Genomic DNA, 56,402 nt, shown 5'->3' with positions numbered 1-56,402 from the left:
GAAACAGCGCCTGGATGCGCTGCAGCATCGGCTGAACCAGCAGGGCTTCGAGATCAGTCGTCAGATGGTGGGCACTACCCAGCGCATTCTGGTCACCGATTATTCGCGCAAGGATCCCGGCCAGTTGCAGGGGCGTACCGAGAACAACCGTATCGTCAACTTCACCTGCTCGGATGCACGGCTGATCGGCCAGTTCGTCGACATCCACATTGCCGAGGCCCGCCCCCACTCGCTGCGCGGCGAACTGCTGGCCTGACAGATCCACACCGCGGCGCGACGTTCGCGGCCGATGACCGCTCCTACAGGGTGACCGCGATCCTTGTAGGAGCGGTCAGTGGCCGCGAAAGCCGCACCGCGGTGTGTCAGGTTCAACGCACCGAACCCTTCGCGGCCGGTGACCGCTCCTACAGGGTGACCGCGATCCTTGTGGGAGCGGTCCGTGGCCGCGAAAGGGGCACCGCGGTATGTCAGGTTCACCGCGCCGAACCCTTCGCGGCCGATGACCGCTCCTACAGGGTGACCGCGATCCTTGTAGGAGCGGTCCGTGGCCGCGAAAGGGGCACCGCGGTATGTCAGGTTCACCGCGCCGAACCCTTCGCGGCCGATGACCGCTCCTACAGGGTGACCGCGATCCTTGTAGGAGCGGTCAGTGGCCGCGAAAGCCGCACCGCCGACAGCCAGCCAGGCGCTGGCCAAGGCCATTCGCCGCCCACCCCTTTCGCCCCGCCCCTGACAGGGGTTATCCTTGGACTCATTTCAATTGCCGTCGGGCGGCCGAATACGACCTTGAACGCACCTATCGAACCACATCGCTTCCTGCTCGAGCCTTTCGAGGCTCGCCGCTTCGCCAACCTGTGCGGGCAATTCGACGAGCATCTGCGCTTGATCGAACAGCGCCTGGAAATCGAAATCCGCAACCGTGGCAATCAGTTCGAACTGATCGGCGACGCCCGACACACGCGCTCAGCAGAAAACCTGCTGCGCCGCCTGTACCGGGAAACCAAGGCCACCGAGCTGTCCCCCGATACGGTCCACCTGTTCCTGCAGGAGTCGGCGGTCCAGGAACTCGACGATCCAGCGTCCGGAGAAGTCCCGGTCGCGCTGCGTACTCGCAAGGGCATGATCAAGCCGCGCGGCTTGAACCAGCAGCGCTACGTCAAGGAAATCCTGAGCAACGACATCAACTTCGGGATCGGCCCGGCAGGTACTGGCAAGACGTACCTGGCCGTGGCCGCCGCCGTCGATGCCCTCGAGCGCGAGCAGGTCCGACGCATTCTTCTGGTGCGCCCTGCCGTGGAAGCGGGCGAAAAGCTCGGCTTCCTGCCCGGTGACCTGGCGCAGAAGATCGACCCCTACCTGCGCCCGCTCTACGATGCGCTCTACGAAATGCTCGGCTTCGAACACGTCGCCAAGCTGATCGAGAAACAGGTCATCGAGATCGCACCGCTGGCCTACATGCGCGGACGCACCTTGAACAACAGCTTCATCATCCTCGATGAAAGCCAGAATACCACCGTGGAACAGATGAAAATGTTCCTGACCCGGATCGGTTTCGGCTCCACGGCGGTGATCACCGGTGACATCACCCAGGTCGACCTGCCCAAGGGCACCAAGTCGGGCCTGAGCCAGGTCATCGAAGTGCTCAAGGACGTACCGGGCATCAGCTTCACCCACTTCAAGCCCAAGGACGTCGTCCGTCACCCGCTGGTGCAGCGCATTGTCGAGGCCTACGAGCGCTTCGACGCCCAGCCCGCCACCGTCAACGAGGCCGGGGACAAACGCCGCGATGCTTGAGCTTGACCTGCAACGGGCCAGCACCGCGCCTGGCCCGAGCGACGCCGAGTTCCGCCGCTGGTGCGAGCTGGCGTTGCGCCAACGCAGCGCCGATTCGGAAATGACCATTCGCTTGGTCGATGAAACCGAAGGCCGCGAGCTGAATCTGACCTATCGTCACAAAGATTACGCAACCAACGTGCTTTCATTCCCTGCGGACGTGCCGGACGAGATGCTCGACATCCCGTTGCTGGGCGACCTGGTCATCTGTGTGCCGGTGGTGGAACGCGAAGCCGCCGAACAGGGCAAGGCCCTGGACGCCCACTGGGCGCATCTGGTGATGCACGGCTGCCTGCACCTGCTGGGCTACGACCACATCGACGACGATGAGGCCGAGGAAATGGAAGCACTGGAACGAGAGTTGCTTGCACAATTGGGTCATCCGGACCCCTATGCCGCCGACGAACACGTCGACGACACCCCCACCAAAGCAATTGGCAAGGATCACGAGTAAAGGGCTATGAGCGAAGATCGATCGAGCAACGGGCAGAAGTCATGGTTGGGTAAACTGACCCAGGCTTTTGCCCATGAGCCCAAGAACCGCCAGGAACTGCTGGAACTGCTGCGCGAAGCGCACCAGAACAAGCTCCTGGACAGCGAAGCATTGACCATCGTGGAAGGCGCCATCCAGGTCGCCGACCTGCAAGTGCGCGACATCATGGTGCCGCGCTCGCAGCTGATCAGCATCAAGTCCACCCAGACGCTGCAGGAATTCCTGCCCGCGGTCATCGACGCTGCGCACTCGCGCTACCCGGTGGTCGGCGAGAATCACGACGACGTGATCGGCGTGCTGCTGGCCAAGGACTTGCTGCCGCTGATCCTGCAGAACGACCACGCGAACTTCAATATCAAGGACCTGCTGCGTCCGGCCACCTTCGTGCCCGAGTCCAAGCGCCTGAACGTGCTGCTGCGCGAGTTCCGCGCCAACCACAATCACATGGCCATCGTCATCGACGAATACGGCGGTGTGGCGGGCCTGGTGACCATCGAGGACGTGCTGGAACAGATCGTCGGCGACATCGAGGACGAGCACGACGTCGAGGAAGACAGCTACATCAAGCCGCTGCCCAGCGGTGACTTCCTGATCAAGGCGCTGACGCCGATCGAGAACTTCAACGAGTTCTTCGAAAGCCAGTTCTCGGACGACGAATTCGACACCGTCGGCGGCCTGGTGATGAGTGCCTTCGGCCATCTGCCCAAGCGCAACGAGACGACCGAGATCGGTGCCTATCGCTTTCGCATCCTCAATGCCGACAGCCGCCGCATCCATTTGCTGCGCCTCACGCCAATCGCTCGCTGAGGCCTCTGCCCAGACTCCTCGTTAAGGAAAATAATGCGCTGGATCACCCGCCCCGGCTGGCCCGGTAACCTGCTGGCCATGGCGGCCGGCGGGTTGACCCCGCTGTTCCTGGCCCCATTCGATATCTGGCCGCTGGCCCTGCTTTCGCTGGCCCTGTTCTACCTCGGCCTGCGCGAGTTGAAACCACGCCAGGCGCTGGGCCGTGGCTGGTGCTACGGTTTCGGCCTGTTCGGCGCCGGCACCAGTTGGATCTACGTCAGCATCCACACCTACGGCGGTGCGTCGGTGGTGCTGGCGGCGCTGCTGATGCTCGGCTTCGTCGCCGCCGTGGCACTGTTCTTCGCCCTGCCCGCCTGGGCCTGGGCGCGTTGGTTCCGGCGCACCGATGCGCCGCTGGCCGACACGCTTGCCTTCGCTGCGCTGTGGCTGGGCCAGGAAGCGTTCCGCGGTTGGTTTCTGACCGGTTTTCCCTGGCTCTACAGTGGCTACAGCCAGCTGCACGGCCCGCTCGCCGGCCTTGCACCCATGGGCGGCATGTGGCTGGTGTCCTTTGCCCTGGCCCTGAGCGCAGCGCTGGTGTGCAACCTGTCGCGCCTTCGCGAGCGCAAGCCGTTGCTGGCCGCAGGTGTGATCCTGCTGCTGGCGCCCTGGCTGTTGGGCCTGGCATTCAAGGGGCACGGGTGGACGGCACCCGCGGGCGAGCCACTCACGGTGGCCGCAGTGCAGGGCAACATTGCCCAGAGCATCAAATGGAACCCCGAAGCGGTCGACCATCAACTGCAGCTGTACCGCGACAAGACGTTCGTCTCCAAGCCGGCGGATATCATCGTCTGGCCGGAAACGGCGGTGCCGGTGCTCATGGACTCGGCCCAGGGCTATCTGGCCGTGATGGGCCGGTTTGCCAGCGACCGTCATTCGGCGTTGATCACCGGCGTCCCCATTCGCCAGGTCGAGGACGGGCAGCGCCGGTTCTATAACGGCATCACCGTGGTGGGTGAAGGCGAAGGCCTGTATCGCAAGCAGAAGCTGGTACCCTTCGGTGAATACGTGCCCTTGCAGGATCTGCTGCGCGGCCTGATCGCGTTTTTCGACCTGCCCATGTCCGACTTCGCCCGCGGCCCGGCCGACCAGCCGTTGCTGCAGGCCAAGGGGTATCGGATCGCGCCGTTCATCTGCTACGAAGTGGTGTATCCGGAATTGGCGGCGAGTATGGCTGCGCGCAGCGACCTGCTGCTGACGATCAGCAACGACACCTGGTTCGGCACCTCGATAGGCCCGCTGCAACACCTGCAGATGGCGCAGATGCGCGCGCTGGAGGCCGGGCGCTGGATGATTCGCGCTACCAACAACGGGGTCACGGCGCTGATCGATCCGTTCGGCAACATCACCACTCAGGTGCCGCAGTTTGAAGAGGCGGTGCTGTATGGGGAGGTGACGCCCATGCAGGGCTTGACGCCTTATCTATTGCTGCGCTCGTGGCCGATGACAGTAGTGTGCGTATTGCTGCTGGGTTGGGCGTTGCTGCGTAGAAGGGCTGCTGGCAGGGTTTGATGGCGTTTGTGCTGGCCTCTTCGCGGGCAGAGGGCTCGCGAAGAGGCCCTCAAGATCACCGATAAAACATCTTGTACCCTACCAACCCCACCGCCTCATTGAGCAGCTGGCCGTTCTGCCAGATGGCTTTGCTCTCAGGCAGCCAGCCTCCCAGCGGCCTTGCATTGTCGGTGCCCAGGAACCCCACCGGTGCCGGCACCACCTCCAACCCGTTCTGCTCGAAGCTCCAGCGCGAGCGCTGCATGTGCCAGGCCTGGGTCACCACCACCACACGCTTGATGCCATGCTCGGCGAGCAGTTCGGCGCTGAACCGGGCGTTCTCCCAGGTCGTGCGGCTGCGCTCTTCCATCCAGCGCGCGGAAGTGCCGAAATCGTCGCGCAACGACTGCGCCATGATCCACGCTTCGCTGGGCGGCGAGCCGAAGTGCAAGCCGCCGGACGTCAGCACCGGCAACCCGGATGCCTTGGCCAGCCGCGCCGCATAGCGAACCCGCTCGAGCGCGACGCCGGTAGGCTGGTCGATGCCATCCCAGGCCGGGTCGCCGCGCTCGCGACCGGCGCCGAGAATGACGATGGCGTCGGCACGCTGCGCCAGGCTGCTCCACGCTTGCACAGGCAGTGCCGGCTGGTCTTCCAGCCAGCCAGCCGCACCCTGCACCACCACCGGCAGGCTCATCAACCACAGCCCGCCCAGCCCGACCACGAAACAGGCCCCGGCCAGGCGCGGCCAACGACGGCGCAGCCACCAGCCCGCCAACAATAGGACGAGAAAGATACCGGGGGGCAATAACAGCTGTTTGAGCACAAAGCGGGAAAACATCGGGCATCTCCAGAAGATGCCCGAAGCCTAAGGGTTGCCACGATGACGAACAACTGCCGTTACGACTTTCCCGAATACCCGTGACCGTGCTTGCCGATTGGCGAACGGCGCCGATCGTGCTCGTGCAGCCAGTACACTTTCGCCGACGGCTTCAGCGCAGGCGCGACCGGGGCCGGAGCCTGGGGCTCGACGCAGGCACGTTCGCCACAAGCGTGCAGGTAGGCATCGATCAGTTCGTATTCGGCCCGGCTCAAACCGCGCAACTCCAGTTCCGCAGGTTTTTCATCGCGCAGGCGCACCGCAGTGCGGGCCACATCCAGGGCTAGCCCCAAGCGGTCGATGAGTCGCTCGTAGACATCGGGCTGCGTGGCTTTGATAGGCGGCTCCAGCATTCGCTCACCTCACTTGAGAAAAAACGTTCTTTGCTTCATCAGCTTAGCGCTGGCTGGAAAATCAGCCGGTTGCAGCGACCAACGGAATGCGTCAAGTGCCTGCCACGTCCAGGCAGCTGCAATCAAGGTTTCCCTCGATAGAGGGGGGTCATGTATGCTACGGCGTTTAATATCATCGTACCTTGCCAACAGGCTCAGCCTATTTAGCAGCTGCCGGATAAGGTCACCCATTTCTCAGCGCAAAGTAGCCATGCACGAACTCTATCAGCCCCGCGAAATCGAAGCCGCCGCCCAGTCTTTCTGGGATGCGAAGAAGTCTTTTGAAGTGAGTGAACAGCCAGGCAAGGACACGTACTACTGCCTGTCGATGTTCCCCTACCCCAGCGGCAAACTGCACATGGGGCACGTGCGCAACTACACCATCGGCGACGTGATCGCGCGCTACCAGCGCATGCAGGGCAAGAACGTCCTGCAGCCGATGGGCTGGGATGCGTTCGGCATGCCGGCGGAAAACGCGGCCATGAAGAACAACGTCGCGCCGGCCAAGTGGACCTACGAAAACATCGCCTACATGAAGACCCAGCTCAAGAGCCTGGGCCTGGCCATCGACTGGTCGCGCGAAGTCACCACCTGCAAGCCCGACTACTATCGCTGGGAGCAGTGGCTGTTCACCCGCCTGTTCGAAAAAGGCGTGATCTACCGCAAGAACGGCACCGTGAACTGGGACCCGGTCGACCAGACGGTACTGGCCAACGAGCAGGTCATCGACGGTCGTGGCTGGCGTTCGGGCGCGCTGATCGAGAAGCGCGAAATACCGATGTACTACTTCAAGATCACTGCATACGCCGATGAGCTGCTGGAAAGCCTCGACGAACTGCCGGGCTGGCCGGAACAGGTCAAGACCATGCAGCGCAACTGGATCGGCAAGTCCAAGGGCATGGAAGTCCAGTTCCCTTACCACCAGGCCTCCATTGGCGAAGCCGGCACGCTGAAGGTCTTCACCACCCGTCCCGACACGCTGATGGGCGCCACCTACGTGGCCGTCGCTGCGGAGCACCCCCTGGCCGCCCTGGCAGCACGCTCCGATTCTGCGCTGCAGGCGTTCATTGACGAGTGCAAGAGCGGCAGCGTGGCCGAGGCCGACGTGGCCACCCAGGAAAAACGCGGGATGCCGACGGCGCTGTTCGTCGAGCACCCGCTCAGCGGCGAGAAGCTGCCGGTCTGGGTCGCCAACTACGTACTGATGCACTACGGAGACGGCGCGGTCATGGCCGTGCCGGCCCACGACGAGCGCGACTTCGAGTTCGCCTTGAAGTACGACCTGCCGATCAAGCCGGTGGTGCGCACCAGCGCAGGCGACCTGACGCCTGCGCCGTGGCTGGCTGCCTACAACGAGCACGGTCCGCTGATCAACTCTGGCGACTTCGACGGGCTCGATTTCGAAGGCGCTTTCGATGCCATCGAAGTGGCCTTGATCAAGAAGGACCTGGGCAAGTCGCGTACCCAGTTCCGCCTGCGCGACTGGGGCATCAGCCGCCAGCGCTACTGGGGCTGCCCGATTCCGATCGTGCACTGCGACGCCTGCGGCGACGTGCCGGTCCCGGAAGATCAACTGCCGGTCGTGTTGCCCGAAGACGTCGTCCCCGATGGCGCCGGTTCGCCGTTGGCGCGCATGCCCCAGTTCTACGAGTGCAGCTGTCCGAAATGCGGCGCGCCGGCCAAGCGCGAAACCGACACCATGGACACCTTCGTGGAATCGTCCTGGTACTTTGCCCGCTATGCATCGCCGCACTATGAAGGCGGCATGGTCGACCCGGCAGCGGCCAACCATTGGCTGCCCGTGGACCAGTACATCGGCGGTATCGAGCACGCGATCCTGCACCTGCTGTACGCACGCTTCTTCCACAAGCTGATGCGCGACGAAGGCCTGGTCAGCTCCAACGAGCCGTTCAAGAACCTGCTCACCCAGGGCATGGTCATCGCCGAAACCTACTACCGTCTCGAAGCCAACGGCAGCAAGACCTGGTTCAACCCGGCCGACGTCGAACTTGTACGCGATGCCAAGGCCAAGATCATCTCGGCTAAGCTCATCAGCGACGGCCTGCCGGTGGAAATCGGCGGCACCGAGAAGATGGCCAAGTCGAAGAACAACGGCGTCGACCCGCAATCGATGATCGACCAGTACGGCGCCGACACCTGCCGCCTGTTCATGATGTTCGCCTCGCCACCCGACATGAGCCTGGAATGGTCCGACTCCGGCGTGGAAGGCTCGCACCGCTTCCTCAAGCGCGTCTGGCGTCTGGCCCAGGCCCATGTTGGCCAGGGTTCGCACGCGCCCCTCGACGTCGCCGCGCTCGATGACGAGCAGAAGGCCATTCGCCGCGCCATTCACCTGGCGATCAAGCAGGCCAGCCAGGACGTGGGCCAGAACCACAAGTTCAACACGGCCATCGCCCAGGTGATGACCCTGATGAACGTGCTGGAAAAAGCCCCGCAGGCCACCGACCAGGACCGTGCCTTGCTGCACGAGGGGCTGGAAGCCGTGACCTTGCTGCTGGCGCCGATCACTCCGCACATCAGCCATGAGCTGTGGCAGCAACTGGGCCACACCGACGCCGTGATCGACGCCAACTGGCCGACGCTGGACGAATCGGCGCTGGTGCAGGACAGCCTGCAGCTGGTCATCCAGGTCAACGGCAAGCTGCGTGGGCAGATCGACATGCCTGCCAGCGCCAGCCGCGAAGAGATCGAAGCCGCCGCACGGGTCAATGAGAACGTGCTGCGTTTCACCGACGGCCTGACCATCCGCAAGGTCATCGTCGTACCGGGTAAACTGGTCAACATCGTCGCCAGCTGATCGACCGGCGCCCGCTTCCTCGGGCGCCCGTCAAGCATGCCACAGCCAACAAGGTTTCAAGGGAGCAACAAGATGATCAAACGCAATCTGCTGGTTATGGGCCTGGCTGTCCTGCTGAGCGCCTGTGGTTTCCAGCTCCGGGGTACCGGCACCAACCAGCTGGCCATCAAGGAACTCAACCTCACTGCCCGCGACGCCTACGGCCAGACCGTGGTGCAACTGCGCAAGGCGCTGCAGGGCAGCGGCGTCAACGTGGCCAGCGGCGCTCCATACACCCTGGACCTGGTGGACGAGCGTGGCGACCAGCGCACGGCCAGCTACAGCGGTTCGGCGCGCTCGTCCGAGTACGAGTTGAGCAACACGCTGCAGTACGAGATCCGCGGGCAGAACAACCTGACGCTGCTCAACGACAAGCTCGAAGTGCAGAAGGTTTACGTTCACGACGGCAACAACCTGACCGGCTCCGATCAGGAGGCGAGCCAGGTGCGCCGTGAAATGCGCAACGAACTGGTGCAGCGCATGATGCTGCGTCTGCAGCAGATCACCCCTGCACAGCTGGAAAAGCTCCAGGTGGACGCCAACGCCCGTGCCAAGGCTGAAGCCGACGCTGCTGCCGAAGCTCAGCGCGTGATGGATTCGACGCCACAGCAGTCGCCGATCCAGATTCCCAACCAGTAAGGCAGACAAGGGCGCTCAGGCGCCCTTTTCGCTGTCATTGCCCCCGTGAAGATTTGAATCCTGTCGATGCGTCCATGAAGATCAGCCCCGCCCAACTCGGCAAGCACCTGCAAGGGCCGCTCGCGCCCGTCTACGTGGTGAGTGGCGACGATCCGCTGCTCTGTCAGGAGGCGGCCGACGCCATTCGCGCGGCGGCGCGCCAGCAGGGCTTCGACGAGCGCCAGGTGTTCAGCGCCGACAACAATTTCGACTGGGGCACGCTGCTGCAGGCCGGCGCCAGCCTGTCGCTGTTTGCCGAGCGGCGCCTGCTGGAACTGCGCCTGCCGTCGGGCAAGCCGGGCGACAAGGGCGCTGCGGCGCTGATCGAGTATTGCTCGCGGCCCGCCGAAGATACCGTGCTGTTGATCAGCCTGCCCAAACTGGACGGCAGTGCGCAGAAAACCAAGTGGGGCAAGGCGCTGGTCGATGGCGCGCAGACCCAGTTCGTGCAGATCTGGCCGGTCGATGCGCAGCAGTTGCCGCAGTGGATCCGCCAGCGCCTGGCCCAGGCTGGGCTGGCTGCGCAACCGGATGCGGTCGAGCTGATCGCCGCTCGGGTGGAAGGCAACCTGTTGGCGGCGGCGCAGGAAATCGAGAAACTCAAGCTGCTCGCCGAGGGCAATCAGATTACCTTGGAGACGGTGCAATCGGCGGTTGCCGACAGCGCCCGATTCGACGTGTTCGGCCTTATCGACGCGATCCTCAACGGCCAGGCCGAACACGCCTTGCGCATGCTCGAAGGGCTGCGTGGCGAGGGTGTCGAGCCACCGGTCATTCTCTGGGCGCTGGCCCGTGAGCTGCGCTTGCTGGCCAGCCTGTCGCAGCAGTACAGCCAGGGCGTACCGTTGGACAAGGCCTTCAGCCAGGCCCGTCCGCCAGTGTGGGACAAGCGCAAGCCATTGATGAGCAAGGCCCTGCAGCGGCATTCGGCGCTGCGCTGGGCACAGCTGCTGCAGGATGCCCAGCGCATCGACGCGCAGATCAAGGGCCAGGCGCCTGGGTCGGTATGGATAGGCCTGTCGCGGTTGTCGTTGCTGATGGCCGGCCAACGGCTGAGCCTGCCCGCAGAATAGCAGCGTCCTCTTCGCGGGCAGAGCCCGCTCCCACAGGTGACCTGCGGTGTGGCCGCGAAAGCGGCGTGCGGTATGGCTGGTCAACCGCGCCGAACCCTTCGCGGCCGATGACCGCTCCTACAGGGTGACCGTGATCCCCGTAGGAGCGGTCCGTGGCCGCGAAAGCTGCGCTGCGGTCTGTCAGGGTGATCGCTGACAAGGCTAAACCCATGCTACTGATTCGGCTGGCATGTTAAGGTTTGCCTCTGCCCCGAAAGCCCTGGACTTGTGAATGTCTTCTCGTCGTACCTCAGGCTGGCCCATGCGCCAGTTCGCCGTGACTACCTGCCTGGCCTTGCTGGTTGCCTGCGCGGAAAAACCCACCGTCGCCGATACCCTGCCCGCCCCCATCGTCCAGCCTGCGTTGCCGGTACCCATGGCGCCCGCGCCGAGCAGCGTCGACACCCCGGTGCTGCCCACCCAGACATTCGCCGAATGGCAGCAGGGCTTTCGTCAGCAAGCCCTGCGCAGCGGCGTCGACGCGCAGCTGTTCGACCGCGCCTTCGAGGGCGTCACACCGGACATGAGCGTGATCAAGGCCGATCGCAGCCAGCCCGAATTCAGCCGCCCGGTATGGGAATACCTCGACGGGGCGATCTCCCCGACCCGCCTGCGCCGTGGTCAGGCCCTGCTCGAGCAGTACGCCGACGTGCTCTCGAGCATCGAACAGCGCTACGGCGTCGAACGCCAGGTACTGGTTGCCGTATGGGGCATGGAAAGCAGCTTCGGCCAGATCCAGGGTGACAAATCGGTGATCCGCTCATTGGCGACCCTGGCCTACGAAGGCCGTCGCCCCGAATTCGCCCAGAGCCAGCTGCTGGCGGCGTTGCAGATCCTGCAGAACGGCGACATCCAGCCCGATCGCATGCTGGGTTCGTGGGCCGGTGCCATGGGCCAGACCCAGTTCATTCCCACCACCTACAATTCCCATGCCGTGGACTTCGACGGCGATGGCCGGCGCGACATCTGGAACAGCGCCGCCGATGCCCTCGCCTCCACCGCCCACTACCTGCAGAGTTCGGGCTGGCAGAGTGGCCAGACGTGGGGGCTGGAAGTGCGCCTGCCCGAGGGCTTCGACTACGCCCTGGCCGACGGCAACAGCCGCAGGCCGGTCAGCGAATGGCAGCGCCTGGGCGTTGCGGCGATGCCAGGCGGTACAGTCCCGGCGGGCAGCGAAAATGCCGCAGCAGCGCTGCTTCTGCCGGCGGGCTACCGGGGCCCGGCCTTCCTGGTCTTCGACAATTTCCGCGCGATCCTCAAGTACAACAATTCCTCGTCCTACGCGTTGGGCGTAAGCCTCCTGGCGCAGCGCCTGCAGGGGTCGGGCTACATCCAAGGCACTTGGCCCAAGGATGACATGCCACTTACGCGCACCGAACGCATCGAGCTGCAGAGCCTGTTGAGCGCACGCAACCACGATGCTGGCGCTGCGGACGGCATCATCGGTGCCAATACCCGCAAGGCCATCCGCAGTGCCCAGCAAGCCATGGGCTGGCCAGCCGACGGGTACCCGACCCACAAGCTGCTCGAGGCGCTGCGTACGCAACAGTGAGCGCGCTGACCTGCACGGGTGGCCCAGGCCTCGCCTAGGCCACCACATCCTGCTCCAGCCAGACCTGCTGCGCAGTGGCATCCAGCCTGACCTGCACGCCCAACGGCAAGGTCAGGTTCGGGTCGCAGTGGCCACTGCGCCAGCCAGCCAGGACCGGGATACCCTCGGCCTGGAACGTCTCGAGCAGCAACGGAGTCATCTGCTCGACAGCGATTCCGGCGAAGTCGCCAACGATCACGCCCTGCACGCCCTTCAGTTTGCCTGCCAGACGCAGGTGAGTCAGAAAGCGATCCACGCGGTACAAGGGCTCGTTGACGTCTTCAATGAACAGCACGATGCCATCACCGGGAAGCTCGTACGGCGTGCCGAGCGTGGCACTGATCATGGCCAGGTTACCGCCCATCAAGCAACCCTGGGCCTGCCCCGGCACTACCGTGGTCAACGGCCACTCGGGCGGATGACGCAGCAGGTCACCTGCGCCGATCTCGCCACGCAGCGCCTGCCACAGCGAAGATTCGGTAGGCGCCCGCTTCTGCGTCAGCAGATCGGCCTTGAACAGTGGCCCATGGAAGGTGACGAACCCGGCGTGGCGAGCGATGGCCAGATGCAGCGCGGTGATATCGCTGTAGCCAACCAATGGCTTGGGGTGTCGCGCCAGCAGCGCAAAGTCGATCTTGTCCAGCAGGCGGGGGGTGCCATAGCCACCGCGCAGGCAAAGAACGGCGTCTACCTCGGGGTCGGCGAAAGCGTCGTGAAGGTCTTGCACACGGGCTTCATCGCTGCCGGCCAGGTAACCCTGGGCCAGCGCGACACCGGGGTAGATGCGCAGCGTATAGCCACGCGCGCGGACCCAGGCACAAGCTGCCTCTACGTCCAGCTCGATGGGACCGGCGGGCGCGATCAAGGCGATCGTGCCGTGGTCGGGCAGGCGTGGGGGTAATCGCATGGTCGAAATTCTCAATCCAGGCAGGAACGAGCGGCGCGCCCTGCCCTCAGGCTATGCAGCGCGTGGACGCGCTTCACGGGCAGATGGCTCGCCACTCGCCCCGCGCCTACATGATCTGGTCGATCAGAGCTTGATCTTGGCTTCGTGCGCCTGCTGATCGGCGTGGTACGAGGAACGCACCAACGGCCCGGAGGCGACGTTCTTGAAGCCCATCTTGTGGCCCTCTTCGGCGAACCAGGCAAAGATGTCCGGATGCACGAAGCGCTGTACCGGCAGGTGACTGCGCGAAGGCTGGAGGTACTGGCCCAGGGTCAGCATGTCGATGTTGTGCTCGCGCATGCGCTGCATCACCTCGATCACTTCCTCGTCGGTCTCGCCCAGACCCAGCATCAGGCCCGACTTGGTCGGCACGTGAGGCACCAGCTCCTTGAACTTCTGCAGCAGGGTCAGCGACCACTGGTAGTCAGAACCAGGGCGCGCGGCCTTGTACAGGCGCGGCACGGTTTCCAGGTTGTGGTTGAACACATCCGGCGGCTCCTGCGCGGTGATGGCCAGGGCCACGTCCATACGCCCACGGTAGTCGGGGACCAGGGTTTCCAGCTGCACGCCCGGCGACAGCTTGCGGATTTCCCGCAGGCAGTCGGCGAAGTGCTGGGCACCACCGTCGCGCAGGTCGTCACGGTCCACCGAGGTGATCACCACGTACTTGAGGCGCAGGTCGGCGATGGCCACGGCCAGGTTCATCGGCTCGTCGGCATCCAGTGCCTTGGGGCGACCGTGGCCGACGTCGCAGAACGGGCATCGGCGGGTGCAGATGTCACCCATGATCATGAAAGTCGCGGTACCACCGGAGAAGCATTCACCCAGGTTGGGGCAGGAGGCTTCTTCGCAGACACTGTGCAGCTTGTGCTTGCGCAGTAATTGCTTGATCCGGTCGACCTCGGGAGACACCGGGATGCGTACCCGGATCCAGTCGGGCTTCTTCGGCAGCTCTTCGGTGGGGATGATCTTTACCGGGATGCGCGCGACCTTTTCGGCACCGCGCAGCTTGACGCCCGCCTCGACCCTGGGCCGTGGCGCATTGGCCTTGGGCGCACCCTCGGCGAGGTTCTGCAGGGGGATCAGCGTTTGCACAGCTTCTGTCGCGGTAGTCATATCAGTCGATTCCGCCCGTAAGGGTCGTCTGCTCAACATAGTCGAGGTGCTTGACCAGCTGCGCTCGCAGCCTTGCACTGACCTCGGCAAATTCAAGGGGTGCGACATGATCGCACATCTGCGTCATCGGCAGGCCGGCATATCCACATGGATTTATCCGCCGGAACGGCGCAAGGTCCATGTCGACGTTCAACGCCAGCCCATGGAACGAACAACCGCGGCGGATACGCAAGCCCAGCGAAGCGATCTTCGCGCCGTCCACGTAGACTCCGGGTGCATCCGCACGGGCGGCAGCCTGCACGCCGTAGGAGGCCAGCAGATCGATCAGGGTGTGCTCCATGCGGGTGACCAGCTCTCGCACCCCGTAGCCCAGCCGGCGCACGTCCAGCAACAGGTACACGACCAACTGCCCGGGGCCGTGGTAGGTCACCTGGCCGCCGCGGTCGACCTGCACCACCGGGATCTCGCCGGGCACCAGCAGATGCTCGGCCTTGCCGGCCTGGCCCTGGGTGAACACGGCCGGGTGCTGGACCAGCCAGACCTCATCGGCAGTCTCTGCACCGCGCTGGTCGGTGAACCGCTGCATCGCGTGCCATACCGGCTCGTAAGGCAACGGGCCGAGTTCGCGAAACCCCAGGCATTGCGGCATCACAGCACCATTTTGACGATGCCGGTGGCGCGCAGCTCACTGTTGATGTTGTAGAGCTGCTCCTGGCCGGTGGCCAGGATATGCAGCTGCAACGTGGTGTAGTTACCGTTGCTGCTCTGGCGCTCGGCATTCTTGTCGTGATTGACGGCTGCGTGCTTTTCGACGATCTGCACCACCGTGTCGCGAAAGCCCACACCGGTATCGCCGATGATCTTGATCGGGTAGTCGGCGCAGGGAAATTCGATTTTCGGCTCTTTTACTTCGGTATCGGTCATGGCGATGACGGCCTCGGGTAAACCGTGAAAACGACAACGCCCTCGCCTGTTGCAAAGGCGAGGGCGCGCGGTCGCGATATCAGTTGAACAAGCCGTAGAAGAATAGACGAACGCTATCCCATACGCGGCGGAAAATACCACCTTCCTGTACATCGTCCAGCGCGATCAGGTCGGTGGTCTGAACGATCTTGTCACCGTTCTTCACTTCGACCTTGCCGATCACGTCGCCCTTGGCGATAGGCGCGGTCAGCTGTGGATTCATGGTCATGCTCGCAGCCAGGTTCTTCAACTGGCCCTTGGGCAGGGTCATGGTCAGGTCTTCGGCCAGGCCGGCCTTGATTTCGCGGATGTCGCCCTTCCATACCGGTGCCTTGGCCAGCTCGGTGCCCTTCTGGTAGAAGGTCTGGGTTTCATAGAAGCGGAAGCCGTAGGTCAGCAGCTTCTGGGTTTCGGCAGCGCGGGCCTGCTCGCTGTTGGTGCCGAAGACCACGGCGATCAGGCGCATGCCGTCACGTACGGCCGAGGACACCATGCAGTAGCCGGCTTCTTCGGTGTGGCCGGTCTTCAGGCCGTCGACGGTCTTGTCGCGCCACAGCAGCAGGTTGCGGTTGGGCTGCTTGATGTTGTTCCAGAAGAACTCCTTCTGCGAGTAGATCGCATAGTGAGCCGGGTCTTCGTGAATGATGGCACGGGCCAGTACCGCCATGTCGTGGGCCGTGGAGTAATGCTCGGGGTTCGGCAGGCCGGTCGGGTTCATGAAGTGGCTGTTGGTCATGCCCAGCTTGCCAGCCGTGGTGTTCATCATGTCGGCGAAGGCGTCTTCGCTGCCGGCGATGTGCTCGGCGAGCGCCACCGAAGCGTCGTTGCCCGACTGGATGATGATGCCGTGCAGCAGGTCGCTGACCGATACCTGGGTACCGACCTTGATGAACATCCGCGAACCGCCCGTGCGCCAGGCGTTTTCGCTGACGGTGACCGGGTCGTTCTCGCCGATCTGGCCGCGACGAATTTCCAGGGTCGCGATGTACGCGGTCATCAGTTTGGTCAGGCTGGCTGGCGGCAGACGCTGGTCGCCGTTGTTTTCAACCAGCACGTTACCGCTGGAAGCTTCCATCAGCACGTAGGATTTGGCAGCCAGTTGCGGCGGCGCTGGCATCATCTGATCTGCCGCCCAAGCGGCAGGGGCGATGATCAGCGGTACAAGCAGGCACAGGCGTTTGGCAAGTGTGGTGATGTTCATCCGTCTCTCGAAATTGCTGATGGGCACATGCCCTTGCGGGCAGTCTTGTTGTGGGCGGCGGCCCGGTGTCGCACGCCCGTTGCCGGGCGCTCATTGCAGCGCCGCCCGCAGGCGGCGCGGTTCAATCCAGTGTCACCAACTTGGGCACGCCAAGATTGGCCATGCGCACGTTGTCCTGAATCTGCTGGGCTTCACCCTGGGAATTGATCGGTCCCAGGCGTACCCGATAGAACGTCTGCTGGTTGACGGCGATCTGGCTGGTGAAGGCCGGCGCGCTGACCATCGAGCTCAGCTTGGAACGCAGCAGTTCCGCAGCGTCGGGGTTGGCGAACGCTCCCACCTGGAGATACAGGCCAGACGCTTGTGCAGAACCGTTTTTTTTTGCGTCCATCTGCACCGGCAGCGTGGCGACCGCGTGCTGCTGCGGCGGCGGCGTGTATTGCTCGACCGTACCAGCCGACGGCGTGATGTTGGGCCGGGCCTGCGCCACCACCGGGCCCTGGTTGAGCACCAGTGGCGCCGGACGGCCGCGCTGCGCCCACCATTCCTGCGGGTCGATACCTTCGACACGTACCCGCGCCGTACCCGTCTCGGCGTAGCCCAGCTTTTTCGCCGCGGCATAGGACAGGTCGATGATGCGGTCGGAGTAGAACGGCCCGCGATCATTGACCCGCAGCACCACGCTGCGGCTGTTGTCCAGGTTGGTCACGCGTACATAGCTGGGCAGCGGCAGGGTCTTGTGCGCCGCGCTCATGCCATACAGGTCGTAGACCTCACCGTTGGCGGTGTTCTGGCCATGGAACTTGGTGCCGTACCATGACGCCGTGCCGGTCGCCTGATACTGACGCGACTCGGCGATCGGAAAGTAGGTCTTGCCCAGTACCGTGTAGGGGTTGGCCTTGTACGGTCCGGTGTGCAGGGTGGGCACGGCGTCGGGAATCTTCGACACGTCGACGTCCCACCACGGCGCGCCGTCCTTGTGTGCCCGGTTGATGTTCAGGCCAGGCATGGCTTTGACGGTCGGGCCGGACTGCTTCACGGTACGCGACGGCGGCGGCGTCGATGAGCAGCTGGCGAGCAGCAGGCCCAAGGCCGCGCAGGCCGCGATGGCGGAGGATGTATGTATCGGCATTGCCCGCATTACTTGACGCCCCGTGCTTGAACCAGCGATTCCGACAGTTGGTGCACAGCCATGGCGTACATCACACTGCGGTTATAGCGAGTGATTGCATAGAAATTCTTCAGGCCCAGCCAATATTCCGGGCCCTCGGCGCCCTGCAGGCGAAAGGCGGTCACCGGCAGGTCATCGCGTAGCGCATCATGACTCGACCAGCCCAGCGCCCGCAACTGCGCGACATTCTTGACCGGGTCGATGCCCGGGCTCAAGCCGTCGTCGACCTGCGGGCCGGAAACGCCGGCACGGCTGACCACCGGTTGACCGGCCACCCAGCCATGCTCCTTGAAATAGCTGGCAACACTGCCGATGGCGTCATCGGGGTTGGTCCAGATGTTGATGTGACCGTCGCCGTCGAAATCCACCGCGTAGGCGCGGAAGCTGCTGGGCATGAACTGCGGCAGGCCCATGGCGCCGGCGTACGAACCCTTGAGGGTCAGTGGGTCGAGCTGTTCGTCGCGGGCCAGCAGGAAGAACTCCCGCAGCTCCTTGCGGAAGAATGCCGCGCGTGGCGGGTAATCGAAGCTCAAGGTGGACAACGCGTCGATCACCCGAAAATTGCCGGTGTTGCGACCAAAGAAGGTTTCGACACCGATGATCGCGACGATGACCTGCGCCGGTACGCCGTATTCGCGTTCCGCACGGGCCAGCACCGCTTCGTGCTGGCGCCAGAAATCCACGCCGCGGGCGATGCGCGCATCGGTGATGAACATCGGCCGATACTCGCTCCACGGCTTGACCCGTTCGGCGGGACGCGAGATCGCGTCCAGAATCGACTGCTTGCGCTCGACTTCCCTGAACACTTCGTTCAACTGCTCGCTGGCGAAGCCATAGTCGCGGGTCATTTCACCAATGAACTGGGTCACCTGGGGCGAGCCACCGTAGTCGCCGGCGCTGGCATGCTGTGCCGACCCCAACAGGCCCATCAGGCCGATCCAGGGAACGTTCCGAGCTGCCCAGCTACGCATTACTTGCATGCAATTGCTCACCTTATTCAAACCTGTGCGATCCACTTGCGATGGGTGTGGATCGACATCAAAACGCCAAACGCTGACAGCAGGGTCACCAGCGAAGTTCCGCCGTAGCTAATGAAAGGCAACGGCACCCCCACCACCGGCAGCAGGCCACTGACCATACCGATATTGACGAAAACGTAAACAAAAAAAGTCATGGTCAAGCTGCCGGCGAGCAACTTTCCGTACAGGGTCTGGGCCTGCGCGGTGATCACCAGCCCACGGCCGATCAGCAGCAGATAGATCAACAGCAGCGCGCAGATACCGACCAGGCCGAACTCCTCGCCGAGCACCGCGATGATGAAGTCGGTGTGGCTTTCGGGGAGGAAGTCCAGGTGCGACTGGGTGCCCAGCAGCCAGCCCTTGCCGAACACGCCACCCGAACCGATCGCCGCCTTGGACTGGATGATGTTCCAGCCGGTACCCAGCGGATCGCTCTCCGGGTCGAGAAAGGTCAGGATCCGCTGCTTCTGGTAGTCGTGCATGATGAAGAACCACATGCCGACCGCCACCGGCACCGCCGCCGCCAGCACGCTGGCAATCCAGCGCCAGCGCAGCCCGGCCATGAACAGCACGAAGGAGCCGGAAGCCAGGATCAGCAGTGACGTGCCAAGGTCTGGCTGGCGCACGATCAGCGCAAAGGGAATGCCGATCAGGGCCAGGCTCACCACCACGTGCTTGAGGGTCGGCGGCAGGGTCCGCTTGGCCAGGTACCAGGCGATGGTCGCCGGCATGATGATCTTCATGAACTCCGAGGGCTGGAAGCGGATGACCCCGGGGATGTTGATCCAGCGCGTGGCGCCCATGGCGTTGTGGCCCATGACGTCCACTACCACCAGCAGTATCACCCCGGTCACGTAGGCCAGGGGCACCCAGCGCGCCATGAAACGCGGTTCGAGCTGGGCGATGACGAACATCGACACCAGGCCCAGGCCGAAGGACGTGGCCTGCTTGATCAGCAGGTCCCAGTTCTTGCCGCTGGCCGAATAGAGGACGAACAGGCTGCCCGCCGCCAGGGTCAGCAGCAGGATCAGCAACGGGCCGTCGATGTGAATGCGCTGCAAAAATGTTGCGCGGCGGCGCATCACATCCTCACTGGAGAGGATGCGGTCGAAATTACTCTTCAAGGGCGGTGATCTCCGCGCCCGTGGCGCTGGCGTATTCGGGTTTCAACTGGCCGTCGGGGCCGAGCAGCCAGGCGTCCATGATCTGGCGCACCACCGGCGCCGCCACGCCCGAGCCGGACTCGCCGTTCTCGACCATGACCGAGACCACGATGCGCGGGTTGTCCGCGGGCGCGAAGCCGACGAACAAGGCATGGTCGCGATGGCGCTCCTGGACCTTGCTGCGGTCGTACTTCTCGCCTTGGCGAATGGCGACGACCTGGGCCGTACCGGACTTGCCGGCGATTCGGTACTTGGCACCGATGGCAGCCTTGCGCGCGGTACCGCGGGCACCCTGCATGACCTGCTCCATGCCGTGGGTGACCTTGGCCCAGTCGGACGGATTGCGCAGCACGATGTCGGGCACCGGATTCTCGTCCACCGGCGGCACGCCTTCGATGGTGCGCGCCAGCCGCGGGCGGTTCCACTTGCCCTTGTTGGCGACCAGGGCGGTGGCCTGGGCCAGTTGCAGCGGCGTGGCCTGCATGTAGCCCTGTCCAATGCCCAGAATGAGCGTTTCGCCGGGGAACCAGGCTTGCCGGCGGGTCTTGCGTTTCCATTCGCGCGAGGGCATCAGGCCCGGCGACTCTTCGAACATGTCCAGCGAGACCTTCTGGCCGATGCCGAACTGGCCCATGTAGTTGTCCAGCTTGTCGATGCCCAGCTTGTGCGCCAGGTCGTAGAAATAGGTGTCGTTGGAACGCATGATGGCGGTGTCCAGGTCTACCCAGCCATCGCCTGTGCGGTTCCAGTTGCGGTATTTATGGTCGTAGTTGGGCAGTTGATAGAAGCCTGGGTCGAAGACCCGCGACCCGGCGTTGATCACGCCTGAGTCCAGCCCGGCGATCGCCACCGCAGGCTTGATCGTCGAACCGGGCGGATACAGGCCGCGCAACACACGGTTGAACAGCGGTCGATCGATGGAGTCGCGCAGGTCGGCATAGGCCTGGAAACCGATGCCGGTGACGAACAGGTTGGGATCGAAGCTGGGCTGGCTGACCATTGCCAGCACCTCCCCGGTGCGCGGGTCCATCGCCACGATCGCGCCGCGACGGCCGCCCAGCGCCTCTTCGGCGGCTTCCTGCAACTTGATGTCCAGGCTCAGGACAATGTCCTTGCCCGGCTTCGGATCGGTCCGCTTGAGCACCCGCAGCACGCGACCGCGAGCGTTGGTCTCGACTTCCTCGTAGCCCACCGTGCCGTGCAGTTCAGGCTCGTAGAAGCGCTCGATGCCGGTCTTGCCGATATGGTGCGTGCCGCTGTAGTCCACCGGATCCAGGGTCTTGAGTTCCTTCTCGTTGATGCGTCCGACATAGCCCACCGAGTGCGCGAAATGCGCCCCCTGCGGGTAGTGCCGTACCAACTGCGCGACCACCTCCACACCCGGCAGGCGAAACTGGTTCACCGCGACCCGGGCGATCTGCTCTTCGTTGAGCTCGAACAGGATCGGTACTGGTTCGAACGGCCGGCGACCCTGTTTCATGCGACGTTCGAACAGTTGCCGGTCTTCGTCGCTGAGCTCCAGCACTTCGACGATGGTATCGAGTACCTGACGCCAGTCACCGGAGCGTTCGCGGGTCATGCTCAGGCTGAAGCTGGGGCGGTTGTCGGCCACGACCACGCCGTTGCGGTCGAAGATCAGCCCACGGGTGGGGGGTATCGGCTGCACATGCACCCGATTGTTCTCCGAAAGCGTGGAGTGATATTCGTACTGGATCACCTGCAGGAAATACAGGCGCGCGATCAGCACGCAGATGAGAACCAGGATGGCCGCTGCACCGACCACGACGCGGCTGCGCACGGTGCGCGCGTCTTTCTCGTGGTCCTTGAGGCGAATCGGCTGGGACATCGGCTGGTTTACGGCCTATTTGTGATAAGGGTGCCCGGACAGCACGGTCCAGGCGCGATACAGCTGTTCACCGATAAGTATCCGTACCAGCGGGTGAGGCAAGGTCAGCGGCGACAGCGACCAGCGCTGCTCGGCACGGGCGCAGACTTCCGGCGCCAGCCCCTCGGGGCCACCGACCATGAAGTTCACCGTGCGCGAGTCCAGGCGCCAGCGATCCAGTTCCACCGCCAACTGCTCGGTGCTCCAGGGCTTGCCGTGCACTTCCAGGGTAACGATGCGCTCCCCCGGACCGACCTTGGCCAGCATCGCTTCGCCTTCCTGACGGATAAAGCGGGCCACGTCAGCGTTCTTGCCGCGGGTATTGAGCGGAATTTCGACCAGGTCCAGTGCCAGCTCGGCGGGCAGACGCTTGGCATATTCATGCCAGCCTTCTTCCACCCACTTGGGCATGCGCGAACCCACCGCGATCAGACGCAGACGCATGGCCCAGGCTTATTCGTTGCCAGGGGTGTGGTGCGCGGCGCTGGCGGCACGGCTCTGCTCGGCACCCTGCCACAGGCGTTCCAGGTCGTAGAACTGGCGCGCGGCCGCGGTCATCATGTGCACCACGACGGTGTCCAGGTCCAGCAGCACCCAGTCGCTGTCGCCCGCGCCTTCTTCGCCCAGTGGCTTGACGCCCTTGGCCTTGACCAGCTCGCGCACCTTTTCGCGCATGGCGCTGATCTGGCGGTTGGAGGTACCGGTGGCGATCACCATGAAGTCGGTGATGCTGTTCTTGTCACGCACGTCGATGACCAGGATGTCCTGAGCCTTGACGTCTTCGAGGGCGAGCTGGGTCAGCTCGACGATTTCTTCAGCGGGGATTGCTTGCTTATTGCTCATAAAAAAACTCGTTCAGTTCAATTGGACGCACGGTACAGCCCGTGCGCCTCGATGTAGGCCAATACTGCGTCGGGCACCAGGAAACGTACCGACTTGCCGCTGGCCAGCAGTTGACGGATCTGGGTGGCCGACACCGCGAGCGGTGCCTGCCAGACGAAAGTAATCTGCCCGCAGGCCCCCTTGAGGGCTTGCGGGTCGCTGATGGAACGCGCCGCCACCAGGTTGCGCAGGGCATCCGGCAGCTCGGTGTCCGCATCAGGTCGCTGCAACACGACGATGTGGCAGTGTTGCAGCAGTTCTTCCCAGCGGTACCAGGAGGGCAAGCCACAAAAGGCATCCCACCCCAGCAGCAGGAGCAACTGGTCCTGCGGGTCGAGCTCGGCACGCATCGACACCAGCGTGTCGAGGGTGTACGACGGTTTGTCGCGCGCCAGTTCACGGTCATCCACGGTCAGGGGCGCCAGCCCCTCTACTGCGGCCCGCACCATGGCCAGGCGCTGCTCGGCCGATACCTGCGGCTGGTCGCGATGCGGCGGCCGGGCGCTGGGCACCAATCGCAGATCGTCCAGGCCCAGGGCCTCGACCACTTCCACGGCGCCGCGCAGATGACCGATATGCACCGGGTCGAAGGTACCGCCCAGCACGCCGATTCGACGTGCAGTGCGCGATTGTACAGCGTAGGGACCGGGCCGGTTCGGTGCGGTCAACTCAGACCGGCTCCTGGCCGCGCAACTGGCCATCGCCGATCACCACGTATTTCTCGCAGGTCAGGCCTTCGAGGCCCACCGGGCCGCGGGCGTGGATCTTGTCGGTGGAAATGCCGATCTCGGCACCCAGGCCATATTCGAAACCATCGGCGAAACAGGTCGGCGCGTTGACCATCACGGACGCGGAGTCGACTTCGGCAACGAATCGACGGGCATGGCCCTGCTGCTCGGTGACGATCGCATCGGTGTGATGGGAGCCATGCTGGTTGATGTGTTCGATGGCCTCGTCCAGGCCGTCGACCACCCGAATGGACAGGATGGCGGCCAGGTACTCGGTGTTCCAGTCTTCTTCGCTGGCCGGTACGGCTTCGATCAGGTCGCGGGTGCGCGGGCAACCGCGCAGCTCGACGCCTTTCTCGCGGAACTGCGCCGCCATCGGCGGCAGGAAACTCGCCGCCACCGACTGGTCGACCAGCAGCGTTTCCATGGCGCCGCAGATGCCGTAGCGATAGGTCTTGGCGTTGAAAGCGATGCGTTGCGCCTTGGCCAGGTCGGCGCCAGCGTCGACGAACACGTGGCAGATGCCGTCCAGATGCTTGATCACCGGCACCTTGGCATCACGACTGACCCGCTCGATCAGCCCTCGCCCGCCCCTTGGCACGATGATATCGACGTACTCGGGCATGCTGATCAGCGCGCCGACCGCGGCGCGGTCGGTGGTGTCCACGACCTGTACCACGGCGGCGGGCAGACCGGCTTCGGCGAGGCCGCGCTGAATGCAGGTGGCGATGGCACGATTGGAGTGGATGGCCTCGGAGCCGCCACGCAAAATGGTGGCGTTACCCGACTTCAGGCACAGGCTGGCCGCGTCTATGGTCACGTTGGGCCGCGACTCGTAGATGATGCCGACCACGCCCAGCGGCACGCGCATCTTGCCGACCTGGATGCCCGAGGGCCGGTAGCTCATGTCGCGGATCGCCCCGACCGGATCCGGCAGGCTGGCCACCTGGCGCAGGCCGACGATCATGCCGTCGATGCGCGCAGGGGTCAGCGCCAGGCGCTCGAGCATGGCCGCGTCCAGGCCATTGGCGCGACCGGCTGCCAAATCCTGCTCGTTGGCGGCAACCAGTTCGGCACGGGCGCTGTCCAAGGCACTGGCCGCCGCCTGCAGGGCGCGATTCTTCTGCGCGGTGCTGGCACGGCCAATGACCCGCGAGGCTTCACGGGCAGCGCGACCCAGGCGGGTCATGTAGTCAAGAACGGACTCGGTCATGGTCTCTGTGGTCTTGGCAAAGAGGAAAGCGGCTGATTATAGCTGTCACGTACGCCCACTAACAGCGGTGACGGGCGGATGGTCGAAAACACCTCTTTAAACATATGTCCGCGGGCCTCACCGATGTGCAATTGCTATCATCCACCGCGACACCGAATGGACCCCGTTATGTTCAACCCGTTGCCCGATGCCTTTTTCGACACCGACGCGCAATCCCTCGCCCGTGCATTGCTGGGCAAGGTGATCCGCCACCGTCAGGGTCCGTACTGGTTGTCGGCGCGCATCATCGAAACCGAGGCGTATTACGTCACGGATCGCGGCAGCCATGCATCGCTGGGTTATACCCACAAACGCCGCGCGCTGTTCCTCGAAGGCGGGCACATCTATATGTACTACGCCCGTGGCGGCGACTCGCTGAACTTCAGCGCGCAAGGTCCGGGCAACGCGGTGCTGATCAAGTCCGCCTACCCCTGGCTCGACGCGCACACCGGCGACGATGCCTTCGCCCGGATGCAGCTCAACAACCCCGACGCCAGCGGCCTGCCGCGCCCGGCCCAGCGCCTGTGCGCCGGGCAGACCCTGCTGTGCAAGGCCCTGGGGCTGAAGGTACCGGTGTGGGACGCCCAGCGCTTCGACACTGAACAGCTATTCGTCGACGACGTCGGCGCCGATGTCCCGCACATCCTGCAGACCACCCGCCTGGGTATTCCCCTGGGTCGCGACGAACACCTGCCGTACCGCTTCGTGGATGCCGGCTACGCCCGTTTCTGCACACGCAACCCCCTGCGTCGCGGCCAGCAAGAAGGCCGCGACTACTTTTCGATCTTTCAAGGAACCTGACTCATGGGCGAATGGCTGGACAGTCTGACAGGCTGGCTGACGCTGCATCCACAGTGGCTGGGGGTGGCAATCTTCGCCATCGCCTGCATCGAATGCCTGGCGATCGCCGGCATCGTCGTACCCGGCACCGTGGTGTTGTTCGCTGTGGCCGTACTGGCCGGCAACGGTGCGTTGTCGCTCAGTGAGACACTGATGCTGGGCTATGCCGGCGGCCTTCTCGGCGACGCCATCTCGTACGCTCTGGGTCGACGGTTTCAACAGAGCATCCGTGGCCTGCCGCTGCTGCGCACGCACCCGCAATGGCTGGAAACCGCAGAAGGCTACTTCCATCGCTATGGCGTGGCGAGCCTTCTGATCGGGCGCTTCATCGGCCCGTTGCGGCCGATGCTGCCCATGGTCGCCGGCATGCTGGAAATGCCGTTGCCGCGCTTCATCCTGGTCAGCCTGGTGGCGGCCGCCGGTTGGTCGGTGGCCTATCTGCTGCCGGGCTGGGCGACGGGCGCCGCTTTCCGCCTGCCGCTGCCCGAGGACTTCTGGCCACAGGCCGGTATCGTTGCAGCCTGCATCGCCCTGCTGATGGGCCTGAGCCTGCATGCCACCTGGCGCGATCGCAGACGCGGCACGCTGCTCATCGCCCTCGCCTCGCTGATCATGCTGATTGCCCTGTTCTTCGGCTTCCCGCACCTGAGCGCGCTGGACAACGGCCTCAAGGCGCTGGTCCAGGAGCATCGCAGTGAGGCGGCGGAAACCTTTGTGGTGCTGGTCACGCGCATCGGTGATTTCCGTACCCAGTTCATGGTGGCCGGACTGCTCACCGCGCTGCTGCTGATCACCCGGCAATGGCGTCAGGCGCTGTTCGCCTGCGCGACCATGTTGATCACGGCGCTGCTCAACGGCTCGTTGAAACACTTGGTCGCCCGGCAGCGGCCCGACGTGCTGCTCGAACCGCTGACCACGTTCAGCATGCCCAGCGGGCATAGCTCGGCGGCCTTTGCCTTCTTTCTGAGCCTGGCCATACTCGCCGGGCGTCGGCAGACACCGCGCATGCGCCTGGTGTGGGTCATCCTGGCAAGCATTCCGGCGCTGTCGATTGCGTTGTCGCGGGTGTACCTGGGCGCGCATTGGCCGACCGACATCATTGCCGGCAGCATGCTGGCCTGCTTCGTCTGCGCTTCGTGCCTGGCGGCCGTGGAATATCGCCAGCCGCTGCCGGCGATGCCGTTGCGTGTCTGGTGGCTGGTGGTACCGGCGTGCGCGTTGCTGCTGGGCTTTTTTGCGGTGCACGGGCTGCCGTCGGCACTCGAAGGGTATCGCTACATGTAACCAGGCGCACCCGGCGCGCTGGGCCTGTTCGTCCCAGGCCTGTCCGTCTCAGACCAGGGCGTCGCCCTGCAGGCTGTCGAGCAGGGCCTGGATCGCCACCAGGCGCAGGCCTGGGTCGCTTTCGGCGAGCAGCTGTTCTTTCTCCTGCTCGGTGAACGGCAGCAGATAGGCCAACTGGTTGCCCAGCGATTGCTGGCCCTGAGCGCCGGCGGTCATGCCCAGCGCCGCCACCATCGGGTGCTCGGCCAAAGCCAGCAACAGTGCCTGCAGGTCGGCATGGGTATCGGCCAGCGGTTGGTCCGCCTGCTCTTCCAGCCAGTGCACGTCTGCCGTCAGCAATTGATCGCGTTGCACATGGGTGGCCTCGACACGGAAACGCCGAGCGCCCTGCACGCGGATACCCAACAGACCGTTGTCTTGCTGCTGGAAATCGGTGATCAGCGCTTCGCAGCCGACTGCGGCGTGTTCGCTGGGTGCCTGGCCCACTTCGCGCCCTGCCATGATGCCAACCACGCCAAAGCCGGCGCCCTGCTTCATGCAGCGCCCGATCATGTCCAGGTAGCGCGCTTCGAATAGCTGCAGATCCAGCACGCAACCGGGGAACAGCACGGTATTGAGGGGAAAGAGTGGCAATGTCATGGCTTGTGTCCTCACGCGAATACGCTGATGGCCAGGGGCAGAAAAACGGCGGTACCGACACCCATCAGACTCATGGCCAGCGCCGCGAAGGCGCCGGTTTCTTCACTTTCCTGCAACGCCAGCGATGTGCCCACGGCATGCGCGTTGAGGCCCAATGCCATGCCGCGCGCCGCCGGGTGGTCGATGCCCAGCAAAGACAGCAGGCCGGGGCCGAAGATTCCGCCGATGACGCCGGTGATCAGCACGAACACGGCCGCCAGCGCCGCGACGCCGCCGATCTGCTCCGCCACCAGCATGGCGATCGGCGAGGTGACCGACTTGGGCGCCATGGTCATCAGAATCATGTGGTCGGCGCCCAAACCCCAACCCAGCAGCAGGCACAGCACGGTCGCGAACAGGCCGCCCAGGCCCAGGGTAATCAGGGTCGGCCACAGCAGTTGGCGAATGCGCCGCAGGTTGAGAAACAGCGGCACCGCCAGGGCCACGGTCGCCGGGCCGAGCAGGATGCCGAGAATCTCGGTGCTCTTGCGGTATTCGGCGTAGCTGATCCCGCAGCCTACCAGCACCGCAACCAGCAGCAACATGGACAGCAGCACCGGTTGCAGAAAGATCCAGCGGGTTTTTTCGTAGCCGGCCAGCACCAACTGGTAGGCGCCCAGGGTGATGCCGATGCCGAACAGCGGATGGTGGATGACCGCCTGCAGGGTGCCTTGCCAGTCCAGCATCATGGTTGCACCGGGTGATCATGCCGACGCCTGCGAATCAATCGCTGCATCAACCAGCCGACGAACACGGTAGAGACCGTGACGGAAATCACCAGCGAGCCGACGATGGCCCAGAAGTCATCGGCGATCTGCTGGGCATAGACCATCACGCCCACCGCAGGTGGCACCAGCAGCAGCGGCAGGTAGCGCAGCAGGCTGTTGGCCGCCAGGCCCAGGGGCTCGCCGACCTCGCCACGTACCATGAGGTAGATGAGCAGCAGCACCAGGCCGATGATCGGACCGGGCAACACGGGCAGCAACAGATGATTGAGGGCAGTGCCCAGCAGCTGGAACAGGACCAGCCAGGTCAAACCGCGTAGCAACATTGCAGGTCTCCTTCGCAAGCCAGGCATTATAAGCCCCCAAGGCATGCCCCAGGGTGATGCAAGATGGCGCACCCCCATGATCGGACCCGGTAACGGTACACCCATCCGACAGTCATCCGGCTCTGGCCTTAAAAGCGCCCTGCATCTGTTGTGCACCCTGGCATCTGCGGCATACTCGGCGCCTCAATCGCCCGGACCCCGTCATGCGCCCTCTCGCCCCCCTCGCCCTTTCGTTGTTGATCGCCGCTTGCGGAGATGGCGAGCCACTGTCGCCGCCCGACGCGCGACTGCCCGATGGCGGTCGCTACCGCGGAGAGGTGGTCAATGGGCTGTTGCAGGGTCAGGGCCGTGTCGACTATCCCAATGGCAGCGGCTACGCCGGGCAGTTCAAGGACGGCCAGTGGCAGGGTCAGGGCCAGTGGCATGGGCGCAACGGCGAGGTCTACACCGGCGGTTTCGATCATGGCCTGTTCCATGGCCAAGGCACCCTGATCGCTCGCGGCACCACCTACACCGGCGGCTTCGTCAAGGGTCGGCGCCAGGGCGAAGGGACCTTCAAGGAAGCCGGCGTGGCGTACCGCGGCGGGTTCAAGGAAGACCAGTATTCGGGCGCCGGGCACATCGAACTCGACGACGGCAGCCAGTACCAGGGCTGGTTCGCCCACGGCAAGCCCAATGGCGAAGGCACCCGCAGCGATGCCGCAGGCAACCAGTTCAGCGGCACCTTCGTCAATGGCCTGCTCGAAGGGCACGGCACGTTCAGCAATGCCGACGGCGATCAGTACATCGGCAACTTCCACCTCAACCAGCTGCATGGTCGCGGCCGCTACGAAAACGCCGCAGGCGATGTGTGGATCGGCACGTTCAAGGAAGGCGTACTCAGCGGCAAGGGCGAGATGTTCGCCAGCGACGGCAGCCACTACAAGGGCGAGTTCGCCGATTGGCGCTTCAGTGGCAAGGGCTGGCTGGCGCTGGCCGACGGCAGCATCTACAGCGGCACCTTCGAGAACGACACCTACCAGGGCCAGGGCAGCCTGACCCTGAAGGACGGCAGCAGCCAGGTCGGCTATTGGCTCAATGGCCAGCGTATCCGTGATGCGCAAGGTCATCTGTTGCCCGATCCGCTGGAACTGGGGCTGCTCAATCAGGGGCAACTGCTGGAACAAGCGCTCGCGGCAATCCCGCAGTCCACTGCAGCGATCGAGCTTTACAGCCTGGCGCTGGCCGGCGACGGCAAGCAAAGCGTGTTCATGCGCGAAGCCGATTACGTCTCCGGCATGCTGGCCAGTCGTTTTGGCGCGGTCGGACAGATCACCCTGGCCAACCACCGCGATCATCTGGCCGATCGGCTGATGGCCAGCCGCGAGACCCTCAGCCGCAGCGTGCAGACGCTGGCCGCGCGCAGCGGCCCGGAAGACCTGGTGTTCATCTACCTGACCAGTCACGGCACCAGCGAACATGAACTGGTGCTCGATCAGCCACGCCTGCAGTTGGGCGACCTGCCGGCCGATGAACTCGCCGCAGTGCTGGCGCCGCTCAAGGGCCGCGACAAGGTGGTGGTCATCTCGGCTTGCTATTCGGGCGGATTCATCCCCGCGCTCAGGGACGAGAAAACCCTGGTCATGACCGCTTCGCGGGCCGACCGGGTGTCTTTCGGCTGCTCCGAAGAAGCCGACTTCACCTATTTCGGCGACGCCTTGTTCGCCCAGGCCTTCAACCAGACGGACGACCTGCAGCAGGCTTTCGAACTTGCCAGCCGGCACGTTGCCGAACGGGAGATCGCCGATAATTACGAAGCCTCGCAGCCACAGATATGGGCGCCCAAAGGGGTCCTCGCGCATTGGCAGCGATTGCGCCAACAACAGGCCAAGCGGGCGCTGCTCGACGCCGCCACGCCTGACAACAAGCAATAGGGCATCTGCTTCACGCTGCCTGTATCAAGGGAGACATTGCATGTACTTGACGCCGCAGCACATCCTTCTGGCCGGCGCCACCGGCCTGACCGGCGAGCATTTGCTCGACCGCCTGCTCGCCGAGCCGACCGTGCAACGGGTCCTGGCCCCCACCCGGCGCCCTCTGGCCGAGCACGCGCACCTGGACAACCCGGTGGGGCCACTGCTGGCCTTGCTGGCGGATCTGCAGGGCCCGGTGGACATCGCCTTCTCGTGCCTGGGCACGACCATCAAGCAGGCCGGTTCGCGGGAGGCGTTTCGCGAAGTCGACCACCAGCTCATCGTCGCCTATGCCCAGCGCGCCCGCGAACTGGGGGCACGCCACTTCCTGCTGATCAGCGCCATCGATGCCGACCCGCAATCCTCGGTGTTCTACAACCGCGTCAAGGGTGAGACCGAGCAGGCGCTGCGTGCCCAGGGCTGGCCGCAACTGACCATCGCCCGGCCGTCGGTGCTGATCGGCGACCGCGTCGAAGCACGCCTGGCCGAGCGCATTGCCGGGCCTTTGTCGAAGCTGATTCCGGGCAAGCACCACGGCATCGAAGCGCTGCAACTGGCGCGCGCCCTGTGGCGCCTGGCGCTCGAAGAGCAGGACGGCGTGCGCGTGGTGGAGTCCGACGAGCTGCGGCGCCTGGGCAAATAGCCCGCAGCCGGTGCGTCAGTCGTCGCTGCCGTGGTGGTGCTCGCCCCAGCGCGGCAGCATGTCCTGAGGAATATCCAGCAGGTTGAGCACCCGCGCGACGACGAAGTCGATCAGGTCGTCGATGGTCTGCGGCTGGTGATAGAAGCCCGGCGCTGCCGGCAGGATCACCGCGCCCATCTGCGACAGCTTGAGCATGTTCTCCAGATGAATGGTCGAGAACGGTGCCTCGCGCGGCACCAGGATCAACTGCCGACGCTCCTTGAGCGTTACATCGGCAGCGCGCTCGATGAGGTTGTTGCAGGCGCCGCTGGCGATGGCCGACAGGGTGCCGGTCGAGCACGGCACCACCACCATGGCGCTGGGCGCGCCGGAGCCCGATGCCACCGGCGACATCCAGTCTTCCTTGCCATACACGCGGATCTGTCCGGCGGACGCCCCGGTGTACTCGTTGAGAAAGGCCTGCATGGCCTGGGGCTTGGCCGGCAAGCTGACGTCGGTTTCCGTGGCCAGCACCAGTTGCGCGGCCTTGGAGATGAGGAAATGCACCTCGCGGTCTTCGCGCACCAGGCAGTCGAGCAGGCGCAAGCCGTACTGCGCGCCCGACGCGCCGGTCATGGCCAGGGTGATCCGCTGCGGGCCGCTCACTTGAGGGCCTCCGCCAGTTTCAGATGCAGGCCGCCGAAACCGCCGTTGCTCATGATCACCACATGGGTACCCGGCCGTGCCTGGCCCTTGACCCGCTCGATGATGGCTTCCAGCGAGTCGGCGACGATGGCCGGAACCTGGCACTGCGCAGCCGTGGCGGCCAAATCCCAGCCCAGGTTGGGCGGCGCATACCAAATGACCTGATCGGCATCGCGGACACTTTCCGGCAGGCCGTCGCGGTGCGCGCCCAGCTTCATGGAGTTGGAGCGCGGCTCGATCACGGCGATCAACGCTGCGTCGCCAATGCGCTTGCGCAGGCCGTCCAAGGTAGTGGCGATGGCCGTGGGGTGGTGGGCGAAGTCGTCGTAGAGAGTAACGCCCTGCACTTCGGCCACCCACTCCATGCGCCGCTTGACGCTCTTGAACGCGCACAACGCCTCGATACCCAGCGGCGCGACCACGCCCACGTGGCGGGCGGCAGCCAGCGTCGCCAAGGCGTTGGCCACGTTGTGCTGGCCGGTCAGTGGCCACTCCACCGTGCCCTGCACGACACCTTCGAAGGAAACCTCGAAGCGCGATCCATCCGCACTCAGCAGGTTTGCCTGCCACTGGCCGTTCTCGCCGGTGGTCTGCACCGGTGTCCAGCAACCCATCTCGATCACGCGGCCCAGTGCCAGCTCGGTGGTGGGGTGGATCACCAGGCCCTCGCTGGGCACGGTTCGAATCAGGTGGTGGAACTGGCGCTCGATGGCGGCCAGGTCGGGGAAGATATCGGCATGATCGAATTCCAGGTTGTTGAGAATCGCCGTGCGCGGACGGTAGTGGACGAACTTGGAACGCTTGTCGAAGAACGCACTGTCGTACTCGTCTGCCTCGACCACGAAGAACGACGTCTGCCCCAGGCGCGCCGAAACCGCGAAATTCTGCGGCACACCGCCGATCAGGAAGCCGGGCGCCATGCCCGCATGCTCCAGCACCCAGGCCAGCATGCTGCTGGTGGTGGTCTTGCCGTGGGTACCGGCCACGGCCAGCACCCAGCGTCCCTGCAGCACGTGGTCGGCCAGCCACTGCGGCCCCGATACATAGGGCAAGCCCTTGTTGAGGACATGCTCGACCGCCGGGTTGCCGCGCGACAGGGCATTGCCGATCACCACCAGGTCGGGCGCAGGTTCCAGCTGGGCGGCGTCGTAACCCTGGGTCAGCTCGATGCCCTGAGCCTGCAGCTGGGTACTCATGGGCGGATAGACATTGGCGTCCGAACCGGTGACACGGTGCCCCAGTTCCTTGGCGAGCACTGCCAGGGAGCCCATGAAGGTGCCGCAGATACCGAGAATGTGAATGTGCATGATTGGCCTCGTAAAACGTCGAGGCAGGGTAGCGTAGGGTAGGAAAAATCGCATCCTTTGATTGGTGATCCTTGCTCTTCGGCCTGCTGTTTACAGGTGTTTCAAGGCGCCGTGCTCGCCTTTGTTCTACGCTTACCGGGCGCCACGGCGCGTCCTCCACAGAACCACAACAGCAGGAGACACCCCATGCGTTACGCACACCCGGGCACCGAAGGCGCCAAGGTCGAATTCAAGACCAAATACGGCAACTATATCGGCGGTGAATTCGTCGCGCCGGTGGACGGCAACTACTTCACCACCACCTCGCCGGTGAACGGCCAGCCCATCGCCGAATTCCCCCGCTCCAACGCCAAGGATATCGACAAGGCGCTGGACGCCGCCCATGCCGCCGCCGATGCCTGGGGCGCGACCTCGGTGCAGGCCCGCTCGCTGGTCCTGCTGAAGATCGCCGACCGTATCGAACAAAACCTGGAAACCCTGGCCATCACCGAAACCTGGGACAACGGCAAGGCCATCCGTGAAACCCTGAACGCCGACATCCCGCTGGCGGCCGATCATTTCCGCTACTTCGCCGGCTGTCTGCGTGCCCAGGAAGGCAGCGCTGCCGAGATCGACGGCAACACCGTGGCCTACCATATCCACGAACCGCTGGGCGTGGTCGGGCAGATCATCCCGTGGAACTTCCCGATCCTGATGGCGGCCTGGAAGCTCGCCCCGGCCCTGGCCGCCGGCAACTGCGTGGTGCTCAAACCAGCCGAGCAGACCCCCTTGGGCATCACCGTGCTGATGGAGCTGATCGGTGACCTGCTGCCGCCGGGCGTACTCAACGTGGTCCAGGGATTCGGCAAGGAGGCGGGCGAGGCCCTGGCCACCAGCAAGCGCATTGCCAAGATCGCCTTCACCGGTTCGACGCCGGTGGGCTCGCACATCATGAAGTGCGCCGCCGAGAACATCATTCCCTCGACCGTGGAACTGGGCGGCAAATCGCCGAACATCTTTTTCGAAGACATCATGCAGGCCGAGCAGACCTTCATCGAAAAGGCCGCCGAAGGGTTGGTGCTGGCCTTTTTCAACCAGGGCGAAGTGTGCACCTGCCCTTCCCGCGCGCTGGTGCAGGAATCCATCTACCCGGCCTTCATGAAAGAAGTCATGAAGAAAGTCGAGCAGATCAAGCGCGGCGACCCGCTGGACACCGACACCATGGTCGGCGCCCAGGCGTCGGAGCAACAGTTCGACAAGATTCTGTCCTACCTGGAAATCGCCAAGAGCGAAGGCGCCGAGCTGCTGACCGGTGGCCAGGTGCAGAAACTCGAAGGTGCCCTGTCGACCGGCTATTACATCCAGCCGACCCTGCTCAAGGGCACCAACAAGATGCGTGTCTTCCAGGAAGAAATCTTCGGCCCAGTGGTCAGCATCACCACCTTCAAGGACGAAGCCGAAGCGCTGGCCATCGCCAATGACACCGAATTCGGCCTGGGCGCCGGCGTCTGGACCCGCGACATCAACCGTGCCTGGCGCATGGGCCGCGGCATCAAGGCCGGGCGTGTCTGGACCAACTGCTACCACCTGTACCCGGCGCACGCCGCGTTCGGTGGCTACAAGAAATCCGGTGTGGGCCGCGAGACGCACAAGATGATGCTCGACCACTACCAGCAAACCAAGAACCTGCTGGTCAGCTACGACATCAACCCACTAGGCTTTTTCTGATCCAAACGGCGGCGCAGGGACGCTCCGGCGTCCGTCGCCTGCCGCTGCGAACACGGGATGTTGCGTACGCCCGGCGAGCGACCGTTCGTCGGTTTGCCCGGCGTGACGAGCCTGCCCAACAAACCTGCCTCACCCATCGGTATACTGCGCGGATTCTTCACGACCGGATCCGCACAGGTACCTCCCATGGAATTCAGCTTCATCGACCTCATCCTGCACCTGGATGTGTACCTCAACATGCTGGTAACCCAGTACGGCACCTGGGTCTACGCGATCCTGTTCCTGGTGATCTTCTGCGAAACCGGCCTGGTGGTAATGCCTTTCCTGCCTGGCGACTCGCTGCTGTTCATCGCCGGCGCGGTAGCGGCAGGTGGCGGCATGGATCCGTTCCTGCTCGCTGGCCTGTTGATGACCGCCGCCATCCTTGGCGACAGCACCAACTACATCGTCGGGCGTACCGTGGGCGACAAGCTGTTCAGCAACCCGGACTCGAAGATCTTCCGCCGCGATTACCTGGACCAGACTCACGCCTTCTATGCCCGCCACGGCGGCAAGACGGTAACCCTGGCGCGGTTCCTGCCGATCCTGCGCACCTTCGCCCCGTTCGTGGCTGGCGTTGGCAAGATGCACTACCCGCGCTTCCTGGGCTTCAGTGTGCTGGGCACGGTGTTGTGGGTCGGTGGTCTGGTGACCCTGGGTTACTTCTTCGGCAACATGCCGTTCATCAAGCAGAACCTGACCCTGCTGATCGTCGCGATCATTCTGATTTCGCTGCTGCCGATGATCGTCGGCTTGCTGCGCAGCCGCACGGCCCGCACCGCACCGACGCGCTGAGCCCATGTGGTCGTACAAGGCCTGGCGGCGACAGCGGACCCTGAACCGCCACCGTATCGATGAATCGCTGTGGCGGGCGGTGCGTGCCGAGCTGCCGATCCTCGACGGCCTCGATGCGCAGCAGGACCTCCGTTTGCGCGAGGCCTGCGTGCTGTTCCTGCAGGCCAAGACCTTGACCTGCCTGCCTGGTGTCGAACTCGACGACCGGGCGCGCCTGCACCTGGCGGCACAGGCGCAATTGCCCCTGCTGCAGCTGGGCGATCTGGACTGGTACCAGGGTTTCCACGAGATCGTCCTGTACGCCGACGATTTCGTCAGCCCGCAGCGCTACCGCGACCCCAGCGGCGTGGAGCATCAATGGGACGGCGAGCACAGTGGCGAGGCCTGGCAGCAGGGGCCGGTGATTCTCGCCTGGTCCGGTGTGGCAGCCAGCGGCGGCTGGGACGGCTACAACCTGGTCATCCACGAACTAGCGCACAAGCTCGACATGCTCAATGGCGACGCCAATGGGCTGCCGCCACTGCATGGCGACATGCGCGTGAGCGACTGGGCCCGCACCATGCAGGACGCCTACGACGACCTCGATCACCAGCTCGATGCCAATCCTGATGCGCAAACCGCCATCGACCCCTATGCCGCGGAAAATCCGGCGGAATTCTTCGCCGTCACCAGCGAGTATTTCTTCACCGCGCCGGATTTGCTGCACCAGGCCTACCCACAGGTCTACGAGCAGTTGCGCCTGTTCTACCGGCAGGATCCGCTCGAACGGCTTTCGGCCCTGCCTCCAGTCCCCGTAACGGCCTGACCGCGAGCGGGCAATCACCTCCTCTGTAGCAGCAGCGCAAGCCGCGTCGGCGGTCACCGCCTGATGTCACGCGGCCCACGGCGCATATGGCATGCGCCCCTGCAATGTGCCTATAATCGCGCCCACATTTTCGGCCTGCATGGCCTTCAGACTGGCCCAAACCACGGGGGCAACGCCCAATGAGCTACAGCAAGATTCCGGCTGGCAAAGACCTGCCGAACGACATCTACGTCGCCATCGAGATTCCGGCCAACCACGCGCCGATCAAATACGAAATCGACAAGGACAGCGACACGCTGTTCGTCGACCGTTTCATGGCCACGCCGATGTTCTACCCGGCCAACTACGGCTTCATCCCCAACACCCTGGCCGACGACGGCGACCCCCTCGACGTGCTGGTCGTCACGCCTTACCCGGTCACGCCTGGTGCGGTCATCCGCGCCCGTCCGGTCGGCATCCTGCACATGACCGACGACGGCGGCGGCGACGCCAAAGTCATCGCCGTACCGCACGACAAGCTGTCGCAGCTGTATGTCGACGTCAAGGAATACACCGATCTGCCGCCGCTGCTGCTGGAACAGATCAAGCACTTCTTCGAGAACTACAAGGATCTCGAAAAAGGCAAATGGGTGAAGATCGAAGGCTGGGGCAACGCAGACGCCGCCCGCGCCGAAATCACCAAGTCGGTCGCCGCGTTCAAGGGCTGAGCCGTCGCTGTACGAAAAACCCCGGCCATGGCCGGGGTTTTTCATGGGCGCTGCAAAGGTATCGGGCGAAAAGAGATTTGCACAGGCGAGCGGCCCTGCGTATTCTTTGGCCCTCACCAGCCCAGGCTGGTCATCAGTTGCAGGCGGTTGCGGCTTACCAAAAGTAAGGCAAGATCGTCGACGAGAAGCCGGCCATAAGCCGGCTTTTTAATGCCCCGAGAAAAGCCCGCAGCGCCTGTTTCGCGGCCACGGACCGCTCCTACCGAACAGCAGCGGAAACACGCTCCCTGTGAAAGCGGTCATCGGCCGCGAAGACCCCACCGCGGCCGCCCCGACCCTGCCCTCATCACCCCTCGCAGAACCGAATCCGGTTACCGAAGGGGTCATGCACTTCCAACAGCCGCCCCCAGCCCTGCTCGACGATCTGCGGACGGCCGTAGCCATAACGCTTGGCCAGCAGCTCATCACGCAACGCTTCGACACCGTGCATCGGCACGAACACGGTCGAGCCCGGTGAGCAATCGCCGTGGTGTTCGGAAAGATGCAGCTGCAGATTCCCCCGCTCGACACCCAGGTACAGCGGCAAGTCGGCCTCGAAGCGATGCTCGAACTCGACCGTGAAACCCAGGAAGTCCAGATAGAACTCGCGGGCCTTGGCTTCATCGAAGATCCGCAGGATGGGGATGGCCTTGTCGAAACCGATCACCGCTGAGGCAGTCGGCGCCAGGGTGGCCGAAGCGGTGTTCCAGTCCTTGTGCCCCAACTGCCGGGCAACCATTTCCAGGGCGGTGGAATGCGATACGTCGTGACCCTGCGCCTGCAGTGCGACGCGCAGCGTCTTGGCCATCTGCTTGGCGTGCTCGATTGAAAACATGACAACTCCCGAGTCGATGCATGCTGGTGCTCGCGTTGCCAGGCCTCGACCATCAAGAGAGGTGTGAAGGCGTGAGGGTGCAACAATGCTTTCACCTTTCCTTGCGGAGCGAGCGGCGGGCAGCATGGGCCGCCGTCGATGTTAGCGCAAAGCGTCGAAGGGGTCACCACGAGACACTCTCGCCGCTGGAAAATCCCGTTTTTCAGACACGATTAAAAAGCCGGCATGGCCATCGAAAATATCGTGACTGAGGCATGTGCAACCGACGCTGAAAAACCCGTGTGCAGGAATTTTCAGGCCCGCCGACTGGCATTCATGGGGATATCGTTGTGAGTGATTGGCGAGGGTTGCGATGACAGACTCATGCGTGCGAACGGTGCGTGCCCGAGTGTAAGAATCCTTTCAAACCAAGCCTGTTCCGCCTCGATTGACCATGCCCTGGCGCGCTGCTAACTCTTAGGACAGCGACACCGACCGTCAGTTTTCCTTCGAGGCGCTATCCATGAATACAGCCACGACCGCCCTACCCCCGGCCTTGCCGCCAGAGGCTTCGAGCACCCGCTCGATCGCCGCTGCGCTGTCGCACCAGAGCATTCACAACCTGGAGCGCTATTACGATCACTGGGCTCGCCACTATGACGCCGACGTCGAGGCCGAGGCCTATTGCGGGCCGACGATGGTCGTCGACCTGCTCGATGCCGTGGCTCTGCGAGGCAACATCGGTCACGACAGTCGCGTGCTCGATGCCTGCTGCGGCACCGGCCTGGTCGGACGCACCTTGCAGGAGCGCGGCTATCGGCAGATCAGCGGCTGCGACCTGTCCCGGCCCATGCTCGACCAGGCTCAGGCTTCCCGGGCCTACCAGCATCTGCACAGCCAGATAGACCTGACCCAGCCGTTGCCACCCGCCCTGCTTCGGCAATTCGACGCGGTGGTCTGCTGCGGCGCCTTCATTCCCGGGCACCTGCCTGCCTCCGCGCTGCGTGGCCTGGTCGCCATGACCCGGCCTGGCGGCGTGGTGGTGCTGAGTGTTCGCGAGACTTACTTCGACACCGCCGGCTTCGAGCCGTTGTTGCAGAGCCTGGGGCGCGAGCAGGGACTCGTCGTGCTCGAAGCCCGGATGTCGGCCCGCTACCTGCAAAATGCGCGAGCCCACTACCTGGCCTTGTACGTCGCATGAACGGGGTCTACGACATGCCGGTTCTTCCTGTCATCTCCCTGGCGCAACTGGCGGCAGGTGAGCCTGGGGCAATTGCGCAACTGAGCGCAGCGTGCGCCGACGACGGCTTCTTCTATCTGGTGGATCACGGGCTTCCGGCCGCGCTGATCGAGCGCTACCTGAGTGCCGCCGAGGCGTTCTTCGCGCTGCCGGAATCGCTCAAGCAGCGCTTCGGCCATGATCACCAGCCCGGCTACCCGCACACCGCGCGGGGTTACGTCGGGGCCTATGGCGAAACGCTGCATCCCGATGCAGGCCCGGACAACAAGCAGCACCTGGACTGGGGCATCGACCGGCCCGGTGGCGCGCCGTTCAGCGGGCCGAGCCTGCTGCCCGACGACGACCTCGCGCCTGGTCTGAACGCCTGCGCCTACGCCCTGCAGGACAACGTCATGGAACAGGTGTTTCCCCAGCTGCGCCGAGCCATCACCAGCGCCTTGCAGCTGCCAGCGCAGGCGTTCGATGCGCACTTCCGTCAGCCAACCCTGATCCAGCGCGCTTCATATTATCCAGCCGGGGCGGGAACGGCCGGCAAACATACCGACAACGGCTTTCTCACCCTGCTGATCCAGCAACCCCTGCCGCAGCCTTCACTGCGCATCTACAGCCGTGGCCAGTGGCTCGACGTGCCGTGCCTGGAGGGCGCGGTACTGGTCAATCTGGGCGACATGCTGCAGCGCTGGACCAACGAGCGCCTGGTCAGCACCGCGCATCAGGTCCTGCATCGTCAGCCGAGCCCACGGGTGTCACTGGCGTTTTTCATCTACCCGGATATCGACGCGATCATCGCACCCATCGGCGGCGGGCCAAGCTTCTCCACGGCCGAGGTGATGCTGGAGAACTTCGATTCGATCTGGGTACGCAAGCAGGGCGCTGGAAGGGCCCGCCAACTGGCTTGAACACACAAGGATTGGTTCGATGACCCCCTCTATCGGTTTTATCGGCGCAGGCAACATGGGCCGCCCATTCGTTCGCGCATTGCTCGACAACGGCTTCACAGTGACCGTCCACGACCATGACCCCGGTTGCGAGCGCTGGGTACGCAGCCAAGGTGCGCACTGGGCAGCGACCCCCGCCGCTGCGGCCGAAGGCGCCGCCGTGCTGATCACCTGCCTGCCGCTGCCCAGGCACGTACGCGAAACAATGCTCGGTCACAGCGGCGCCCTGGCTGCTCTGGGCAGTGGCGCGGTATGGATTGACACCTCGACCACCGACTACCACAACACGCTGGATATCGCCCGACTGGCCGGGCAGCGCGGGGTCATGAGCCTGGAAGCACCGGTCAGCAACCTCTCGCACATGGGCGTGGACTTCAACAACGTCTGCTTCTATGTCGGCGGCGAGCAAGCGGCGTGCGACATCGCGCGCCCGGTGCTGGACGCGATGGGCCAACACACGCTTCACGTCGGCGCCATTGGTCACGGCCAGTCGGTCAAGCTACTGACCAACCTGTTGTTCTACGGCGCCACGCTGGCGTGGGGCGAGCTGTTGCTGGTGGCACAGAACCAGGGCCTGGACCTGCGCTGGCTGTGGAACGTGGCGAAGGACTCGCGAGCCGATTGCTTCGTCGTCGACCAGGTCACACCGATGCTCCTCGACGGCAGCTATGACCACTCCTGCACCCTGGAGATCACCGTCAAGGACATGGCCCTGACCGTGGCCCTGGCCGACGAACTCGATGTCGAGCTGCGGCTGGGTCGCTGGATCGAGACGCGCTATCGCCAGGCCGGCAAACGTTATCCGGCCCATGCCAACCACCTCAAGGTGGTGGCGCTGATGGAAACAGAAAACCAGCGCCGCCTGCTGATCGACGGTTTCACCGCGCCCTCCCCCTATGGCGCCGACCGCACCTATCGCCATCCCGGCACCTTTGTCATCGACGCGCGCGGGCGGCGCAAGCCCAGCTTGCCGGAACGCTTTCGCTACCCGCTCAGCCATCCCGCCTGCGGTCGCTACGCCCAGTGCCTGCTGGAGGTCATGGCCTGGATCAACCACAACCTTCGGCAGGAGGCATTGCAACTGGGGCGCGCCATGGGCCTGGAGCCGTCGCTGCTCGAGCAGGTGGTCAGCCGCAGTTGCGGCGCCAGCTGGGTGGATGATCACCGCGACCACTACAGGCCGAACCTTGCGCTGCTGCGTGACCTCCCCGAACTGATGGGCTCGCTGCACCTGCCCATGCTGCATCAGCTGAACCTCGCCACCGTCGTCGACCCCGTGAGGCATGCATCATGAAGATCACCCGCCTGCGTATCTACCAGGTCGACCTGCCGCTGGACAAACCCTACGCGCTGTCCGGCGGGCGCCTGCACTACAGCGCGCTGGACAGCACCATCGTGGTGATCGAAACCGACCAGGGGCTGTTCGGAATCGGCGAAAGCTGCCCGTGGGGCGCCTCGTACCTGCCGGCGTTCGCCCTCGGCGTGCGTGCCGGGCTGGCCGAACTGGCACCTCACCTGCTGGGCTGCAACCCGCTCAACCTGAATGCGATCAACCAGGTCATGGACCAGGCACTGCCTGGCCACCCCTACGTCAAGACAGCGATCGACATGGCCTGCTGGGACATTCTCGGGCGCCACAGCAACCTGCCGGTACACGCCCTGCTGGGGGGGCGCCTGAACGCCGAGCTGACCCTGCAGAGCAGCATCCCCACCGCCACGCCCCGGCAAATGGTCGCCGACATGCACCTGGCGCATGCCGAAGGCTATCGGACCCATTCATGCAAGGTCGGATCGGGCGTGGTGGCGGATCTGGCGCGAATCCAGAGCCTGCTCGCCGAGCGCATGAACGGCGATCAGCTGACCTTCGACGCCAATCGTGCCTGGCTGCCGGCACAGGCGGTGGCCGTGATGAACGCCGTCAGGGAGTGCGATGTGCATTTCGAGCAGCCCTGCGAAACCCTGGAACAGTGCCAGCATGTCCGCAGCCTGACGCGGCAGCCGCTGATCCTGGACGAGTGTATTCACGGCGCTGGCGACCTGTACCGCGCCAGCGCCGCGAATACGGCCCAGGCCATCGGCCTGAAGATCGCCCGTGTCGGCGGGCTGACCAAGGCTCGGCAGCTGCGCGACTACTGCATCCAGCAGGGTATCCAGATGAACATCGAAGACGTCGGCGGCAGCCAGATCGCCGACACCGCGGCCATGCACCTGGCCCTGGCCACCCCCAATCAATACCTGCGCGCCAGCTGGAATGCCTGCCGCCATCACAGCATCGTCACGGCCCTGGGCGGCGTGCACGTGAGCCGCGGCATCGCCCGCCTGGACGACACGCCGGGGCTTGGGCTGACCCTGTGCCCAAACACACTGGGCGAGGCAGTGGCCATTCATGAATGACTCACTGCCAAGGCCCGCAACCATGCCCCTGGACAGCGGTGACTTCCACCCCGATGCAGGACGCTCGCACAACCTGCCGGGGGCTTTCTACTTCGACCCGGATCACTACGGGCAGGAACTGCAGCATATTTTCTACCGCACCTGGCAGTACGCCTGTCATGTCTCCAGGCTGGCCGTGGAGGGTGCCTATCTGGTGTGCGAGATCGGCGAGCAAAGCGTGCTGGTGCTGCACGGCCAGGACGGCCAGCTCAGGGCGTTCCACAACGTTTGCCAGCACCGTGCGCATCGCCTGCTCGAAGGCTGCGGACAGCTGCGTGGCGCGATCACCTGCCCCTACCATGCATGGCGCTACGATCACGCCGGCAGATTGCAGAGCGCGAGGCACAGTTGTGACGTGGCAGGCTTCGAACCCGCCCGCGCGCACCTCGCCGGCGTGCGCCTGGAAGTGATGTGTGGCCTGGTCTTCGTCAATCTGGACGCGCACGCCCCACCCCTGGCCAGCCAGCTCGCCGGGCTCGAAGCGCAACTGCGCAGTTTCGCGCCCGCGCCCGAGTCGCTGCACCACAGCTACAGCCATACCTATGCGCTGCGGGCGAACTGGAAGGTCTCGGTGGAAAACTATTCGGAGTGCTATCACTGTCCCGGCTGCCACCCCAGTCTGTCGCACCAGACCCTGGATCTGAGCAGCTACCGGATCGACATCCACCCGGGCTTCCATGCCCACCTGAGCAACGATCAGGGTGCACGGCAAGGCTACGCAACCAACCCTGACGCACCTCGCAGCGGCGAATTCGGTGCCTGGTACGTCTGGCCGAACCTGTGCATCGAGGTCTATCCGGGCGGCTACATGAACCTGTTGCACCACGTGCCAACGGGCGCGCAGCGCTGTGAGCAGCGTGTGCAGTGGTTCACCCAGAGCCCACACCCCGACCCTCTGGAACAGGCAGTGATCGATTTCGTGGCGGTGGTGCGTGAAGAGGACCTGCCCTTGTGCGAAAGTGTCCAGAAAGGTCTGCATAGCTACGGCTACAGCGGTGGCCGGTTGGTGGTGGACACGGCTCGCAGCGGTTTCAGCGAACATGCCGTGCATGATATTCAGAAGCGGGTGCTGGAAGCACTCGCCGGCCATGGAGCACGCGATGGATAGCCCTTCTTCCGACATCTCCCGACCGCCAACCTGGCGGCGCCTGGGCAGCCGGCCCACGGTCTTGTGGCTGACGGGCCTGCCGGCTGCCGGCAAGACCACCATCGCCAAGGCTACCCAGGTGGCACTTGCCGCCCTCGGCTATCACTGCCTGGTGCTCGATGGCGACGAACTGCGCCGCGGGCTCTGCCGGGACCTGGGCCTGAGCGACGACGACCGGCTGGAACACGTGCGCCGCACCGCCGAGGTCGCACGCCTGCTGTGTGCCGACGGCAGCCTGGTGCTGGTTGCGCTGATTTCACCGCGTATTGCGCACCGGGCCCTGGCGCGGCAGATCGTCGGCGACGAAGCCTTCGTCGAGGTGTTCGTCGATACACCGCTGGCGCTCGCAGAGGCACGCGATCCCAAGGGGCTGTATCGGCAGGCGCGCGCCGGCGCGCTGAACGGTTTCACCGGGATCGATGCCACCTACGAAGCGCCGTCGGCGCCCCACCTCAGGCTAGCCACCGCCAGCATGAGTTGCGCATGCTCGGTGCAGGCCCTGCTCGACTGCCTGCAGCAACGCGCCGCCATAGACTGAAGATCAGGCCAATACGGGCCGAGGATCGAGCAACAGCTCCTGCAGCCATTGCACCAGCAGTCGGGCTGCCGGCGACAGCGGGTTGGCATGCCACTTGTAGACTCCCAACGCATCGCCCATGGACCACTGCTTGTCGAACAGGCGCACCAGCCTGCCGTCGGCCAGCATCTGGCGCGTGGTCATTCCCCAGCCCAGGGCCACACCGTGACCTTCCAGGGCTGCCTGCATCATGACCGGGAAACTGTTGAAGCCCATGCCTTGGCTGCCAACGCGAAACGATGCACCGACGCTTTCCAGCCATTGATCCCAGATCACGAAGTCCTGCGCACGGGGTTCGTAATGCAACAGTCGGCACTTGGGCAGATTGTCCAGGCTCAGCCACGGGGCGATGCTCTTGAAGTAGTCGGGGCTGCAGACCGGGAACACTTCATCGGGCGCGCTGAACAGCAGCACGTGATCGGCACTGGCCCGGCCCATGGTCTGCACCGCCACGTCGAAACGCTCGCGCTCCTCGCCTATGGCCGCCAGCGTGGAATGCAGCTTGAGCTCGATGTGCGGATGTTTCTGATGAAAGCCGGCCAGCGCCGGCATGAACAGGTAGAACGCTTCCACCAACTGCGACGACAGCACCACGGTGCCGGTCGACGACTGCTGCTGACGCAGCTTTTCGGTTTGCCGAGCGATATCGAACAAGGCGGCTGCAACCGTCTGGCGAAAGCTTTCGCCCGCCTCGGTGAGAAAAACCCCGCGGCTTTTTCGATCGAACAACTGCACGCCCAGGTTCTCTTCGAGGGAGCGAATCTGTCGGCTGATCGCCGTTTGGGTGAGGTGCAGTTCCTCTGCTGCGCGAGAAAAACTCTGCAGCCGGGCAGCAGCTTCGAAGGGAATCAGACTTGATAAAGGCGGCAGTTTGCGCCGGAGGTTTTCCATAACCTGAAGTTGCCCTGTCCTGCGAAATGGTCGTTTCAAACGATGTCATCTTTTGACGCATCATGCAAAGACTGACCGCCGGGGGTTCACCGCATGGAACAGCGACCGCACCTCCACGACACACGCTCGAGCGTGGCACTGATCATCGCGTCGGTGTTCCTGGTGTCTGCTTCCGATGCGCTGATCAAGCTGGGCAGCGCCGACTTCACGGTATGGCAGCTGTACGTGGTGCGTTCTTCGATCGCCATTGTCCTGCTGCTGCTGTGGCTGGGCGCTTCGCGAAGTGCCAGCGTGTGGCGCAACCTGGCCTGCGATCGCTGGATACTCATGCGCAGCACCGCCTTGACCCTGATGTGGATCGCCTTCTACGCGGCGCTGCCGCACATGAGCCTGAGCCTGGCCGCTCTGGCGCTCTACACCGCGCCGCTGTTCATTGCGCTGCTGTCGGCGCTGGTGCTGCGCGAAAAGGTGAGCCCCAGCCGCTGGCTGGCCATCGCCCTGGGTTTCGTCGGTGTGCTGATCATTCTGCGCCCGACGGCTGCGGACTTTTCCAGCATGACCCTGCTGCCGGTGCTGGCCGCCCTGCTCTATGCCGTGGCCGCCGTACTGACCCGCGCCCGCTGCGGCGATCACTCGGCGCTGGCACTGGCGCTCAACCTGAACCTGTGCCTGTGCCTGGTCGGCGCGACGATGCTGCTGGGCCACCAACTGTTCAGTTCGCCCCATCCGCCACTGCCCAGCGACTTTTTGGCTCTGCACTGGGTGGTTCTGGGGCCTGTGCAGTGGTTATTGATGGGCGTGCTCGCGGTCCTCATGGTGCTGATGAGCGCCGGCGTGGCGAGGGCCTATCAGATCGGTCCGAGCGCGGTGGTGGGCGCCTTCGATTACAGTTATCTGCTGTTCGCGATGTTCTGGGGTTTTGTCCTTTTCAAGGAAGTCCCCGATGCAGGCATGGCCCTGGGCATGGGCCTGATTGCCGCATCCGGGGTCTGGGTACTGCGCAGTTGACCAAGGAGCTGGACATGTTGATGCGACCGCTGCGAGTGATCATCTGGGCCGTGTCCAGAAGCCGCTCTACCGCACTCGAACGCTGCGTGATGGAACACCCCGCCGTGCACGTGCTGCACGAGCGGCTGAGTGAACCCTTCCTGATGCAGCACTGGCCCCACAAGTACCGCAGCGTGCTCGACACTCGCCGCAAGACCGGCAACCGGGAGCCTGTCCCGACCTACGGCCAGACCCTGGAGGCACTCGCCCACGGCCCGCTGCCTGCGGGCAAGTCGGTGTTGCTGAGCAAGGAAATCGCCTGGTTCTGCGACTTCGCCCAGATCGACGACGGCTGGCTGCAGCAGTTCAAGCACGTCTTCCTGGTGCGCGAGCCACTGGCGGTCATGCGCTCGCTGTATCGCGTCGGCACGCAGGGCGAAAATACCTGGTTCGATCCCGACGAGTCAGGGTTCGAGGAGCTGCTGGCGCTGTATTGGCGCGTGCAGCGGGCGTGCCCGGCCCAGAGTCTGCTGGCCCTGGAAAGCGATCACGACTTGATGCAAGACGGCCCGGGCGGCTTGAGCACCCTGTGCGACTTCATGGGCATACCCTTCAACGCGGCCATGCTGCAATGGCAAGCGCGAGAAGTGCCCGCCTGGCAGTTTTTCAAGGGCTGGCACGAAGAGGCACAGCGCTCGACCGGTTTCGCCGCAGTGCACCATCCCGACCAGCCCTACCCTGCGGTGGTCGACGAATGCGCAGTCGGTGCGCAACCCACCTGGCGCTTCTTCGCCCTGCTGGCTGGTCGACATCGGCCGGGCAGTCCAGCGGGCCTGCTGCGCAGCCTGCATCGCGCGCCGTCGGCGCAGCTGGATATCGTCCTGTTGCACCGTGGCGAGGAAGATCTCAGCCATCTGCTCTGGAGCATTGCCCAGTTCCCCGAAGTGAACTGCCACGCCCTCGACACGTTGGCACTCATGTTCACGGACGCAGGGAAACTGCCCGAGCTGCATGACCTGGTCGGCCAGCCATTGCTGCTCGCCTGCAGCGAAGCAGACGCTGCCGGTCAGCAGCAGTTGCTCGACCGGCTGGCGGCCCAGGCGTGCGTGATCGGCCTGCTGACCGAAACCGGCTTCCATCTGCTCGATGCCCAGGGCCGGACCGGGCCTTCGCCATTGCCCGCGCCCCAAGCCTGCACGCTGCACCTGCAGCGCTTGCGCGAGCGCAGCCTCGATGACTGGGCCACGTTCAACCATTACAACCAAGGCACAGAAGCCGTTGCCGATTGGCTGGCCACGTTCAGCGCCGTCGTGGCTGCCGACCCGGATCACATTGCCGTCAGCGATGGACGCGACAGCCTGACCCTGCAGCAGTTGCACGACCGCGCCCAGCAGTTGGCCAGGGTTCTGCAAGCCCGCCTGGCGCCCGATGCATGGGCGGTGCTGTTCAAGCGCAAGAACATTCACACCGCCGTTGCCATGACAGCCTGCGCCCTGGCCGGCCGCCCGTATCTCGAGGTACCTGCCTGGTACAGCGCTGACCATTGCCAGCAGTTGCTGGAGCGCCTGGGCGAGTGCCTGGTGCTGTGCGACACCGACAGCGCACGGCAACTACCGGCGGCACAACCCCATGTGCTGGAAAGCCAGTTTGCCCGCCAGGCGCCTGCGGATTGCCCGCAGTGGGCGCGCACGCGTTCGTCGATCGCCTACGGTCTGTTGACCTCGGGCACCAGCGGCCCGGCCAAGGTGGCACTGATGCCAGCGCCGGCCATGCTCGACTCCCTGAGCCTGTGGCAGAGCTACCTGCAACCGGGGCAACGCGTAGGCCTGAATGCCTGGCTCACCGGCTACCTGTATTACCCGCTGCTCAGCCGATGCACCACGGTGGTCATCGCCGATGAGGTGGTGCTGGATCCGCTGCGCCTGATGGACTTCATCGCCGACAACCACTTGCAGCAGATCATGATCACCCCCTCGTTGTTGCAGGGGCTGGTCCGCGAAGAGATTCGCTTCGTGGCCTGCTGTACCGGGCTGCGGGTACTCTGGAGCAGCGGCGAGCACCTGTCGGCGGCCCTGCGCTCAAGGGTGCAGGCGCTGCTGCCCGACTGTTGCCTGGTCGACCTGTACGGTTCCAACGAAGCCGGCGACGTTGCGCTCAAGCACGAAGACGGCACCTTGCAGTTGATCAAGGGCGTGGAGGCACGCGTGCTCGACCGGCAAGGCCAGACCGTGCCCCGCGGCGCCGCGGGCCACCTGCACCTGCGCACGCCGGGGCTGTTGCGCGGCTACCTCGGCCAGCCCAGCGGCGTGCCGCTACCCAACGGCGGGCTGTTCGACACCGGGGACCGTGTGGTCTGGCTGGGTAACGGCCGCCTGCGGTTGCTCGGGCGCGACAGTGCCCACCTCAAGATACGTGGCTACAAGGTGCATCCGGAACACGTCGAACAAGTCTTGAACGGCCACCCACTGGTAGTCCAGAGCCACATCGGCAGCCGGCACGAAGGCGCCGCTCGCCAGTTGCTGGCCTACGTCGTCCCCGCCAGCCCGGAACATCTGCCCACGGCCACCGCCCTGCGCGCCTGGGCCAGCCTGCACCTGCCGTTCTTTGCCGTGCCCAGCGCCTACTACGCCGTGGCCAGTCTGGGTGCGGGTCACAATCAGAAGCGCGAGGCGCTGAGTGAGGCGCACTTGAGCCAGGCCGTGCCACTGCCCGAGGATCAGGTTTCGCTGACCGCCACCCAGGCCCAGGTTTCCACGGTGTGGCAGGCCGTGTTGGGCAACGATATCCCCGCATTGCACCCGGACGATGATTTCTTCGACCGCGGCGGTAGCCTGCAACTAAGCGAACTGCTGCTCGAACTCAACCACAGCTTCGACGTGCAGCTTTCCCTGGCCGCGCTGCTCGAAGACACCCGCCTGCAAGGCATGGCACTGGCCATCGACCGCACTCGGGCCGGGCTGCCCGCCGCAGCGACCCTGCGCGAAGTCGCCGTGGAGGCGGCGCGCTACGCCTTAATTCCCGGACCGCAGCGCGGGGAAGACATTCTTCAAACCTATCGGACCAAACCGGGCAAGCGCATCCTGCTGACCGGCGCCACGGGTTTTTTCGGCGCCTTCCTGCTCGCCGCCCTGGCCCGCCAGCCCGAGGTCGAGCAGGTCATTTGCCTGGTGCGCGCCCAGAACCTGAGTGACGCGCGTCGGCGCTGCCTGGGCAACCTGCAGCGTCATGGCCTGGTTCCGCCCGGCGTGCCCCTGGACTGGCTCGGCAAGCTGCAGATGGCATGCGCCGACCTGGCGGCCGAGCATTTGGGCCTATCGCCCGTCGCCTACCAGAGCCTCACGCAGACCGCGGATTGCGTGGTGCATGCCGGGGCCGAGGTCAATTGGGTCAAGCCTTACGCCAACCTGGTGCGGTGCAATGTCGAAGGCACCGCCCAAGTCGTCCAATTGGCCCTCAACGGTTCGATGCCGCTGCTCATGGTCTCGACCCTGGCCGCAGGCGGCAGCGCGCGGACCGGGTACGAGGAAAGCAAGCATGTGGCCGAAGCCTTGGCACTGAACGCTGCACGCGAACATGGCCTGCCGGTCATCATCGCCCGCTGTGGCGATCTGGCCGCGCCGCTCGAGGTCGAGCACAGTACGATCAATGACAACGACTACGTGTGCCTGCTGCTGGGCGCCTGCCTGTTGCTGGGGTGCTGGCCGGCCGACCTGGAAGGGGGCGTCAATCTGACGCCGGTAGACGTTGCCGCACAGATCATGGCAAGCCTGGCAGTCCAGGCGCCCGCCGGCAAACTGGGTCGGGCCTCGAACCTGTGCCACCCACACGGCGCGCTGTCCTGGCGAACCCTTTGCGGCTGGGTAGCCGACAACCTCGCACCGGGCAGTTTCGCACCGCTGCCTCTGGCACGCTGGCGGCTGCGCCTGGACAACGACCCGCGTCAACACCCGATCATTGCCAAGACCCGCCTGATTCTGCCGATGATTCTCGACGACCTGGCCGCCGCACCGCCGCACAACGATTTCGAGTTTCCCGCCACTTCTCCGATTCGCCTCAGCGCGCAATGGGCCGCCCGGCTGACTCGGCAATTGCTGCAGACCCTCGGGCAGGCCAGTCGATGAATGGGCGAATGGTCACCGCCTGGGCGGCCGCGCAACGCCAGCGTGAACTGATGACGCTCAGCTACCGCAGCCCGCCGCTGCGTCCAATGGACGTGGAGATTCAGGTCACCCATTGCGGTCTGTGCAGCAGCGATCTGCACCTGATAGATGGCCACTGGGGCGATGCCAGTGTCTACCCCCAGGTGTGCGGGCATGAAGTGATCGGCCGCGTCAGCGCCGTGGGTGAAAACGTAGCCGGGGTGCGCGTGGGCCAACGCGTCGGCGTCGGCTGGTACCGCAGCGCCTGCCTAGCCTGTGAATTCTGCCTGCGTGGCGAGGAGCAGCACTGCCCCTGCCTGATCGCTACCTGCACTCACGGAGAGCACGGCGGGCTGGCCGACTACCTGTACTGCGACAGCCGTTTCGTGTTCCCCATCCCCGACGAGCTGAGCAGCGAACACGCCGCGCCCCTGCTGTGCGCCGGCGTCACAGTGCACACGGCGCTCAAGCGCGCCACCTGGCCCGGCATGGCCGTCGGCATCGTCGGCATCGGTGGCTTGGGCCATCTTGCCATCCAGTTCGCGGCCAAGCGCGGCTGCCGCGTCACAGCGCTCTCGAGCAGTCCGCACAAGCAGCGCGATGCCCTGACCCTGGGCGCCAACCGTTTCGTCGACCTGAGTAAATCGGTGGACTGCAAGCAAGTGCGCAATGCTTTCGACTACATTCTGGTGACCAGCGCGGTCGCCTGCGACTGGTCGGCCATCGTCGACATGCTCCGGCCCTTTGGCGTGCTGTGTTTCGCCGGCATGCCACCGCCGGTGACATTCGATGTCGCGGCCATGATGTACAAGACGTTGAGCATCACCACCGCCAACGTCGGTGGGCGTCAGGATATCCAAGACACCCTGGCTTTCGTGGCGGCGCGCCAAGTGCGGCCCTGGGTGCAGTCGTGGCCGCTGGAAGATGTCAACCACGCCATACGGCAATTGCGCAAAGGACGAGTCCACTATCGAGCGGTGATGCAGGTCGGCGAGGAGCCGGTCCAGGGGCTTTAGGCGCGGCTTGGGGGCGGCACTCCATTTGCCCCGCAGCCGCCCGTCTGCTAACGTCGCCCGGTTTCAATCCTTCTCGCCGAGACCGCTGCCATGGCCCGCAAAAAAGCATCCCTGGATTTCGAACAATCCCTGGCCGACCTGCAGACGCTGGTCGAACGCCTGGAGAACGGCGAGCTGTCGCTGGAAGACTCGCTGAGCGCTTTCGAGAACGGCATCCGCCTTACCCGTGACTGCCAGAGCGCGCTGGCCCAGGCCGAGCAGAAAGTGCAGGTCCTGCTGGAAAAGGACGGCGAGCTCACCGAAGAGCCCTTCGATACGGAACAGCCTGAATGATCGCCGCCTACCAGGCTCTCTGCCAACAGCGCGTGGACGGCGCCCTGCAAGACCTGTTCGTGCCGCCCTCGGCCGAGCTGACCCGGTTGTACCAGGCCATGCGCTACAGCGTCATGAACGGCGGCAAGCGGGTTCGTCCGCTGCTCGCCTACGCCGCCTGCGAGGCATTGGGCGCCGATGCCACCCAAGCCAATGGCGCCGCCTGTGCGGTGGAGCTGATCCACGCCTACTCGCTGGTGCACGACGACCTTCCGGCCATGGACGACGACGACCTGCGCCGTGGCCAGCCCACCACGCACAAGGCGTTCGACGAAGCCTGCGCGATCCTGGCCGGTGATGGCCTGCAAAGCCTGGCCTTCACCGCGCTGCTCGACCCAGCCCTGAGCCCGCAAAGCGATGCCATACGACTGAGCATGGTCCAGGTGCTGGCCCAGGCTGCTGGCCCGGCGGGAATGGTCGGTGGCCAGGCCATCGACCTGGGCTCGGTGGGCCTGCAGTTGAACCAGCAGGCGCTCGAATTCATGCACAGGCACAAGACCGGCGCCCTGATCGAGGCGAGCGTACGCCTCGGCGCGCTGGCCAGCGCGCGGGCGCAGCCGTCGCAGCTCGAGTGCCTGCAGACTTACGCGCAGGCGGTTGGGTTGGCTTTCCAGGTGCAGGACGACATCCTCGACGTCGAAAGCGATACCGCCACCCTGGGCAAGCGCCAGGGTGCCGATATCGCCTTGAACAAACCGACCTACCCGGCGCTGCTCGGGCTCGATGCGGCCAAGGCCTATGCGCTGGATCTGCGCGATCAGGCGTTGCATGCATTGCGTCCGTTCGACGCCGCTGCCGAGCCGTTGCGCGAACTGGCGCGCTACATTGTGGCGCGACGCAACTGACGAGCGCGTGCGCACCCGACGCCGCATCAGGTAAACTGATCCATTCCTAGAACTCATAACGATTCGCCTGATGCCCACGACGTTTCAAGAGATCCCCCGCGAACGCCCGGCGACGCCTCTGCTCGACCGTGCTGACACTCCTGCCGGCCTGCGCCGTCTGGGCGAAGCCGAGCTCGAAACACTGGCAGACGAACTGCGCCAGGAGCTGCTCTATACGGTCGGCCAGACCGGCGGGCATTTCGGTGCCGGCCTGGGCGTCATAGAGCTGACCATCGCCCTGCACTACGTTTTCGACACGCCCGACGATCGCCTGGTGTGGGACGTCGGCCACCAGGCCTACCCTCACAAGATCCTCACCGGCCGCCGCGAGCGCATGGCCAGCCTGCGCCAGAAGGACGGCATCGCCGCCTTTCCGCGGCGCAGCGAAAGCGAATACGACACCTTCGGCGTCGGCCACTCCAGCACGTCCATCAGTGCCGCATTGGGCATGGCCATCGGCGCGCGCCTGCAGAACAGCGGGCGCAAGGCCATTGCCGTGATCGGCGATGGCGCGCTGACCGCAGGCATGGCCTTCGAAGCGCTGAACCACGCGCCTGAAGTCAATGCCGACATGCTGGTGATCCTCAACGACAACGACATGTCGATTTCGCGCAACGTCGGTGGGTTGTCCAATTACCTGGCCAAGATTCTCTCCAGCCGTACCTACACCAGCATGCGCGAGGGCAGCAAGAAGGTGCTATCGCGCCTGCCCGGTGCCTGGGAAATCGCTCGCCGCACCGAGGAATACGCCAAGGGCATGCTGGTTCCCGGCACCCTGTTCGAAGAACTGGGCTGGAACTACATCGGGCCGATCGACGGCCATGACCTGCCAACCCTGGTGGCCACCCTGCGCAACATGCGCGACCTCAAGGGGCCGCAGTTCCTGCACGTAGTCACCAAGAAGGGCAAGGGCTTCGCCCCGGCCGAAGTCGACCCGATCGGCTACCACGCCATCACCAAGCTCGACCCGCTCGACGCTCCGGTCGTGGCTCCAACCAAGGCCAGCGGGCCGAAGTACTCGGGCGTGTTCGGGCAGTGGCTGTGCGACATGGCGGAAGCCGACCAACGCCTGGTCGGTATCACCCCGGCCATGAAGGAAGGCTCGGACCTGGTCGCTTTCAGCGAACGCTTCCCCGAGCGTTACTTCGACGTCGCCATTGCCGAACAGCATGCGGTGACCCTGGCGGCCGGCATGGCCTGCGAAGGCGCCAAGCCGGTGGTGGCTATTTATTCGACATTCCTGCAGCGCGGCTACGATCAGCTGATCCACGACGTGGCGGTGCAGAACCTCGACGTCCTGTTCGCCATCGACCGGGCAGGCCTGGTCGGCGAAGACGGTCCGACCCATGCCGGCAGCTACGACCTGTCGTACCTGCGCTGTATCCCCGGCATGCTGGTGATGACGCCCAGCGACGAAAACGAGCTGCGCCTGATGCTCAGCACCGGCCACCACTACTCAGGGCCGGCGGCCGTACGCTATCCACGCGGCAATGGCCCGGGCGCAGTGATCGGCGACGGCCTGGACAGCATCGAGATCGGCAAGGGCGTGGTGCGTCGCAAGGGTCGTGGCATCGCCATTCTGGTGTTCGGTGTGCAGCTGACCGAGGCGCTGACAGTCGCGCAAAAGCTCGACGCCACCGTTGCCGACATGCGCTTCGTCAAGCCGCTCGACGAGCAACTGGTCCGTGAGCTGGCCGACAGCCACGATCTGCTGGTCACGCTCGAAGAGAATGCCATCATGGGTGGCGCAGGTTCAGCGGTCAGTGAATTCCTGGCCCGCGAAGGCGTGCTCAAGCCCGTGTTGCACCTCGGCTTGCCGGATGCCTATGTTGAACACGCGAAGCCTGCGCAGATGCTGGCCGAATGTGGCCTGGATGCGGTGGGTATCGAAGCGGCCATTACCCTGCGCCAGCGCCTGCTGCAACGCTGACGTCACTTCGCTGCAGGGCTCACACCGTCAGCCCTGCAGCGCGCTACACCCCTTCACTACCCTTGCGGATCGTGCCGACCACTTCCCCCTGATGCTCGCTGCCCATCATATGGCCAAGCTTGCCGGCCTTGGTGGCCAGGTAGTATTTGTTGTGTGGGTTGTGCCCGGTGTGCAGCGGTACCCGCTCGGCCACGCTGATGCCCATGTCGGTCAACGCCTTGACCTTGCGCGGATTGTTGGTCATCAAGCGCAAGGCCTTGACCCCCAAGTGCTCGAGCATCGGTTCGCACATGCCGTAGTCGCGCTGGTCGGCAGCGAAGCCCAGGCGCTCGTTGGCCTCGACCGTATCGGCACCGCCGTCCTGCAATTCATAGGCACGGATCTTGTTCAGCAAGCCAATACCCCGGCCTTCCTGGCGCAGGTACAGCAAGACACCGCGCCCTTCCCGGGCAATGGCCTGCAATGCGGCTTCGAGTTGCGAGCCGCAGTCGCAGCGCTGGCTGAACAGCGCGTCCCCAGTCAGACATTCCGAATGCAGGCGCCCCAGTACGGGCGCGCCGTCAGCCACATCGCCCAGGCTGAGCACGACATGCTCGCGGCCCGTGGCCTCATCGAGAAAACCATGCATGGTGAACAAAGCGAAAGGCGTGGGAAGCTGAGAAGCAGCGACAAAAACGACGGGCACCGGGTGCTCCTGATTCTTGATGAACTTGACAAGGGCAGTATTGTAACAGCAGCTCTGCGCACCTGCTCAGTGGATGATCGTCGCGCCTGTGCCGCGGCTCGATCAAGGGGCTGGCAACGCGGGGTCGAACGGATAGGGTTGGCCCCAGCGCTGGTAGATCCCGCGCAGCTGCCCGGTCTTGACCAACTGTTCCATGCGCTGATCGTAGACGGCAAGCAATGCCCGGCCACGCGCACTGTCGCTGAAGCCCAGGTACAGCGGCAACTCGGCCACGTGCACGCGCTTGAAACGCTCGGGCTCGGCGGCCTGGCGCAGGATCACTTCGATTTCGGTCAGGGCGTCGACGTAATAGTCGGCACGATCGTGTTCGAGCATGGACAGGATGCCGGTGCGGCGCTGGACCTCATTGTAGGTTCGCACGTTAGGCAGGTATTTCTGGAATTGGTAGCCGCGTACCCAGGCCAGTCGATAGCCGCCCAGGCTGGCGAAATCGACCTGAGGCTTGTCGGCCAGGCTCAAGGCGAAGATATGATCGGTGTCGTAATGCCAGCGCGGGTACAGAGCATGTGCCTCGTTCTGGTAAGAACCGACCCAGGCATCGGCCTGACCCTGCTGTACCAGCCCGACCGACCGGATGTAGGGCTCGCTGCGTGTGACCACGGCGATGCCTGCCGGCTGGAAGACCTCGCGCAGCACGTCCCAGGCCAGGCCACTGCCGTCAGCGTTGGTGTAGTCTTCCCAGGCTTCGCTGACCAGATCGATGCGCGCAGGCGGCAGCGATACCTCTGCACTGGCTGCCCAGCACACCAACAGCATCGCCGCTCCCAGCAACCCTCGCCACCCAGCCATCCGTTGCGCCCTCAAAGCCGGCCTGCACGCCGATTCACACGAAGCTCCAGCCCCACACCAGCAGCTGCATGGCCAACCAGGCAAAGACCCCAGCCAGCACATCATCGAACATGATACCCACACCGCCATGCACGTGGCGATCTATCCAGCGAATCGGCCATGGCTTGAGAATGTCGAAGAAGCGGAACACCAGAAACCCCACCAGCAGCCAGACCCAACCTTCAGGTACCAGCCACAGGGTGATCCACATGCCGACCATCTCGTCCCAGACGATGCCTTCGTGATCGTGCACGCGCAGGTCGTCGGCGACCTTGCCGCACAGCCAGATGCCGAACAGCATGCTTACGCCCAGCATCAGCCAGTAGCCCCAGTCGGGCAACATCTGCCACAACGGAATGAACGGCACGGCGACCATGGATCCCCAGGTGCCCGGCGCCTTGGGCAAGGTTCCGGAGCCAAAACCGAAGGCC

General features: G+C 64.5%; 54 protein-coding genes (2 of these 54 only partly in view). 29 read left to right on the top strand and 25 right to left on the bottom strand.

What is annotated here, in order from left to right:
* The 5 genes from miaB to lnt all read left to right on the top strand — a co-directional run.
* On the top strand, window positions 1-256 hold the end of the coding sequence (gene miaB, locus IFT80_RS12785; protein ID WP_122475500.1) for a tRNA (N6-isopentenyl adenosine(37)-C2)-methylthiotransferase MiaB. The gene continues 1,073 nt to the left of window position 1, outside the view; only the last 256 of its 1,329 coding nucleotides appear in the window; its start codon lies beyond the left edge, outside the window; its stop codon occupies window positions 254-256.
* Window positions 257-786: 530 nt separating this feature from the next.
* Window positions 787-1,794 carry a PhoH family protein gene (locus IFT80_RS12780; protein ID WP_122475502.1) on the top strand — a complete coding sequence of 336 codons (1,008 nt, stop codon included), beginning with the start codon at window positions 787-789 and terminating at the stop codon, window positions 1,792-1,794.
* Window positions 1,787-2,287, top strand: a complete 501-nt coding sequence (gene ybeY, locus IFT80_RS12775) for an rRNA maturation RNase YbeY (protein ID WP_185795146.1) — start codon at window positions 1,787-1,789, stop codon at window positions 2,285-2,287. Before IFT80_RS12780 ends, ybeY begins: the two co-directional genes overlap by 8 nt.
* Before the next feature lie 6 nt (window positions 2,288-2,293).
* Entirely contained in the window at window positions 2,294-3,133 is an 840-nt protein-coding gene (locus IFT80_RS12770) for an HlyC/CorC family transporter (protein ID WP_122475507.1), read from the top strand.
* A 33-nt stretch (window positions 3,134-3,166) separates the two neighbouring features.
* Window positions 3,167-4,684 carry an apolipoprotein N-acyltransferase gene (gene lnt / locus IFT80_RS12765; protein ID WP_192137668.1) on the top strand — a complete coding sequence of 506 codons (1,518 nt, stop codon included), beginning with the start codon at window positions 3,167-3,169 and terminating at the stop codon, window positions 4,682-4,684.
* A 55-nt stretch (window positions 4,685-4,739) separates the two neighbouring features.
* On the opposite strand, the gene IFT80_RS12760 is transcribed toward lnt, so the two are convergent.
* Entirely contained in the window at window positions 4,740-5,504 is a 765-nt protein-coding gene (locus IFT80_RS12760) for a YdcF family protein (protein ID WP_122475511.1), read from the bottom strand.
* A 59-nt stretch (window positions 5,505-5,563) separates the two neighbouring features.
* On the bottom strand, window positions 5,564-5,896 hold the full coding sequence (locus IFT80_RS12755; protein ID WP_192137667.1) for a hypothetical protein: 333 nt from the start codon (window positions 5,894-5,896) through the stop codon (window positions 5,564-5,566).
* Between the two features lie 250 nt (window positions 5,897-6,146).
* Here IFT80_RS12755 and leuS point away from each other — a divergent pair, with 250 nt between their 5' ends.
* The 4 genes from leuS to IFT80_RS12735 all read left to right on the top strand — a co-directional run bounded on the left by leuS (window position 6,147) and on the right by IFT80_RS12735 (window position 12,134).
* Window positions 6,147-8,753, top strand: a complete 2,607-nt coding sequence (gene leuS / locus IFT80_RS12750) for a leucine--tRNA ligase (RefSeq protein WP_192137666.1) — start codon at window positions 6,147-6,149, stop codon at window positions 8,751-8,753.
* 72 nt (window positions 8,754-8,825) lie between these two features.
* Window positions 8,826-9,431, top strand: coding sequence for an LPS-assembly lipoprotein LptE (locus tag IFT80_RS12745; protein ID WP_122475517.1), 606 nt, complete (start codon window positions 8,826-8,828; stop codon window positions 9,429-9,431).
* Window positions 9,432-9,505: 74 nt separating this feature from the next.
* The gene (gene holA, locus IFT80_RS12740) at window positions 9,506-10,543 is read left to right on the top strand and encodes a DNA polymerase III subunit delta (protein ID WP_192102701.1); all 1,038 of its coding nucleotides are present in this window, start codon (window positions 9,506-9,508) and stop codon (window positions 10,541-10,543) included.
* 271 nt (window positions 10,544-10,814) lie between these two features.
* A complete protein-coding gene (locus tag IFT80_RS12735) occupies window positions 10,815-12,134 on the top strand; it encodes a lytic murein transglycosylase (RefSeq protein ID WP_192137665.1) in 1,320 nt (439 codons plus the stop codon).
* A gap of 34 nt (window positions 12,135-12,168) precedes the next feature.
* Here the strand turns inward: IFT80_RS12735 and IFT80_RS12730 are convergent, their stop codons facing one another.
* The 13 genes from IFT80_RS12730 to IFT80_RS12670 form a co-directional block, all read right to left on the bottom strand.
* Complete coding sequence (locus tag IFT80_RS12730; protein WP_192137664.1) at window positions 12,169-13,080, bottom strand: S66 peptidase family protein; 912 nt, start codon at window positions 13,078-13,080, stop codon at window positions 12,169-12,171.
* 123 nt (window positions 13,081-13,203) lie between these two features.
* Entirely contained in the window at window positions 13,204-14,235 is a 1,032-nt protein-coding gene (gene lipA, locus IFT80_RS12725) for a lipoyl synthase (RefSeq protein WP_122475523.1), read from the bottom strand.
* A gap of 1 nt (window position 14,236) precedes the next feature.
* Window positions 14,237-14,884, bottom strand: a complete 648-nt coding sequence (gene lipB, locus IFT80_RS12720) for a lipoyl(octanoyl) transferase LipB (protein ID WP_192058440.1) — start codon at window positions 14,882-14,884, stop codon at window positions 14,237-14,239.
* Window positions 14,884-15,159 carry a DUF493 domain-containing protein gene (locus IFT80_RS12715; RefSeq protein WP_122475527.1) on the bottom strand — a complete coding sequence of 92 codons (276 nt, stop codon included), beginning with the start codon at window positions 15,157-15,159 and terminating at the stop codon, window positions 14,884-14,886. The genes lipB and IFT80_RS12715 overlap by 1 nt, the downstream gene beginning before the upstream one ends.
* Window positions 15,160-15,238: 79 nt before the next feature.
* Window positions 15,239-16,399, bottom strand: coding sequence for a D-alanyl-D-alanine carboxypeptidase family protein (locus IFT80_RS12710; protein ID WP_122475529.1), 1,161 nt, complete (start codon window positions 16,397-16,399; stop codon window positions 15,239-15,241).
* Window positions 16,400-16,520: 121 nt separating this feature from the next.
* Window positions 16,521-17,540: a septal ring lytic transglycosylase RlpA family protein gene (locus IFT80_RS12705; protein ID WP_122475531.1), complete on the bottom strand. Its 1,020-nt coding sequence runs from the start codon at window positions 17,538-17,540 to the stop codon at window positions 16,521-16,523.
* Window positions 17,540-18,550: a lytic murein transglycosylase B gene (gene mltB, locus IFT80_RS12700; RefSeq protein WP_122475533.1), complete on the bottom strand. Its 1,011-nt coding sequence runs from the start codon at window positions 18,548-18,550 to the stop codon at window positions 17,540-17,542. Before mltB ends, IFT80_RS12705 begins: the two co-directional genes overlap by 1 nt.
* A 17-nt stretch (window positions 18,551-18,567) precedes the next feature.
* Window positions 18,568-19,671, bottom strand: coding sequence for a rod shape-determining protein RodA (rodA, locus tag IFT80_RS12695; RefSeq protein ID WP_163007397.1), 1,104 nt, complete (start codon window positions 19,669-19,671; stop codon window positions 18,568-18,570).
* 31 nt (window positions 19,672-19,702) lie between these two features.
* Window positions 19,703-21,598: a penicillin-binding protein 2 gene (gene mrdA, locus IFT80_RS12690; RefSeq protein ID WP_122795465.1), complete on the bottom strand. Its 1,896-nt coding sequence runs from the start codon at window positions 21,596-21,598 to the stop codon at window positions 19,703-19,705.
* Between the two features lie 15 nt (window positions 21,599-21,613).
* A complete protein-coding gene (gene rlmH, locus IFT80_RS12685) occupies window positions 21,614-22,081 on the bottom strand; it encodes a 23S rRNA (pseudouridine(1915)-N(3))-methyltransferase RlmH (protein ID WP_043192648.1) in 468 nt (155 codons plus the stop codon).
* Between the two features lie 9 nt (window positions 22,082-22,090).
* The gene (gene rsfS, locus IFT80_RS12680; protein ID WP_122475539.1) at window positions 22,091-22,480 is read right to left on the bottom strand and encodes a ribosome silencing factor; all 390 of its coding nucleotides are present in this window, start codon (window positions 22,478-22,480) and stop codon (window positions 22,091-22,093) included.
* A 17-nt stretch (window positions 22,481-22,497) separates the two neighbouring features.
* Complete coding sequence (gene nadD / locus IFT80_RS12675) at window positions 22,498-23,220, bottom strand: nicotinate-nucleotide adenylyltransferase (protein ID WP_122475541.1); 723 nt, start codon at window positions 23,218-23,220, stop codon at window positions 22,498-22,500.
* The gene (locus IFT80_RS12670) at window positions 23,189-24,460 is read right to left on the bottom strand and encodes a glutamate-5-semialdehyde dehydrogenase (protein ID WP_185795134.1); all 1,272 of its coding nucleotides are present in this window, start codon (window positions 24,458-24,460) and stop codon (window positions 23,189-23,191) included. Before IFT80_RS12670 ends, nadD begins: the two co-directional genes overlap by 32 nt.
* Before the next feature lie 168 nt (window positions 24,461-24,628).
* Between IFT80_RS12670 and IFT80_RS12665 the strand changes: the two genes are divergently transcribed.
* Both IFT80_RS12665 and IFT80_RS12660 read left to right on the top strand, forming a co-directional pair.
* Window positions 24,629-25,300, top strand: coding sequence for a DNA-3-methyladenine glycosylase (locus tag IFT80_RS12665; protein WP_185795133.1), 672 nt, complete (start codon window positions 24,629-24,631; stop codon window positions 25,298-25,300).
* 3 nt (window positions 25,301-25,303) lie between these two features.
* Window positions 25,304-26,623, top strand: coding sequence for a bifunctional DedA family/phosphatase PAP2 family protein (locus tag IFT80_RS12660; protein WP_185795132.1), 1,320 nt, complete (start codon window positions 25,304-25,306; stop codon window positions 26,621-26,623).
* Window positions 26,624-26,671: 48 nt separating this feature from the next.
* On the opposite strand, the gene IFT80_RS12655 is transcribed toward IFT80_RS12660, so the two are convergent.
* From IFT80_RS12655 to IFT80_RS12645, 3 genes are read right to left on the bottom strand one after another with little or no spacing between them, the layout of a single operon-like run.
* Window positions 26,672-27,262: an LON peptidase substrate-binding domain-containing protein gene (locus IFT80_RS12655; RefSeq protein WP_122475549.1), complete on the bottom strand. Its 591-nt coding sequence runs from the start codon at window positions 27,260-27,262 to the stop codon at window positions 26,672-26,674.
* Between the two features lie 11 nt (window positions 27,263-27,273).
* On the bottom strand, window positions 27,274-27,990 hold the full coding sequence (locus IFT80_RS12650) for an LrgB family protein (protein WP_122475551.1): 717 nt from the start codon (window positions 27,988-27,990) through the stop codon (window positions 27,274-27,276).
* On the bottom strand, window positions 27,987-28,352 hold the full coding sequence (locus IFT80_RS12645; protein ID WP_122475553.1) for a CidA/LrgA family protein: 366 nt from the start codon (window positions 28,350-28,352) through the stop codon (window positions 27,987-27,989). Before IFT80_RS12645 ends, IFT80_RS12650 begins: the two co-directional genes overlap by 4 nt.
* Window positions 28,353-28,555: 203 nt before the next feature.
* On the opposite strand from IFT80_RS12645, the gene IFT80_RS12640 reads away from it, so the two are divergent.
* Window positions 28,556-30,265, top strand: a complete 1,710-nt coding sequence (locus tag IFT80_RS12640; RefSeq protein ID WP_192054846.1) for a C13 family peptidase — start codon at window positions 28,556-28,558, stop codon at window positions 30,263-30,265.
* Between the two features lie 40 nt (window positions 30,266-30,305).
* Window positions 30,306-30,947, top strand: a complete 642-nt coding sequence (locus IFT80_RS12635; RefSeq protein WP_192137663.1) for an NAD(P)H-binding protein — start codon at window positions 30,306-30,308, stop codon at window positions 30,945-30,947.
* Window positions 30,948-30,962: 15 nt separating this feature from the next.
* Here the strand turns inward: IFT80_RS12635 and ubiX are convergent, their stop codons facing one another.
* Both ubiX and mpl read right to left on the bottom strand, forming a co-directional pair.
* Complete coding sequence (gene ubiX, locus IFT80_RS12630; protein ID WP_122795472.1) at window positions 30,963-31,592, bottom strand: flavin prenyltransferase UbiX; 630 nt, start codon at window positions 31,590-31,592, stop codon at window positions 30,963-30,965.
* The gene (mpl, locus tag IFT80_RS12625; RefSeq protein WP_192137662.1) at window positions 31,589-32,938 is read right to left on the bottom strand and encodes a UDP-N-acetylmuramate:L-alanyl-gamma-D-glutamyl-meso-diaminopimelate ligase; all 1,350 of its coding nucleotides are present in this window, start codon (window positions 32,936-32,938) and stop codon (window positions 31,589-31,591) included. Before mpl ends, ubiX begins: the two co-directional genes overlap by 4 nt.
* A 186-nt stretch (window positions 32,939-33,124) precedes the next feature.
* Here mpl and exaC point away from each other — a divergent pair, with 186 nt between their 5' ends.
* The 4 genes from exaC to ppa all read left to right on the top strand — a co-directional run bounded on the left by exaC (window position 33,125) and on the right by ppa (window position 36,991).
* Window positions 33,125-34,645, top strand: coding sequence for an acetaldehyde dehydrogenase ExaC (exaC, locus tag IFT80_RS12620; RefSeq protein ID WP_122475563.1), 1,521 nt, complete (start codon window positions 33,125-33,127; stop codon window positions 34,643-34,645).
* A gap of 186 nt (window positions 34,646-34,831) precedes the next feature.
* Window positions 34,832-35,479: a DedA family protein gene (locus tag IFT80_RS12615; protein WP_122475565.1), complete on the top strand. Its 648-nt coding sequence runs from the start codon at window positions 34,832-34,834 to the stop codon at window positions 35,477-35,479.
* A 4-nt stretch (window positions 35,480-35,483) separates the two neighbouring features.
* Complete coding sequence (locus IFT80_RS12610; RefSeq protein ID WP_192137661.1) at window positions 35,484-36,284, top strand: M90 family metallopeptidase; 801 nt, start codon at window positions 35,484-35,486, stop codon at window positions 36,282-36,284.
* Window positions 36,285-36,463: 179 nt separating this feature from the next.
* Window positions 36,464-36,991, top strand: coding sequence for an inorganic diphosphatase (gene ppa, locus IFT80_RS12605; protein ID WP_122475569.1), 528 nt, complete (start codon window positions 36,464-36,466; stop codon window positions 36,989-36,991).
* 346 nt (window positions 36,992-37,337) lie between these two features.
* On the opposite strand, the gene IFT80_RS12600 is transcribed toward ppa, so the two are convergent.
* Entirely contained in the window at window positions 37,338-37,865 is a 528-nt protein-coding gene (locus IFT80_RS12600; protein ID WP_192137660.1) for a glyoxalase superfamily protein, read from the bottom strand.
* Between the two features lie 502 nt (window positions 37,866-38,367).
* Between IFT80_RS12600 and IFT80_RS12595 the strand changes: the two genes are divergently transcribed.
* The 6 genes from IFT80_RS12595 to cysC are packed head-to-tail and all read left to right on the top strand — an operon-like array spanning window position 38,368 to window position 44,140.
* Window positions 38,368-39,045: a class I SAM-dependent DNA methyltransferase gene (locus tag IFT80_RS12595; RefSeq protein WP_192102708.1), complete on the top strand. Its 678-nt coding sequence runs from the start codon at window positions 38,368-38,370 to the stop codon at window positions 39,043-39,045.
* 14 nt (window positions 39,046-39,059) lie between these two features.
* Entirely contained in the window at window positions 39,060-39,983 is a 924-nt protein-coding gene (locus tag IFT80_RS12590) for an isopenicillin N synthase family dioxygenase (protein ID WP_192137659.1), read from the top strand.
* A gap of 19 nt (window positions 39,984-40,002) precedes the next feature.
* Entirely contained in the window at window positions 40,003-41,316 is a 1,314-nt protein-coding gene (locus IFT80_RS12585; RefSeq protein ID WP_192058427.1) for an NAD(P)-dependent oxidoreductase, read from the top strand.
* Window positions 41,313-42,416, top strand: coding sequence for a mandelate racemase/muconate lactonizing enzyme family protein (locus IFT80_RS12580; protein ID WP_122475579.1), 1,104 nt, complete (start codon window positions 41,313-41,315; stop codon window positions 42,414-42,416). The genes IFT80_RS12585 and IFT80_RS12580 overlap by 4 nt, the downstream gene beginning before the upstream one ends.
* A gap of 22 nt (window positions 42,417-42,438) precedes the next feature.
* Entirely contained in the window at window positions 42,439-43,563 is a 1,125-nt protein-coding gene (locus IFT80_RS12575; RefSeq protein WP_192137658.1) for an aromatic ring-hydroxylating oxygenase subunit alpha, read from the top strand.
* On the top strand, window positions 43,556-44,140 hold the full coding sequence (gene cysC / locus IFT80_RS12570) for an adenylyl-sulfate kinase (protein ID WP_244647941.1): 585 nt from the start codon (window positions 43,556-43,558) through the stop codon (window positions 44,138-44,140). Before IFT80_RS12575 ends, cysC begins: the two co-directional genes overlap by 8 nt.
* Window positions 44,141-44,143: 3 nt before the next feature.
* Here cysC and IFT80_RS12565 read toward each other — a convergent pair whose 3' ends face one another.
* Window positions 44,144-45,070 carry a LysR substrate-binding domain-containing protein gene (locus tag IFT80_RS12565; protein ID WP_163007393.1) on the bottom strand — a complete coding sequence of 309 codons (927 nt, stop codon included), beginning with the start codon at window positions 45,068-45,070 and terminating at the stop codon, window positions 44,144-44,146.
* A gap of 93 nt (window positions 45,071-45,163) precedes the next feature.
* Between IFT80_RS12565 and IFT80_RS12560 the strand changes: the two genes are divergently transcribed.
* From IFT80_RS12560 to dxs, 6 genes are all read left to right on the top strand, one after another.
* On the top strand, window positions 45,164-46,078 hold the full coding sequence (locus IFT80_RS12560; RefSeq protein WP_192137657.1) for a DMT family transporter: 915 nt from the start codon (window positions 45,164-45,166) through the stop codon (window positions 46,076-46,078).
* 14 nt (window positions 46,079-46,092) lie between these two features.
* A complete protein-coding gene (locus IFT80_RS12555; protein ID WP_192137656.1) occupies window positions 46,093-50,178 on the top strand; it encodes an SDR family oxidoreductase in 4,086 nt (1,361 codons plus the stop codon).
* Between the two features lie 8 nt (window positions 50,179-50,186).
* Complete coding sequence (locus tag IFT80_RS12550; protein ID WP_192137655.1) at window positions 50,187-51,212, top strand: NAD(P)-dependent alcohol dehydrogenase; 1,026 nt, start codon at window positions 50,187-50,189, stop codon at window positions 51,210-51,212.
* A 90-nt stretch (window positions 51,213-51,302) separates the two neighbouring features.
* Window positions 51,303-51,545 carry an exodeoxyribonuclease VII small subunit gene (locus IFT80_RS12545; RefSeq protein WP_090360636.1) on the top strand — a complete coding sequence of 81 codons (243 nt, stop codon included), beginning with the start codon at window positions 51,303-51,305 and terminating at the stop codon, window positions 51,543-51,545.
* Window positions 51,542-52,429, top strand: coding sequence for a (2E,6E)-farnesyl diphosphate synthase (gene ispA / locus IFT80_RS12540; protein ID WP_185795428.1), 888 nt, complete (start codon window positions 51,542-51,544; stop codon window positions 52,427-52,429). The genes IFT80_RS12545 and ispA overlap by 4 nt, the downstream gene beginning before the upstream one ends.
* Window positions 52,430-52,499: 70 nt before the next feature.
* On the top strand, window positions 52,500-54,398 hold the full coding sequence (dxs, locus tag IFT80_RS12535) for a 1-deoxy-D-xylulose-5-phosphate synthase (protein WP_192137654.1): 1,899 nt from the start codon (window positions 52,500-52,502) through the stop codon (window positions 54,396-54,398).
* Window positions 54,399-54,441: 43 nt separating this feature from the next.
* Here the strand turns inward: dxs and ribA are convergent, their stop codons facing one another.
* The 3 genes from ribA to IFT80_RS12520 form a co-directional block, all read right to left on the bottom strand.
* Window positions 54,442-55,083: a GTP cyclohydrolase II gene (gene ribA, locus IFT80_RS12530; RefSeq protein ID WP_122475596.1), complete on the bottom strand. Its 642-nt coding sequence runs from the start codon at window positions 55,081-55,083 to the stop codon at window positions 54,442-54,444.
* 102 nt (window positions 55,084-55,185) lie between these two features.
* Window positions 55,186-55,932, bottom strand: a complete 747-nt coding sequence (locus IFT80_RS12525) for a substrate-binding periplasmic protein (protein ID WP_122475598.1) — start codon at window positions 55,930-55,932, stop codon at window positions 55,186-55,188.
* A 34-nt stretch (window positions 55,933-55,966) separates the two neighbouring features.
* Window positions 55,967-56,402 carry the 3' portion of a phosphatidylglycerophosphatase A family protein gene (locus IFT80_RS12520; protein WP_049860803.1) on the bottom strand. The gene runs 74 nt beyond the window's last position, so 436 of the gene's 510 nt are visible here — the last part of the coding sequence; its start codon lies off the right edge, out of view — the gene reads right to left on this strand; it ends in the stop codon at window positions 55,967-55,969.

Origin of the sequence: Pseudomonas sp. CFBP 8771 (assembly GCF_014841695.1) — a bacterium.
Classification (GTDB): domain Bacteria; phylum Pseudomonadota; class Gammaproteobacteria; order Pseudomonadales; family Pseudomonadaceae; genus Aquipseudomonas; species Aquipseudomonas baltica.
Note: the sequence above shows the minus strand (reverse complement) of the source record. Positions and strands in the feature narration are given on the sequence as shown.

Excerpts from the sequence above, each read along its gene's own strand:
- IFT80_RS12650 (WP_122475551.1), bottom strand. The coding sequence starts at position 27,990 with ATGATGCTGGACTGGCAAGGCACCCTGCAGGCGGTCATCCACCATCCG.
- rlmH (WP_043192648.1), bottom strand. The coding sequence starts at position 22,081 with ATGCGTCTGCGTCTGATCGCGGTGGGTTCGCGCATGCCCAAGTGGGTG.
- IFT80_RS12555 (WP_192137656.1), top strand. The coding sequence starts at position 46,093 with ATGTTGATGCGACCGCTGCGAGTGATCATCTGGGCCGTGTCCAGAAGC.
- IFT80_RS12715 (WP_122475527.1), bottom strand. The coding sequence starts at position 15,159 with ATGACCGATACCGAAGTAAAAGAGCCGAAAATCGAATTTCCCTGCGCC.
- IFT80_RS12610 (WP_192137661.1), top strand. The coding sequence starts at position 35,484 with ATGTGGTCGTACAAGGCCTGGCGGCGACAGCGGACCCTGAACCGCCAC.
- exaC (WP_122475563.1), top strand. The coding sequence starts at position 33,125 with ATGCGTTACGCACACCCGGGCACCGAAGGCGCCAAGGTCGAATTCAAG.
- IFT80_RS12730 (WP_192137664.1), bottom strand. The coding sequence starts at position 13,080 with ATGCGATTACCCCCACGCCTGCCCGACCACGGCACGATCGCCTTGATC.
- IFT80_RS12665 (WP_185795133.1), top strand. The coding sequence starts at position 24,629 with ATGTTCAACCCGTTGCCCGATGCCTTTTTCGACACCGACGCGCAATCC.
- IFT80_RS12735 (WP_192137665.1), top strand. The coding sequence starts at position 10,815 with ATGTCTTCTCGTCGTACCTCAGGCTGGCCCATGCGCCAGTTCGCCGTG.
- cysC (WP_244647941.1), top strand. The coding sequence starts at position 43,556 with ATGGATAGCCCTTCTTCCGACATCTCCCGACCGCCAACCTGGCGGCGC.
- IFT80_RS12710 (WP_122475529.1), bottom strand. The coding sequence starts at position 16,399 with ATGAACATCACCACACTTGCCAAACGCCTGTGCCTGCTTGTACCGCTG.
- IFT80_RS12560 (WP_192137657.1), top strand. The coding sequence starts at position 45,164 with ATGGAACAGCGACCGCACCTCCACGACACACGCTCGAGCGTGGCACTG.
- leuS (WP_192137666.1), top strand. The coding sequence starts at position 6,147 with ATGCACGAACTCTATCAGCCCCGCGAAATCGAAGCCGCCGCCCAGTCT.
- lipA (WP_122475523.1), bottom strand. The coding sequence starts at position 14,235 with ATGACTACCGCGACAGAAGCTGTGCAAACGCTGATCCCCCTGCAGAAC.
- IFT80_RS12525 (WP_122475598.1), bottom strand. The coding sequence starts at position 55,932 with ATGGCTGGGTGGCGAGGGTTGCTGGGAGCGGCGATGCTGTTGGTGTGC.
- IFT80_RS12770 (WP_122475507.1), top strand. The coding sequence starts at position 2,294 with ATGAGCGAAGATCGATCGAGCAACGGGCAGAAGTCATGGTTGGGTAAA.
- rodA (WP_163007397.1), bottom strand. The coding sequence starts at position 19,671 with ATGCGCCGCCGCGCAACATTTTTGCAGCGCATTCACATCGACGGCCCG.
- IFT80_RS12705 (WP_122475531.1), bottom strand. The coding sequence starts at position 17,540 with ATGCGGGCAATGCCGATACATACATCCTCCGCCATCGCGGCCTGCGCG.
- mrdA (WP_122795465.1), bottom strand. The coding sequence starts at position 21,598 with ATGTCCCAGCCGATTCGCCTCAAGGACCACGAGAAAGACGCGCGCACC.
- IFT80_RS12580 (WP_122475579.1), top strand. The coding sequence starts at position 41,313 with ATGAAGATCACCCGCCTGCGTATCTACCAGGTCGACCTGCCGCTGGAC.
- IFT80_RS12645 (WP_122475553.1), bottom strand. The coding sequence starts at position 28,352 with ATGTTGCTACGCGGTTTGACCTGGCTGGTCCTGTTCCAGCTGCTGGGC.
- nadD (WP_122475541.1), bottom strand. The coding sequence starts at position 23,220 with ATGGCCAGTTGCGCGGCCAGGAGCCGGTCTGAGTTGACCGCACCGAAC.
- rsfS (WP_122475539.1), bottom strand. The coding sequence starts at position 22,480 with ATGAGCAATAAGCAAGCAATCCCCGCTGAAGAAATCGTCGAGCTGACC.
- lipB (WP_192058440.1), bottom strand. The coding sequence starts at position 14,884 with ATGCCGCAATGCCTGGGGTTTCGCGAACTCGGCCCGTTGCCTTACGAG.
- IFT80_RS12545 (WP_090360636.1), top strand. The coding sequence starts at position 51,303 with ATGGCCCGCAAAAAAGCATCCCTGGATTTCGAACAATCCCTGGCCGAC.
- IFT80_RS12600 (WP_192137660.1), bottom strand. The coding sequence starts at position 37,865 with ATGTTTTCAATCGAGCACGCCAAGCAGATGGCCAAGACGCTGCGCGTC.
- IFT80_RS12575 (WP_192137658.1), top strand. The coding sequence starts at position 42,439 with ATGCCCCTGGACAGCGGTGACTTCCACCCCGATGCAGGACGCTCGCAC.
- mpl (WP_192137662.1), bottom strand. The coding sequence starts at position 32,938 with ATGCACATTCACATTCTCGGTATCTGCGGCACCTTCATGGGCTCCCTG.
- mltB (WP_122475533.1), bottom strand. The coding sequence starts at position 18,550 with ATGCAAGTAATGCGTAGCTGGGCAGCTCGGAACGTTCCCTGGATCGGC.
- IFT80_RS12590 (WP_192137659.1), top strand. The coding sequence starts at position 39,060 with ATGCCGGTTCTTCCTGTCATCTCCCTGGCGCAACTGGCGGCAGGTGAG.
- ppa (WP_122475569.1), top strand. The coding sequence starts at position 36,464 with ATGAGCTACAGCAAGATTCCGGCTGGCAAAGACCTGCCGAACGACATC.
- IFT80_RS12755 (WP_192137667.1), bottom strand. The coding sequence starts at position 5,896 with ATGCTGGAGCCGCCTATCAAAGCCACGCAGCCCGATGTCTACGAGCGA.
- IFT80_RS12585 (WP_192058427.1), top strand. The coding sequence starts at position 40,003 with ATGACCCCCTCTATCGGTTTTATCGGCGCAGGCAACATGGGCCGCCCA.
- holA (WP_192102701.1), top strand. The coding sequence starts at position 9,506 with ATGAAGATCAGCCCCGCCCAACTCGGCAAGCACCTGCAAGGGCCGCTC.
- IFT80_RS12655 (WP_122475549.1), bottom strand. The coding sequence starts at position 27,262 with ATGACATTGCCACTCTTTCCCCTCAATACCGTGCTGTTCCCCGGTTGC.
- IFT80_RS12745 (WP_122475517.1), top strand. The coding sequence starts at position 8,826 with ATGATCAAACGCAATCTGCTGGTTATGGGCCTGGCTGTCCTGCTGAGC.
- IFT80_RS12635 (WP_192137663.1), top strand. The coding sequence starts at position 30,306 with ATGTACTTGACGCCGCAGCACATCCTTCTGGCCGGCGCCACCGGCCTG.
- lnt (WP_192137668.1), top strand. The coding sequence starts at position 3,167 with ATGCGCTGGATCACCCGCCCCGGCTGGCCCGGTAACCTGCTGGCCATG.
- IFT80_RS12550 (WP_192137655.1), top strand. The coding sequence starts at position 50,187 with ATGGTCACCGCCTGGGCGGCCGCGCAACGCCAGCGTGAACTGATGACG.
- IFT80_RS12595 (WP_192102708.1), top strand. The coding sequence starts at position 38,368 with ATGAATACAGCCACGACCGCCCTACCCCCGGCCTTGCCGCCAGAGGCT.
- ispA (WP_185795428.1), top strand. The coding sequence starts at position 51,542 with ATGATCGCCGCCTACCAGGCTCTCTGCCAACAGCGCGTGGACGGCGCC.
- IFT80_RS12670 (WP_185795134.1), bottom strand. The coding sequence starts at position 24,460 with ATGACCGAGTCCGTTCTTGACTACATGACCCGCCTGGGTCGCGCTGCC.
- IFT80_RS12660 (WP_185795132.1), top strand. The coding sequence starts at position 25,304 with ATGGGCGAATGGCTGGACAGTCTGACAGGCTGGCTGACGCTGCATCCA.
- IFT80_RS12640 (WP_192054846.1), top strand. The coding sequence starts at position 28,556 with ATGCGCCCTCTCGCCCCCCTCGCCCTTTCGTTGTTGATCGCCGCTTGC.
- ybeY (WP_185795146.1), top strand. The coding sequence starts at position 1,787 with ATGCTTGAGCTTGACCTGCAACGGGCCAGCACCGCGCCTGGCCCGAGC.
- IFT80_RS12565 (WP_163007393.1), bottom strand. The coding sequence starts at position 45,070 with ATGGAAAACCTCCGGCGCAAACTGCCGCCTTTATCAAGTCTGATTCCC.
- IFT80_RS12760 (WP_122475511.1), bottom strand. The coding sequence starts at position 5,504 with ATGTTTTCCCGCTTTGTGCTCAAACAGCTGTTATTGCCCCCCGGTATC.
- dxs (WP_192137654.1), top strand. The coding sequence starts at position 52,500 with ATGCCCACGACGTTTCAAGAGATCCCCCGCGAACGCCCGGCGACGCCT.
- IFT80_RS12615 (WP_122475565.1), top strand. The coding sequence starts at position 34,832 with ATGGAATTCAGCTTCATCGACCTCATCCTGCACCTGGATGTGTACCTC.